The 56,904-nt window shown below is 70.3% G+C and carries 52 protein-coding genes and 3 pseudogenes (2 of these 55 cut by a window edge); 24 read left to right on the top strand and 31 right to left on the bottom strand.

What is annotated here, in order from left to right; translation table 11 throughout:
• Positions 1-433, bottom strand: partial view of a TetR/AcrR family transcriptional regulator gene (locus BFN33_RS23925; RefSeq protein ID WP_069762161.1) — the 5' portion only. The gene continues 104 nt to the left of window position 1, outside the view; 433 of the gene's 537 nt are visible here — the first part of the coding sequence; it begins with the start codon at positions 431-433; the stop codon falls past the left edge of the window.
• Between the two features lie 75 nt (positions 434-508).
• Between BFN33_RS23925 and BFN33_RS23920 the strand changes: the two genes are divergently transcribed.
• From BFN33_RS23920 to BFN33_RS23890, 8 genes are all read left to right on the top strand, one after another.
• Complete coding sequence (locus BFN33_RS23920; RefSeq protein ID WP_069762160.1) at positions 509-1,558, top strand: aldo/keto reductase; 1,050 nt, start codon at positions 509-511, stop codon at positions 1,556-1,558.
• A complete protein-coding gene (locus BFN33_RS50145) occupies positions 1,555-2,274 on the top strand; it encodes a DUF998 domain-containing protein (RefSeq protein WP_079140985.1) in 720 nt (239 codons plus the stop codon). The genes BFN33_RS23920 and BFN33_RS50145 overlap by 4 nt, the downstream gene beginning before the upstream one ends.
• Positions 2,275-2,285: 11 nt before the next feature.
• Entirely contained in the window at positions 2,286-3,308 is a 1,023-nt protein-coding gene (locus BFN33_RS23910) for an aldehyde reductase (protein WP_069762159.1), read from the top strand.
• A 466-nt stretch (positions 3,309-3,774) separates the two neighbouring features.
• Entirely contained in the window at positions 3,775-4,563 is a 789-nt protein-coding gene (locus BFN33_RS23905) for a metalloregulator ArsR/SmtB family transcription factor (RefSeq protein WP_069762158.1), read from the top strand.
• A gap of 58 nt (positions 4,564-4,621) precedes the next feature.
• Positions 4,622-5,137 carry a hypothetical protein gene (locus BFN33_RS23900; RefSeq protein WP_256122850.1) on the top strand — a complete coding sequence of 172 codons (516 nt, stop codon included), beginning with the start codon at positions 4,622-4,624 and terminating at the stop codon, positions 5,135-5,137.
• 400 nt (positions 5,138-5,537) lie between these two features.
• Entirely contained in the window at positions 5,538-5,816 is a 279-nt protein-coding gene (locus BFN33_RS54525; RefSeq protein WP_079140984.1) for a hypothetical protein, read from the top strand.
• A 9-nt stretch (positions 5,817-5,825) separates the two neighbouring features.
• Positions 5,826-6,395 carry a TetR/AcrR family transcriptional regulator gene (locus tag BFN33_RS23895; RefSeq protein ID WP_069762156.1) on the top strand — a complete coding sequence of 190 codons (570 nt, stop codon included), beginning with the start codon at positions 5,826-5,828 and terminating at the stop codon, positions 6,393-6,395.
• A gap of 407 nt (positions 6,396-6,802) precedes the next feature.
• Positions 6,803-7,474, top strand: a complete 672-nt coding sequence (locus tag BFN33_RS23890; protein ID WP_069762155.1) for a bifunctional 2-polyprenyl-6-hydroxyphenol methylase/3-demethylubiquinol 3-O-methyltransferase UbiG — start codon at positions 6,803-6,805, stop codon at positions 7,472-7,474.
• 125 nt (positions 7,475-7,599) lie between these two features.
• Here BFN33_RS23890 and BFN33_RS23885 read toward each other — a convergent pair whose 3' ends face one another.
• The 3 genes from BFN33_RS23885 to BFN33_RS23875 form a co-directional block, all read right to left on the bottom strand.
• Positions 7,600-8,418, bottom strand: a complete 819-nt coding sequence (locus BFN33_RS23885; protein ID WP_069762279.1) for an SAM-dependent methyltransferase — start codon at positions 8,416-8,418, stop codon at positions 7,600-7,602.
• Positions 8,419-8,600: 182 nt separating this feature from the next.
• Positions 8,601-10,247: a peptidoglycan-binding protein gene (locus BFN33_RS23880; RefSeq protein ID WP_069762154.1), complete on the bottom strand. Its 1,647-nt coding sequence runs from the start codon at positions 10,245-10,247 to the stop codon at positions 8,601-8,603.
• Between the two features lie 142 nt (positions 10,248-10,389).
• On the bottom strand, positions 10,390-10,836 hold the full coding sequence (locus BFN33_RS23875) for a peptidoglycan-binding protein (RefSeq protein ID WP_069762153.1): 447 nt from the start codon (positions 10,834-10,836) through the stop codon (positions 10,390-10,392).
• A 283-nt stretch (positions 10,837-11,119) separates the two neighbouring features.
• Between BFN33_RS23875 and BFN33_RS23870 the strand changes: the two genes are divergently transcribed.
• Both BFN33_RS23870 and BFN33_RS23865 read left to right on the top strand, forming a co-directional pair.
• Positions 11,120-11,950: a peptidoglycan-binding protein gene (locus BFN33_RS23870; RefSeq protein ID WP_069762152.1), complete on the top strand. Its 831-nt coding sequence runs from the start codon at positions 11,120-11,122 to the stop codon at positions 11,948-11,950.
• Positions 11,947-12,957 carry an XRE family transcriptional regulator gene (locus BFN33_RS23865; RefSeq protein ID WP_079140983.1) on the top strand — a complete coding sequence of 337 codons (1,011 nt, stop codon included), beginning with the start codon at positions 11,947-11,949 and terminating at the stop codon, positions 12,955-12,957. The genes BFN33_RS23870 and BFN33_RS23865 overlap by 4 nt, the downstream gene beginning before the upstream one ends.
• Positions 12,958-12,990: 33 nt before the next feature.
• Here BFN33_RS23865 and BFN33_RS23860 read toward each other — a convergent pair whose 3' ends face one another.
• The 11 genes and pseudogenes from BFN33_RS23860 to BFN33_RS23815 all read right to left on the bottom strand — a co-directional run bounded on the left by BFN33_RS23860 (position 12,991) and on the right by BFN33_RS23815 (position 25,498).
• The gene (locus BFN33_RS23860) at positions 12,991-15,339 is read right to left on the bottom strand and encodes an alpha-L-fucosidase (protein ID WP_069762151.1); all 2,349 of its coding nucleotides are present in this window, start codon (positions 15,337-15,339) and stop codon (positions 12,991-12,993) included.
• A 116-nt stretch (positions 15,340-15,455) separates the two neighbouring features.
• The gene (locus tag BFN33_RS23855; protein ID WP_069762150.1) at positions 15,456-16,529 is read right to left on the bottom strand and encodes an LLM class flavin-dependent oxidoreductase; all 1,074 of its coding nucleotides are present in this window, start codon (positions 16,527-16,529) and stop codon (positions 15,456-15,458) included.
• Between the two features lie 48 nt (positions 16,530-16,577).
• A complete protein-coding gene (locus tag BFN33_RS23850) occupies positions 16,578-17,402 on the bottom strand; it encodes a DUF1684 domain-containing protein (RefSeq protein ID WP_069762149.1) in 825 nt (274 codons plus the stop codon).
• Positions 17,399-17,882, bottom strand: a pseudogene (locus BFN33_RS23845) (ATP-binding cassette domain-containing protein); the annotation flags it as partial. The pseudogene BFN33_RS23845 and the gene BFN33_RS23850, both read right to left, overlap by 4 nt.
• A 395-nt stretch (positions 17,883-18,277) precedes the next feature.
• On the bottom strand, positions 18,278-18,406 hold the full coding sequence (locus BFN33_RS50130; RefSeq protein WP_370743311.1) for a hypothetical protein: 129 nt from the start codon (positions 18,404-18,406) through the stop codon (positions 18,278-18,280).
• Positions 18,407-18,491: 85 nt separating this feature from the next.
• The gene (locus BFN33_RS23840) at positions 18,492-18,872 is read right to left on the bottom strand and encodes a MerR family transcriptional regulator (protein WP_069762147.1); all 381 of its coding nucleotides are present in this window, start codon (positions 18,870-18,872) and stop codon (positions 18,492-18,494) included.
• A 58-nt stretch (positions 18,873-18,930) separates the two neighbouring features.
• Positions 18,931-19,965 (bottom strand): NADP-dependent oxidoreductase, encoded by a 1,035-nt coding sequence (locus tag BFN33_RS23835; RefSeq protein ID WP_069762146.1) that lies wholly within the window; start codon positions 19,963-19,965, stop codon positions 18,931-18,933.
• 417 nt (positions 19,966-20,382) lie between these two features.
• Positions 20,383-21,459, bottom strand: coding sequence for an MBL fold metallo-hydrolase (locus BFN33_RS23830; RefSeq protein WP_069762145.1), 1,077 nt, complete (start codon positions 21,457-21,459; stop codon positions 20,383-20,385).
• Positions 21,460-21,521: 62 nt separating this feature from the next.
• The gene (locus BFN33_RS23825) at positions 21,522-22,862 is read right to left on the bottom strand and encodes an MFS transporter (protein ID WP_069762144.1); all 1,341 of its coding nucleotides are present in this window, start codon (positions 22,860-22,862) and stop codon (positions 21,522-21,524) included.
• A gap of 91 nt (positions 22,863-22,953) precedes the next feature.
• A complete protein-coding gene (locus BFN33_RS23820) occupies positions 22,954-23,733 on the bottom strand; it encodes a class II aldolase/adducin family protein (RefSeq protein ID WP_218109036.1) in 780 nt (259 codons plus the stop codon).
• A 139-nt stretch (positions 23,734-23,872) separates the two neighbouring features.
• Entirely contained in the window at positions 23,873-25,498 is a 1,626-nt protein-coding gene (locus BFN33_RS23815) for a CdaR family transcriptional regulator (protein ID WP_069762143.1), read from the bottom strand.
• 207 nt (positions 25,499-25,705) lie between these two features.
• Here BFN33_RS23815 and BFN33_RS23810 point away from each other — a divergent pair, with 207 nt between their 5' ends.
• Genes BFN33_RS23810 through hpaD form a run of 5 tightly spaced genes read left to right on the top strand, consistent with a single transcriptional unit; the run spans position 25,706 to position 31,546 of the window.
• Complete coding sequence (locus BFN33_RS23810) at positions 25,706-26,707, top strand: ketopantoate reductase family protein (protein WP_176742456.1); 1,002 nt, start codon at positions 25,706-25,708, stop codon at positions 26,705-26,707.
• A gap of 9 nt (positions 26,708-26,716) precedes the next feature.
• Positions 26,717-28,147, top strand: a complete 1,431-nt coding sequence (locus BFN33_RS23805) for a fumarylacetoacetate hydrolase family protein (RefSeq protein ID WP_069762141.1) — start codon at positions 26,717-26,719, stop codon at positions 28,145-28,147.
• Positions 28,144-29,070: a 4-hydroxy-tetrahydrodipicolinate synthase gene (gene dapA, locus BFN33_RS23800; RefSeq protein ID WP_069762140.1), complete on the top strand. Its 927-nt coding sequence runs from the start codon at positions 28,144-28,146 to the stop codon at positions 29,068-29,070. Before BFN33_RS23805 ends, dapA begins: the two co-directional genes overlap by 4 nt.
• Before the next feature lie 2 nt (positions 29,071-29,072).
• The gene (gene hpaE, locus BFN33_RS23795) at positions 29,073-30,554 is read left to right on the top strand and encodes a 5-carboxymethyl-2-hydroxymuconate semialdehyde dehydrogenase (protein WP_069762139.1); all 1,482 of its coding nucleotides are present in this window, start codon (positions 29,073-29,075) and stop codon (positions 30,552-30,554) included.
• The gene (gene hpaD / locus BFN33_RS23790) at positions 30,551-31,546 is read left to right on the top strand and encodes a 3,4-dihydroxyphenylacetate 2,3-dioxygenase (RefSeq protein WP_069762138.1); all 996 of its coding nucleotides are present in this window, start codon (positions 30,551-30,553) and stop codon (positions 31,544-31,546) included. The genes hpaE and hpaD overlap by 4 nt, the downstream gene beginning before the upstream one ends.
• Positions 31,547-31,569: 23 nt before the next feature.
• On the opposite strand, the pseudogene BFN33_RS50125 reads toward hpaD, so the two are convergent.
• A pseudogene (locus BFN33_RS50125) lies at positions 31,570-32,233 on the bottom strand (beta-galactosidase); the annotation flags it as partial.
• 234 nt (positions 32,234-32,467) lie between these two features.
• On the opposite strand from BFN33_RS50125, the gene BFN33_RS23775 reads away from it, so the two are divergent.
• The 5 genes from BFN33_RS23775 (at position 32,468) to BFN33_RS23755 (ending at position 35,398) form a co-directional block, all read left to right on the top strand.
• The gene (locus tag BFN33_RS23775) at positions 32,468-32,962 is read left to right on the top strand and encodes a MarR family winged helix-turn-helix transcriptional regulator (RefSeq protein ID WP_069762135.1); all 495 of its coding nucleotides are present in this window, start codon (positions 32,468-32,470) and stop codon (positions 32,960-32,962) included.
• 152 nt (positions 32,963-33,114) lie between these two features.
• Positions 33,115-33,726, top strand: coding sequence for a DsbA family protein (locus BFN33_RS23770; protein WP_069762134.1), 612 nt, complete (start codon positions 33,115-33,117; stop codon positions 33,724-33,726).
• 36 nt (positions 33,727-33,762) lie between these two features.
• Positions 33,763-34,569: an MBL fold metallo-hydrolase gene (locus BFN33_RS23765; RefSeq protein WP_069762133.1), complete on the top strand. Its 807-nt coding sequence runs from the start codon at positions 33,763-33,765 to the stop codon at positions 34,567-34,569.
• 2 nt (positions 34,570-34,571) lie between these two features.
• The gene (locus tag BFN33_RS23760) at positions 34,572-34,982 is read left to right on the top strand and encodes a nuclear transport factor 2 family protein (RefSeq protein ID WP_218109034.1); all 411 of its coding nucleotides are present in this window, start codon (positions 34,572-34,574) and stop codon (positions 34,980-34,982) included.
• On the top strand, positions 34,982-35,398 hold the full coding sequence (locus BFN33_RS23755; RefSeq protein WP_256122849.1) for a nuclear transport factor 2 family protein: 417 nt from the start codon (positions 34,982-34,984) through the stop codon (positions 35,396-35,398). Before BFN33_RS23760 ends, BFN33_RS23755 begins: the two co-directional genes overlap by 1 nt.
• Positions 35,399-35,713: 315 nt before the next feature.
• Here BFN33_RS23755 and BFN33_RS23750 read toward each other — a convergent pair whose 3' ends face one another.
• Both BFN33_RS23750 and BFN33_RS23745 read right to left on the bottom strand, forming a co-directional pair.
• Positions 35,714-36,394, bottom strand: a complete 681-nt coding sequence (locus tag BFN33_RS23750; RefSeq protein WP_069762131.1) for an SDR family oxidoreductase — start codon at positions 36,392-36,394, stop codon at positions 35,714-35,716.
• A gap of 68 nt (positions 36,395-36,462) precedes the next feature.
• Entirely contained in the window at positions 36,463-37,104 is a 642-nt protein-coding gene (locus BFN33_RS23745) for a DsbA family protein (RefSeq protein WP_069762130.1), read from the bottom strand.
• 105 nt (positions 37,105-37,209) lie between these two features.
• Between BFN33_RS23745 and BFN33_RS23740 the strand changes: the two genes are divergently transcribed.
• Positions 37,210-37,611: a helix-turn-helix domain-containing protein gene (locus BFN33_RS23740; RefSeq protein ID WP_218109032.1), complete on the top strand. Its 402-nt coding sequence runs from the start codon at positions 37,210-37,212 to the stop codon at positions 37,609-37,611.
• 486 nt (positions 37,612-38,097) lie between these two features.
• The gene (locus BFN33_RS23735) at positions 38,098-38,721 is read left to right on the top strand and encodes a TetR/AcrR family transcriptional regulator (protein WP_069762128.1); all 624 of its coding nucleotides are present in this window, start codon (positions 38,098-38,100) and stop codon (positions 38,719-38,721) included.
• A gap of 222 nt (positions 38,722-38,943) precedes the next feature.
• Here BFN33_RS23735 and BFN33_RS23730 read toward each other — a convergent pair whose 3' ends face one another.
• The 12 genes and pseudogenes from BFN33_RS23730 to BFN33_RS23680 form a co-directional block, all read right to left on the bottom strand.
• Entirely contained in the window at positions 38,944-41,607 is a 2,664-nt protein-coding gene (locus tag BFN33_RS23730) for an alpha-L-rhamnosidase (RefSeq protein WP_069762127.1), read from the bottom strand.
• Between the two features lie 63 nt (positions 41,608-41,670).
• The gene (locus BFN33_RS23725) at positions 41,671-43,023 is read right to left on the bottom strand and encodes an MFS transporter (protein WP_069762126.1); all 1,353 of its coding nucleotides are present in this window, start codon (positions 43,021-43,023) and stop codon (positions 41,671-41,673) included.
• A gap of 249 nt (positions 43,024-43,272) precedes the next feature.
• The gene (gene uidA / locus BFN33_RS23720; RefSeq protein WP_069762125.1) at positions 43,273-45,084 is read right to left on the bottom strand and encodes a beta-glucuronidase; all 1,812 of its coding nucleotides are present in this window, start codon (positions 45,082-45,084) and stop codon (positions 43,273-43,275) included.
• A gap of 52 nt (positions 45,085-45,136) precedes the next feature.
• Complete coding sequence (locus BFN33_RS23715; protein WP_069762124.1) at positions 45,137-45,946, bottom strand: SDR family NAD(P)-dependent oxidoreductase; 810 nt, start codon at positions 45,944-45,946, stop codon at positions 45,137-45,139.
• A 26-nt stretch (positions 45,947-45,972) separates the two neighbouring features.
• Positions 45,973-47,175, bottom strand: a complete 1,203-nt coding sequence (locus tag BFN33_RS23710; RefSeq protein WP_069762123.1) for a glycoside hydrolase family 1 protein — start codon at positions 47,173-47,175, stop codon at positions 45,973-45,975.
• A 238-nt stretch (positions 47,176-47,413) separates the two neighbouring features.
• Positions 47,414-48,280 carry a collagen binding domain-containing protein gene (locus BFN33_RS54520; RefSeq protein WP_256122862.1) on the bottom strand — a complete coding sequence of 289 codons (867 nt, stop codon included), beginning with the start codon at positions 48,278-48,280 and terminating at the stop codon, positions 47,414-47,416.
• Positions 48,269-49,825 (bottom strand): annotated as a pseudogene (locus BFN33_RS54515) (MFS transporter); the annotation flags it as partial. The pseudogene BFN33_RS54515 and the gene BFN33_RS54520, both read right to left, overlap by 12 nt.
• Before the next feature lie 151 nt (positions 49,826-49,976).
• Positions 49,977-50,459, bottom strand: coding sequence for a MarR family winged helix-turn-helix transcriptional regulator (locus tag BFN33_RS23700; protein ID WP_370743310.1), 483 nt, complete (start codon positions 50,457-50,459; stop codon positions 49,977-49,979).
• A 59-nt stretch (positions 50,460-50,518) separates the two neighbouring features.
• A complete protein-coding gene (locus BFN33_RS23695; RefSeq protein WP_069762122.1) occupies positions 50,519-51,673 on the bottom strand; it encodes an oxygenase MpaB family protein in 1,155 nt (384 codons plus the stop codon).
• An 83-nt stretch (positions 51,674-51,756) separates the two neighbouring features.
• Positions 51,757-52,812 (bottom strand): polyprenyl synthetase family protein, encoded by a 1,056-nt coding sequence (locus BFN33_RS23690; protein ID WP_069762121.1) that lies wholly within the window; start codon positions 52,810-52,812, stop codon positions 51,757-51,759.
• Positions 52,802-53,086 carry a polyprenyl synthetase gene (locus BFN33_RS23685; protein ID WP_069762120.1) on the bottom strand — a complete coding sequence of 95 codons (285 nt, stop codon included), beginning with the start codon at positions 53,084-53,086 and terminating at the stop codon, positions 52,802-52,804. Before BFN33_RS23685 ends, BFN33_RS23690 begins: the two co-directional genes overlap by 11 nt.
• Before the next feature lie 156 nt (positions 53,087-53,242).
• Entirely contained in the window at positions 53,243-53,989 is a 747-nt protein-coding gene (locus BFN33_RS23680; protein ID WP_069762119.1) for an SDR family NAD(P)-dependent oxidoreductase, read from the bottom strand.
• A 335-nt stretch (positions 53,990-54,324) separates the two neighbouring features.
• Between BFN33_RS23680 and BFN33_RS23675 the strand changes: the two genes are divergently transcribed.
• Together BFN33_RS23675 and BFN33_RS23670 are read left to right on the top strand one after the other, a co-directional pair.
• Complete coding sequence (locus tag BFN33_RS23675) at positions 54,325-56,034, top strand: MFS transporter (protein ID WP_069762118.1); 1,710 nt, start codon at positions 54,325-54,327, stop codon at positions 56,032-56,034.
• A 254-nt stretch (positions 56,035-56,288) separates the two neighbouring features.
• Positions 56,289-56,705: a nuclear transport factor 2 family protein gene (locus BFN33_RS23670; protein WP_069762117.1), complete on the top strand. Its 417-nt coding sequence runs from the start codon at positions 56,289-56,291 to the stop codon at positions 56,703-56,705.
• Between the two features lie 28 nt (positions 56,706-56,733).
• On the opposite strand, the gene BFN33_RS23665 is transcribed toward BFN33_RS23670, so the two are convergent.
• A protein-coding gene (locus BFN33_RS23665) for an IclR family transcriptional regulator (protein WP_069762116.1) crosses the window boundary here: on the bottom strand, positions 56,734-56,904 show its 3' portion. 609 nt of this gene lie beyond the right edge of the window; only the last 171 of its 780 coding nucleotides appear in the window; its start codon lies beyond the right edge, outside the window — the gene reads right to left on this strand; its stop codon occupies positions 56,734-56,736.

Raw genomic sequence — 56,904 nt, 5'->3', positions numbered from 1 at the left:
AGTCGCCGGGATCGGCGTCCACGCGGATGCTTCCGTCCTTCTTCCCGGCGTCGAGGATCTCGGTGATCGCGGCGACGACCGGACCGTAGCTCTGTTCGCTGATCGCCTGGTGCGCGCCCGGGCTGAGGGCGTCGCCGAGGCCGTGCTTTCTGCGCATGGCATCGACCAGATCGGTCGTCCAGTGGCGGAGCGCTTCCAGTGGCGGCATCCCCTCCAGCAGGTCGGGCACGGTACCGATGATGCGGGCGACCTCGTCCTGGTAGACGGCCAGGACCAGCGCCTCGCGTGTCGGGAAGTTGCGGTAAAGGGTGCCGGCGCCGACTCCGGCCCGCTGGGCGATCTGGTTCATCGACGTGTTGCCGTCGGCTGTGAGCGCTTCGCGGGCGGCAGCGAGGATGCGCGCCCTGTTCTCAAGAGCGTCTGAACGGACCACGGGACCTCACCTTGCTAAGTGGAGACCTCTCCACTACGTTATGCGGAGAGCTCTCCACATACTTTAAGGAGCGTCATGCAATACATCAAGCTCGGCATGACCGGCCTCGACGTGTCCCCGATCGCGATCGGCGCGATGACTTACGGCGAGCCCGACCGCGGCCACCCCGTCTGGTCGAAGGGCGAGGAGGACGCACGCCCGCTCATCAAGCACGCGCTGGAGACGGGCATCAACTTCTTCGACACCGCCAACATGTACTCCAACGGTTCCAGCGAGGAAATCCTTGGCCGCGCACTCAAGGACTACGCCGACCGCGACGCCGTGGTGATCGCCACCAAGCTGCGCCATCCGATGCGGCTGGGACCCAACGGCCGCGGCCTGTCGCGCAAGGCGATCATGACCGAGGTCGACCATTCGCTGCGCCGCTTGGGTACGGACTACATCGACCTCTACCAGATCCACCGCAACGACCACGCGACCCCGTGGGAAGAGACACTCGAGGCGCTCAGCGACCTCGTGAAGGCCGGCAAAGTCCGCTATCTCGGCGCCTCCTCCATGCACGCATGGGAGTTCGCCAAGGCGCTGAACCTCCAGAAGCAGCACGGCTGGGCGCGGTTCGTGTCCATGCAGAACCACTACAACCTGCTCGCCCGCGAGGAGGAGCGGGAGATGATCCCGCTGTGCCTGGACGAGGGCGTCGGCACGATCATCTGGTCGCCGCTGGCCCGCGGCCGCCTCGCCCGGGGCTGGGACGACGCCCGCTCGACGGCGCGTTCCGAGACGGACGGGGCCTACGCCGACCTGCTCTACTCGCCCGCACAGGAGGCGTCCAACCACGCGATCATCGACGCGGTCGGCCAGGTCGCCGACGCCCACGACGTCAGCCGTGCGCAGATCGCGCTCGCCTGGCTGCGCCGCCAGCCGGTCGTGACCGCACCCCTGGTCGGCGCGGGCTCGATCCAGCAGATCGACGAGGCCGTGGCCTCCCTCGACATCGAGCTCACCGACGACGACGTACGCGCCCTGGAAACCCCGTACACCCCCCGCTACGACTGGCAGGGCATCTCCGACGAGGCCGAGCTGGAGGCCATCCGCAAGCGTGTCCCCGGCATGGCCCTGGCGTGAGCCCCATCGTCCGCTCCGGCGCGGCCGCCCGCGCCGGAGCGCTCCTCATCCTCCTCGGCCCGCTCGTGTCCTGGCTCGCCGAATTCATCACCGCCGCCGCCTGGCAGGACCCGCCCTACTCACCCCTCTACAACTGGGTCAGTCACCTGGGCCTGACCGGTCCGCCACAGACCGCGTTCGGGCAGGCAGCGAACTCACCCCTCGGTGCCGTCATGGACATCGGCTGGGTGCTCTACGGCACCCTCCTGATCGTCGGCGCGTTCCTCCTGTTCGACCCGCGCAAGGGCGTCCGCCCGGTCGTCATCCTGATCCTCGCCGTGCTCGCCGGCGCCGGGGTCTCGCTCGTCGGCATCTTCCAGGGCTCCAATGCCAACGTCGGCAACGGCCTGATCGCGTTCCACACCTTCGGTGCGCAGGGCGTCATGCTCGCCGGCAACGTCATGGCGATAGTCGTCGGAACCGGCGGAGCAGGTATCGGTCTCGGCAGGGGCCGGTCGATCGCGAGCATCGCACTCGGCACCGCGGGCCTCATCGCGTTCCCCCTCTTCATGGCCGACGTGTTCACCGCCTGGATGTGGAACGTCGGCATGTTCGAGCGAGCCGTCATCTACCCGATCATGATCGGCCACGCCCTCCTCGGAAGCAGCGTGGCCGCCGCCCAGCGGCGGCATACGACGGGCCGACTGCCCCCTCTTGACGCACGACTCGCGAGCTGAGGAGACACGAAATGGCACAGGTACTGGTCACCGGAGGGACAGGATTCATCGGGAGCTGGTGCGTCCTGACTCTGCTCGATGCCGGGCACACTGTCCGCACCACCGTCCGCGACCCGCGGCGCGAGCCGGCACTGCGCTCCTGGCTTCAGGCGGCCGCACCGTTCGACGACGACCGTCTCACGGTCGTACGCGCCGACCTCGAACACCCCGACGGCTGGGACGACGCCGTCGCCCGCTGCGACTTCGTCCTTCACGTCGCCTCGCCGACCCTGCGCCATACGCCGGCGAACGACGACGAGCTGGTGGTCCCCGCACGGGAAGGCGTCTTGCGGGTGCTGCGTGCCTCCCGCGACGCCGGCGTGCGCCGGGTCGTTCTGACGAGCGCCTTCGGTGCCATCGGGATCGGACACCCCCGGCGCTCGACGCCGTTCACCGAGGAGGACTGGACCGACGTCGACAGCGACATCCCGCCCTACCAACGGTCCAAGACGCTCGCCGAACGCGCCGCCTGGCGGTTCGTCGAAGAAGAAGGTGACGGACTGGAACTGACGGCGGTCCATCCCGTGGGGGTCCTCGGACCGCTGCTCGGCCCCGACGACCCGCCATCCCTGCGTCTGGTCCGCAGAATGCTCGAGGGACGGGTTCCTGCATGTCCTCCCTTCGGTATGGGCTTCGTCGACGTGCGCGACGTCGCGGATCTGCACCTGCGCGCGATGACCGATCCGGCAGCCGCCGGCGAGCGCTTCCTCGCGGTCGCCGGGCACAGCCTGCGCGTCGTCGAGATCGCGCGCATTCTGCGCGACCGCCTCGGTGAGCGCGCCGCCAAGGCCCCGGCCCGCGAACTGCCCGTATGGCTCGCACGTGCCCTGGGCGCAGTGAACCCGGAACTACGACTGCTCAGGCATCAGCTCGGCCGGGATCTCGACGCCACAAGCGCCAAGGCCGAGCGTCTCCTCGGGTGGCGGGCACGTCCCATCGAGGACACCATCGCGGATACCGCCGAGAGTCTCCTCGCGCACGGCGTCGGGGAATGACCTCCTCGTAACCGGCCGATGCAGCAACGACCCGTCCGGTCCCGGGTCGCGATCCGTCCCGACTCCTGGGCGACTGGCCGATGCCGACCGGTCATGTCGCTGGCGAGGTCACCGTTCACGGTGCAGGGCCGAGTACTGACACCCTCCCGCACGGTCGAAGTGGTGCTGTTGGCGGCGTACTTGGTGTTCGCGGTCACCCCGTTCAGCGGGATCGCGGTCTGGGATGATCATCGTGCGCCGCTGCTCCGGCGACATGGCGGGGCGCGGCGGCGGGTGGTCTGTTTCTCGTTGGGTGCTGTCATGACCAGGAGACGACGGAGTGAGTCCTCACTCCGTCAATGAGTGAGGACTCACCCCGCGCACCTTCCCCCTGATCGACTGGCGCCCTGCCCCCCGACCGTTCGCCCTTGACAATAGGCAGGTGAATACCTGCATAATGATGAATGTGAGCCTAGAAGCAGCAGCGATGGACTCGGTGTTCAAGGCGCTGGCCGATCCCACCCGGCGGCTCCTGCTCGACCGGCTGCGCGAGCAGAACGGGCAGACTCTGCGCGAACTGTGCGAGCGCCTCGGCATGGCACGCCAGTCGGCGACACAGCACCTGGACATCCTCGTGCGGGCCAACCTCGTCACCGTGGTACGGCGTGGCCGGGAGCGGGTGCACTATCTCAACCCGGCCCCGATCCACGAGCTCGAGGAGCGCTGGATCTCCGGCTTCGACAAGCCCCGCCTGCAAGCGATCAGCGCCATCAAGCACCAGGCAGAGGAGTACGCCATGACCAACGCAACCACACCGGTGCCGGACTACGTATACGTCACCTACATCCGCGCCAGTGCGGAGCAGGTGTGGCAAGCCCTGACGGACGCCGACCTGACGGCGCGCTACTGGGGCCACGCCAACGTCTCCGACTGGCAGCCGGGCTCGGCCTGGGAACACCGGCGAGTCGACGGGTCAGGCAAGATTGACGTGGTGGGCCGTGTCCTGAAGGCAGAGCCCCCGACCCGGCTGGTCATCACCTTTGACGACGCCCCCGATGCCGAATCGCCGGGAAAGCCGTCCGTCGTCACGTTTCTCGTCGAACCGCATCAGGACATCGTCCGCCTCACCGTGACCCACGAGAACCTCCCCAATCAGGAGATGCTGGGCGGCATCTCGGCCGGCTGGCCGGCCGTGCTCGCCAACCTCAAGTCGATGCTGGAGACCGGCGAGGTCCTGCCGCAGGCGCCCTGGGAGATGACCCGCGCCCACACCTGAGCCGCGACTTTCCGCCTCCGGTTCATTCGGCATACGCTCGCACAGAGAGGTGCAAGACATGCTGGACACCGCCCCACTCCAGGACGCCTACCGCACACTGCTGGACGCAGCCGCCACGGTGGCCAACGCCGACGACCCCAACCCCGCCCCGCCGGAAGGCGAGTGGAACGCCGACCAGATCCTCGCGCACGTCTCTCTCATCAGCGCCGCCACCATCGCCTCCGTCGCAGGGGTCGCAGCGGGGGGCAACACGACGTACGACAACCGGATCGCCCTCGACGCCTGGACCATCGAGCGAACCATCGCGCACGCCGGCGGCAACGCCGGGCTGCGGGACCGCATCAACGACCAGGCGACCGCCCTGTGTGCACTCGCCGGAGGTGCGGCGCTCAGCGACGCCGAGCTCAGTACCGTAGCGCCGGCACTGCTCCTGTCCAACGACACCCTCCTGGTCGATCAGCCCATGTCGCTGCGCGACATCGTCACCGGACTGGCGGAGGCAGAACTGCCCGGCCACACGAATCAGCTCCTCGCCCTGCTTCCCGACCGGGCCGGTGCGGAGGCCCCGCGGTGACCAGGTCACAGCGACCCTGACCTCGGCTCGTCAGTGAGGTGTTCGGGGAACCGGCCGATAGTGATGGGCTTATGCCCGCGCAGGTCCTCTCCCGCACCTTCGCAGGCCGGTCGGGCACCACGGCCTGAGTGCGGCGGCGTTCTCCACTGCACTCCAGGCCCAGGCTCTCGGGCTCTTGGAGGTCTGGCCCGCATCGACGCATTCACCCGGTCCTTGGGCACGATCACGAGCCTGGCCGCCGTGTGCGAGGTGGTCGTCACCCACTGCTTCGCCGGCCAGCGCGCCGCTTCGTCACCGACCAGATGCCCGCATCCTTGCCGAGTCCGTGTCTCGCGACCTTCGACACCGACACGCGCTTCTGGTGGCGGAACGCCGCCGGCGCCGAGGGCACCGCCCTTCCATGCCCGCTTCCTGGCGGAGTCCGAGCTACGACGCACAGGGCGACGCCGGCCTGACCCAGGTCTGGGTGACGATGGCCGTCGGCCTCGCACTGGCCGCCCTCTTCGGCTTCGGTATGACCGGCTGGTACGACCGCAAGGGGCTGCACCGCATCCCGGCCGAGACTGAGCCCGAGAAGACCGCGGCCCGGCCTGGCGAAATCCATACGGCTCACCCGGGACGGCGCCGCGTCTGCCCTCCTGGAAACCGATCGGTTTTATTTTCGTCCGATTCGAGTTAACCTCACAGCATGACCACCAAAGTGAAGCCGAGTCCCAGAGAGCGGCTGCTGGAGGCGGCGGCCACGCTCACCTACCGAAACGGTGTCGGCATCGGTGTCGAGGCGCTGTGCAAGGCGGCGGGGGTGTCCAAGCGCTCCATGTACCAGCTGTTCGAGAGCAAGGACGAACTGCTGGCCGCGAGCCTGGAGGAACGCGCCGCTGACTTCGTGGCCGCGCTCCTGCCGCCCGCGGACGACGGCCGCTCGCCCCGCGAGCGGATCCTGCACGTCTTCGAGCGGGTGGAGTCGCAAGCGGGTCTCCCAGAGTTCCGGGGCTGCCGATACCTGGCTGTGCAGATCGAACTCAAGAATCAGGGTCACCCCGCGAGCAAGGTGGCCCACCGGATCAAGGCGGACCTGACAGGCTTTTTCCGTTCCGAGGCCGAACAGGGTGGCGCGAGCGATCCCGTCCTGCTGTCCCGCCAGCTCATCCTGGTCTTCGACGGCGCCAGTGCCCGCGCGGGAATCCAGGCCGACAACCTGACCGGGCTCATCGCACCCACGGTGACCACGCTGCTCGACACGGCAGGCGTGCGCTGACGCGCCCCGTCCTCTGGCAGCCCCGGTCACCGAAGCGCTCTTGCGGGTCGTGCCCGTCTCCGGCGGTCGGCGCAGCACCCGCGGAGTTACGTCCCTGCTTGCCGGGCCGCTGGGAAGAGCCCGATGGCGCTCTCATCCAACGGGCCCGGATCGTCTCGCCCGTCCGGTCATCGCCCTCTGCAGGAGCGTTTTGGGCGCGCCGAGTTCAGCCCCGCGATCGCCTCGACCGAAGCTCCGGACTGACACCGTAGGTGCGCCTCGAAATTCGGCCGTTTTGCCGGTCCGGCAACTTCGTGTGCGAATCGGCGCGGCGCCGAGCACCATCGACAGCGCGCCCGCACGCCAGTCAGGGATGGCTGATCAGCGGGGCGGCGAGGCAAAGCATCACGAGCAATGGGAGGCATCCGGTGTCAGGTCACCATGAGCACGGCCGAAGCGGCGAGCACGACGAGAAGGCAGCGGCCGAAATGTTCGAGCCGGCGGCTTGGGACGAGCGGTACGCGGGGCAGGAGCGGTTCTGGAGCGGCGATCCCAATCCGCAACTCGTCGCTACCGCCGGTGACCTCACCCCTGGCACGGCACTGGACGTCGGATGCGGAGAGGGCGGTGACGTCGTCTGGCTGGCCGGTCAGGGCTGGCGTGTGACCGGCGCCGACTTCTCGGCAGAGGGCCTGGCCCGCGCCGCCGGCCACGCCGAGCAGGCCGGTGTGGCCGACCGCGTCGACTGGTGGCGGGTGGACGCAAGGACCTTCGATGCCGGTGACCGCTCGTACGACCTGGTCACCACCCACTACCTGCACGCCCCCGACGGCGGCATGGTCGACGTGACCCGCCGGCTCGCCGCAGCCGTCGCCCCGGGCGGGTCGCTCCTGGTGGTCGGGCATGCGCCGTCCCACGAGTTCACGCAGCTCTCCGAGAGCCACCGCAAGGCGATGTTCCTGGCCGCGGAACTCCTCCCCGGTCTGCCGGACGACTTCGAGCCCGTCGTCGTGGAGCAACGCACCCGTACGCTCAAGCGGGACGGTGGACCGGTCGAGGCCGAGGACTCGGTCCTGTTGGCCCGCCGCGCGGACGCCTGAACGTCCGCTGAGGTCTTGCGGCGCGGTCAGTGACCTGGTGACGCCGGTGGTGTGCGCCACGCGCGAGGCTCCCGCGCTGCCAGGAGAGGTGTTCTGAGCCGGCACCTCAACGTCGACCGGGACGTTCAGGGTTTGCGGGCCAGGGCGGCGGCGATGAGGTGTTCCCAGACCGTGAGTTGCCGTTCCCCGCTGTTGTTCCAGGGGGTGTCGGTCTGGTCGGGGCGCCACAGGGGTGCGGGGACGATACCGGGGTCGAGGATCTCCAGGCCGTCGAGGAGGGAGGCGATCTCCGCGTCGGTACGCCACCGGCCGCGACCGAACGTCTGCTGGAGGACCTTCTCGGCCTCCCGCGTCTCCGGGTTGTTGCCGGAGCGGAAGTGGCTGATGAAGAAGTAGCTCCCGGAGGGCACTTGGTCGCGCCAGTAGCGGACGATGGCGGCCGGGTCCTCGTCGTCGTTCACGTGGTGGAGGATCGCACTGAAGATGACGCCGACGGGACGAGTGAAGTCGATCATGTCGACGGTGTCGGGGTGGGAGCGGATGCCTTCGGGGTCGCGCACGTCGACCGCGACGACCCGGGTGCGCTCGTCCTTCTCCAGCAGCGCCCGGCCGTGGACGAGGACCTGGGGGTCGATGTCGACGTAGACGACGCGGGCGTCGGGTGCGTGGCGCTGCGCGACCTGATGGACGTTGTCGGCGGTCGGCAGGCCGCTGCCGAGATCGATGAACTGCCGGATGCCGGTGGTTTTCACGATCTCCCCGACCGCGCGGGTCAGGGCCGAGCGGTTGGCGAAGGCAATGGCCACCGAGCCGGGCAGGTCGCGTTTGAACACATCGCCGATCTCCCGGTCCACGGCGTAGTTGTCCTTGCCGCCCAGCAGGTAGTCGTACACGCGGGCGATGCTGGGCTTGGACGGGTCGATGGAGGAGCCTTCGTACGTCATGCCGGCCATTTTCCCCGCAACGCCGCCCGGTGACCATCGTTTTGGGATGGCTGGCCCTTGTGCGGGCTGCCAGGTATGCCGATCCCGGCCGCAGACTGTCGTACGACTTCTCTGCGCACCCGCTGAAGCAGTCGCCGGTGCCGGAGTCCTGGGAAGGCCACCGAGGACTCCGGCAGTTCGGCTCAGCGGACCCGGATGAAGACCACGTCGTAACCGCTGTTCGTGGAACGGGACTTGACGTAGACGCCGTCGCTGCCGCCGTTGGGATTGCTCGTGTTGCCCTCGACGGTGGTGAAGGACGACCCTGAGAGCGCTGTGCGCACGATGCCTATGTGCTCGTGACCACCGGTGAAGTCGCTTCCGCCGTCCCAGTCGAAGGCCACGATGTCGCCCGGCTGCGGGTTGGTGGTCACCGACAGGTGGTAGTTGCCGGCCCGGGCCTGCTTGACCCAGCCCGAGACGTAGGTGTTGCGGTAGGAGCTGGCTCCGGTCTGCTTGGCCACCCAGCTCACGAAGGTCGCGCACCAGGCGTAGTTGCTCGTGGACAGCGAAAGCCCCACGGACGAGCCGTAGCTGTTCGCGCGGGCGCTGCCCTCGACCGTGCCCACCTCTGCCGCCGCCACGTCGAGGATCTTGGCGTACCCGCCGCCGGGCGGGGGCGACGACGGCGGGGTGACCGCACCGTACAGGGCGGCCTTCGTGTTCGGGCCCACATCGCCGTCGACCGAGAGGCCCTTCTCGGCCTGGAAGTCCCTGACGGCACTGTCGGTGAGCGGACCGAAGTCGCCGTCGACGGCGAGATCGGCCCCGTGGTGGTTGAGCAGGCTCTGCAACTCGGTGACACAGCCGCTGCGTTGGCCCTGCACAACCTCGTTCGGGCAGGAGGCGGAGTTCAGGTTGATCGGCGCGGGCGCGCCGTTGCCGCCTCCACCGCCGATGTTCGAGTACAGGGCGGCCTTGGTGTTCGGGCCGACCTGGCCGTCCGTGGTGAGGCCGCTCGCGGACTGGAACGCCTTCACGGCCGCCAGGGTTTGCGGGCCGAAGCTGCCGTCGACGGCGAGGCTCTGCCCCTTGCCGTTCAGCAGGGACTGGAGCGTGGCGACGCAACCGCCGCTCTGTCCCTCCACGATGTTCGCCGGGCAGGACGCCGACCTCAGGTCCACGCCCGTCGAGGGTGACTCGTCGGTGTCGTACAGCTCTCGCTTGGTGTTCGTGCCGACCTGGCCGTCGACCGTGAGTCCGTGGGCGGACTGGAAGCTGCGGACGGCACTCGCGGTCCCAGCGCCGAAGTCGCCGTCCACGTCGACGGTGTAGCCGTGGTGGATGAGCAGCCGCTGGAGTTCGGTGACGCATCCGCCCTTGGCGCCCTGCACGATGTTCGCGGGGCACGAGGAGGAGTTGAGGTTGACGGGGGCGGGCGCCGAGCCGCCGGTCGCGTACAGCTTGCTCTTGGTCGCGGGGCCCACCCGGCCGTCCACGGCGATGGCGGTGGCGGCCTGGTACTCACGGACCGCGTAGAGCGTGGCCGACCCGAACTGACCGTCCACCACCAGACCGGCGCCGTGCGCGTTGAGCAGGGTCTGCAACTCGGTGACACAGCCGCTGGCCTGGCCCTGCACGATCTCGTTGGGGCAGGACGCGGAGGTCAGCCTGATGGGGGCGGGCGCCGCCGACGCCGGGCCGGCACCGAGCACGATGCCGGCCGAGACCATCGCCGCGGTGGCGGCGAACGTCCCGACGCGGATCCGCCAGCCCGACCGGGTGCGGTGCGCGACCCGGTGGGGTGGGTTTTTGTCTTCTGCGCGAACGACGACTGCGGGTCTTCCCATGGCGGCGAGGTTCTCCTTCTCTGGACGAGCGTGGGTGGGGACGGGGGAGCGGGGAACACACATCCGCGGCCCGTCCTTGCGGGGCAAGGACGGGCCGCGGCCGGTCACTCGACGGTCGGCCCGGTCGGGCGGGTCGTACCGGTCAGGCGGCGAATCGCTTGAACGCCGCCCGAGTGCCCGAACCGGCGATGCCGTCGATGGCGCCCGTGTAGCCGTAGGAGTCCTTCAGTAGACGCTGCAGCGCCTTGATGGTGTTGGGGCCCGGGTCCCCGTCGATGTCGCCCGTGTAGCCCCAGTACGTGGCCAGGCAGCGCTGGAAGGCCTTCCAGCTGTTGGTGCCCAGCTGACCGTCGATGCCGCCCGTGTAACCCCAGTTGGCCGCGAGGAAGTTCTGGACGTTCTTGGCCTCGGCCGAGGTCAGGCCGAAGTTCTGCGTCGCGGCCACGGCGGCGGGCTGGGCGACGGCCGTCGTCTGCGCGGTGCTCGTGGTCGCCGCGAAGCTGGTGCCCGCGGTCGCCACACTGCCGGCGGCGAGGCCGACAACGGCGATGACGCCTGCGATGGTCCTGCCCAGAGCGTTCGGTCGCATGGGTTCCTCTTTCGTTTGTGGGGTTCGCACCTGTCACGCCGATCAGGCCGAGCGGGCCAGGTGGCGGGACCAAGGTGCCTGGCATCCGGGCGCGACGGCCATGGCGGCGGCCCAGGTGGCGGTCTTACGGGACGACCACCTTGCTGACCTGGGACGACGGCATCCGCTGGGACGGCGATGTGGGACACCTGTGACAGATGTGGCGTGCTCATGCAGAATGCGCAGAAGCGGAGGGGGCCGCTGCTCACGCACACGACCACGCTGACGACCGCTTTGGGGAAACATGCCGCGCTCCAGAACGCTGCCCGGGGAACTCGACCCCAGCGCACGGCAGTTGGTGACCCGCTTACGTCGGCTGAAGGACCACAGCGAGCTGACGATGCGACAGCTCGCGGTCAAGACCGGCTACAGCGCCAAGTCGTGGGAGCGTTACCTGGGCGGCACGTCGCTGCCACCGCGCGAGGCCGTGGAGGCACTGGCCCGGATCACCGGCACCGACCCCGTCCCCCTGCTCGCGCTGCACGAGATCGCCGCCGACTCCCGGAACAGCCGCCGCGCCAAGCCCGCCGCACAGCAGCAGAGCGAGCAGCGCGAGCGGGAACAGGAGCAACCGGCCGACCCGGCGACCCCGCATCCCCGGCCACCCGCCGCAGCGACCGCACACACGCCACCCCGTGCCACCGGACCGGCCCCCGGTCGCTTCCCGCACATCGCTCTCACAGCGGGCATCGCCGCCCTCGCCGTAGCCCTTACGGCGGCGCTGCTGCTCATGCTCCGCCTCGACGACGAAGCCGGTCGGGCAGCCGTCACCACTTCGCCCCGCACCACCGCGGCCTCCCCGCCGCCCTCCTACACCTGCCGCATCACACGGGTCGACGGCCGCTGGTCGGCGGGCATCAACAAGGGCCGCAACACCGAGATCGTCTACGGCGCCACCGGTGCCGACGTCGCCGAGGCACAGTGTCTGCTGCGCCGGGCAGGCATCTCACCCGGAGGAATCGACGGCATGTTCGGCCCGCTGACGCTGCGGGCGGTCAAGGCGTTCCAGGACCGCGCGGGCCTCACCGTCGACGGCATGCTGGGGCCGCGCTCGTGGAAGGCGTTGCGCGGATGACAGCCGGCGCACCCTCCCCGCCGTGCGCGCGACTGGCCGCCGTACTCCAGAAGTTGCGGCAGCGCACCGGACTGAGCCTCGCGCAGCTCGCGAACGAGACCACGTACAGCAAGTCGTCCTGGGAGCGTTACCTCAACGGCAAGAGCCTGCCACCGCGCAGCGCGGTCAAGGAGCTGTGCCGTCTCGCCGACGAACCCGCCGACCATTCGCTCGCGCTCCTGGACATCGCCCGCACGCATCGGACGACGGAGGACACCGGGACGAGACGGGGGACACCGGTTCGACAGAACACGGCCGCCACCGAGATGGACACACCGACCCCGGGCTTCGCCACTGTCCCACCCGACACCGCCGCCGACACCACCACCGACACCGGCGAGCCGGCTCCGAGCGGCGCCGACGACACGCGCACCAGCTCAACCGGCCGCTGGCGCGTGAACATCGTCACCGCGCTCGTGTCGACTTGTGCCGTCGTCCTCGGGGCGCTCGTACTCACCCACCTTCCCCCCACGCACCAAGAGGAGGCGCCGGCGTCCCCCACGCCCTCCGCGGCCACCGGGGCGCTCTGCCGGCACACGGCCTGTCAGAACAAGGACCCGATCGCGACGCGCTGCGCTGCCGAGCCGCTGACCCTGGCCGAACACGAGACCGCCACCGGTGCCTTCATCCAGATCCGCTACAGCCAGGAATGCGGGACGAGTTGGGCCCGGATGTGGGGCGCCGTCGTGAAGGACCGCGTCGAGATGCGGGTGGGAGGCCGGCACGGCTCCCTCCGCAGCGCCCAGGTCACCACCCGCAAGGAGGCGGACACCTACGTCCACACCCTCATGAGCGTGGTCGGCCCCGGAACGCCGGTGCAGGCCTGCTTCAGTCCTGCGGCCGGCGGCGCAAAAGAATGCTTCGGAGGCGTCCGGAAGACGTTGAGCGGACCGCGAGCGGTCACGTCCTCCTACGGCTTGGTGGCAGTGCGGCAAGCCCCCACCAGACCGGCGTGGAACACCACGTGACCTGAGTGAGGGCTGCCGCTTCGGCGTCGTCGGTCAGGCGTTCCACGTCACCTTGAAGACCCAGACATGCTGTCCCGCCTTGCGGGCCGCCGCGGGGACGTCGATCACCAGCGCCCCCTTGCTGAGGGTCCACTTCAGTGGCCGGTCGTGGCCCAGCATCGTCACCGTGTCACCGCTGCGGATCGGGACCGGTGCCTCGACGGTGAGGCGTGAGCCGGGCTGGGCCAGGGAGTGGATGTAGAAGGCTCGGTTCGGGCGGACGGTGAAGCGGATGTCGTCGCCGAGTTCCGCCATCTTCGACCAGTACGTGGTGTCGTAGACGGCCTCGCCGTTCGTCTTCAGCCACTGACCCGTCTCACGCAGTCGCGTCTGCATGATCTCCGGGATGGTGCCGTCGGCGCGTGGGCCGATGTCGAGCAGGAAGTTGCCGTTCTTGGAGACGATGTCGACCAGGCTGTGCACGACCTGTTCCGTCGTCATGTAGGAGCCGTCGGGGGTGGCCTGGTTGTAGCCGTAGCTGAACGGGTCCAGGCCGCGGCTGGACTCCCATTTGGCGATCACGGTGTTGTCGTACGTCGTGTACTCGGGCGTCGTGAAGTCGTGGAAGGAGATGCCCGAACGGTTGTTGACGGTGACGTCGATGGGACGGGACCGGTTCTTGGCGTGGTTGAAGTACTCGGCGAGCACGTGCACGCTGTCGTTGGCACCGCCGATGTCGCACCAGATGAGCTCCGGGTCGTAACCGTGGATCAGCTCCAGCATCTGCGGAGCCTGGTAGTCCTTCACGAAGTCCTTGCCCGCGGTGTACCCGGTGTAGGGCACGGGGTCGAGGGTGTACGGGTTGCGCGGGGCGTGGCCCATCCAGGGGTTGTCCGGGTTGAACCACTCGGGCATCGAGAAGTAGAGGCCGCGGTGGAGCTCGGGCGTGTAGCGCCGGGACGCCTCGAACAGCTCCTTGATCAGGTCCCGCTTCGGGCCCATCTTCACGGCGTTGCGGTCGGAGACCTTGGTGTCCCAGAGGGCGAATCCCTCGTGGTGCTTGGAGGTCAGCACGTGGTACTGGGCGCCGGCGTCCCGGAACAACTCGACCCAGGACCGCGGGTCGAACTTCTCCGCCGTGAAGCGCGGGATGAAGTCGTCGTAGGCGAAGTTCTCGCCGTAGGTGTCCCGGTGGTGGGCGTACGTGGGGTTGTTCGGGTCCTGCATCTGGTCCCAGTACCACTCGGCGTACTGCGTGCCGACCGGCGCCCAGGCGGGCACCGAGTAGACGCCCCAGTGGATGAAGATGCCGAACTTGGCGCGGTGGAACCAGTACGGCGCCTGGTGACCGGAGAGGGAGGTCTCGGTCGGCTGGTAGTCGGCGACGCCGAGGGACAGCCGGCTGCGCTGGGTGGCGGCCGTGGCGCCGCGGCCGGTGACCGTCACCACGCCGTCCTGGGAGGTGCCGGGTGCCGTCCCCGTGCGGTTGCGGATGCCGATGCGGACGCGAGCCTGCTCGCCGGGGTCGAGGCGGCGGATGGCGGCGGGCTCCACGGTCCGGGCGCCCGGCACCGTGACCTGCACCGCCACGTCGTCGCCGGCCAGGACGGCGGCGGTACCCGCGTTGACGACCGTGGCCTCGACGCTCTGGGCGCCGGTGGACGTCAGGAGCGAGTTCGTGGAGTGGGCGTCGCGCAGGATCAGTGCGCGTCCCTGGGCTACCGGCTGGAGGGAGAGCGCGAACACGTGCAGCGAGGTCTGGTTGGCCTCGGGTGCGTGGGTGGTCGGCAAGGTGACGGCGATCGCCTCGCGCTGCGGATCGACCCATACCTCCGATGTGCCGATGCCGACGCTGTGTTCGTCCTTCGCGCCGTCCGGACCGTAGCGGTACGGCGCCGACAGGGAACCGCCCGCCGCGTACCAGTCCGCTCCGGTGAGACCGGCCGTCGTGGTCGAACCGTCCGCGTAGTGCACCGTCGCCTTGCCCGAGGCGTTGCCGTAACTCCCCGAGGTGAGGAAGTAGGCCGCCATGTAGCGGCCCTTGGGCAGGTCGATGCGCTGACCGAGCGCGACGACGTTGTTCTTGGCGCCTGGCGCCGAGGACGGGAAGACGAACGGAACGCCGTCCACCTCCACCTGGCCGGCCGGGAGTTCCTCGCCGGGGAACGTGTAGCCGGAGCCGTCGAAGTCGCCGCCTCGCGCGGAGGCCGTGTCGATGGCGTCGTTGTCGTAGAGGCTGTCGAGGGGGACGGGAACCGGCGCGGGCACGGGTGCCCATGTCGGGCTCTGCTGTGCGACCGCCTGAGCAGCCTGGGCGTCGGTCGTGGAGGCGAAGGAAAGAGCGGCTGAGGCAGCGACACCCGCCGTGACGCCGAGGACATGACGTCTTGGATACGTACTCATGGCGGCTCCCAGTCATCGGATGTCTTGATGATTGAGGAGGCATGGGGGAGTGTCAATGGTGAGTGCGAGGGAGAAAGTTGAAGTAGAGGTCGGATGGATAGGTGCTTCTGGAAGAGTCAGACGGTGGGAGACCCGAGGCGGCGGAGTTCATTGATCGACGCTGCCTGGTTCAGCGCGGTGTCGGGCCGCCAGCCCAGCTCTGGTGCGATCAGGTGCCGTACGTCGTGAAGGATCTGCTCGTAGTCGCCCCGGTGGAACTCGTACGGCAGCTCAAGGCGCAGCTCCGACACGGCGGCGACCACGGGATCCGCGGCCAGTTGCTCCAGTATCTGTTCCGCGGTCCCGACCACGTCCGGGGCGAACAGGGTCCGCCTCGGGCCCTGTGGGGCCAGGGTGCGCGCGTGCCGACTGGCCGCGTAGTCCCGGTAGCGGGCGCGGGTGGTTGCGTCCGCGCTGTCGAACGGCACGATCACCCGGCCGAGCGCCACCCGTGTCGGGCGGTCCTCGGCGAGAGTGCGTCGGTACTGGGAGAGCAGGGTGAGTTGGGCCGTGGTGAAGTCGTCGGTGCTCTCACCGGTGACGATGTTGCCGCTGAGCAGGTTCAGCCCGTGCTCTGCTGCCCACCGGATCGAGCGCCGGCTGCCGCCGCCGTACCAGACCCGGTCCACCAGGCCGGGGTTGTGCGGTTGCAGGCGTGGTCGCTGGGTGTTGCCCGGTGACTGGATCACCGTGTCCGGGCCGCCGAGGTAGCCGCCGCGCAGGTTCTCGACGACCCGGGCGATCCTGCCGTAGGACAGGTCGAAGCCGCGCCAGTCCCCGTCGTACACCAGGTCGCCGAGGAGTTCGGCGTGCGGCATTCCGGTGCTGAATCCGACCTGCAACCGGCCACGGGACAGCACGTCGGCCAGCGCCAGGTCCTCGGCGAGCCGGAACGGGCTCTCGTACCCGATCGGGATGACCGCGGTCCCCAGCTCGATCCGCTCGGTGCGCTGGCCGGCCGCGGCGAGGAAGACCGCGGCCGAGCCGACACCGTGTTCAAGATGGCGTTGCCGGATCCAGGCTCCGTCGAAGCCCAGGCGTTCGCCGTACTCGAACAGCTGGAGTGTCTCCTCCAGACCGGGGTACGGGTCGTCGTCGGCGAAGTTGCCCGGGGTGAGAAAGGCCAGCGAGCTGATCGTGGGGGTACTCATGCGGGGTGCGTCCCTCTTGGTAGTGATGGTCCCGGTGACGCCGGCTGGTCAGGACCCGCCGCGCTCGCGGGGGATCTTCTCCCCGGCCTCGATCGCCACGGGCAGCCTGTTCTCGGCCGGCGGCAGCGGGCAGGTGGCCAGATCGGTGTAGGCGCACGGCAGGTTCGCCGCCCGGTTGAAGTCCAGGAGGACGGTGCCGTCGGTGGCGGGCGGGTCGAGGGCGAGGGCCCGGTTGGCCGCGTAGGTGGTGACGCCGGAGGTCGCGTCGGTGAACAGCACCAGCAGACTGCCCGGAGCGTGTCCGGGGAACGCGGTCAGGGCCAACTCCCGGCCGTCCAGCTCGAAGTCGATCCGGCCCGGCGCGTCGTACACGTGCTCAAGGCCCTCGACCGCGGCGCCCACCGTCGTGGGCCGCGGCTCGTCGAAGGCCGTGTACCGGCCGGCCACGGACCAGCGTGGGTGCGGGGCGTAGGCGGGCGTGCCGGTGAAGGCGGTGCGCAGGGACGCGTCCGGGTGCCGGGGACGGAGGATGTCGTGTCCGCCGCGCTTGGCCACCTCGATCACCGCGTCGCCCCAGACCGCGTTGACTCCGCCGCGTTCCGGCAGCACCCCGAAGCGGTGCTCGCCGCGCACGGGGGTGCCGTCGACGACCAGTTCCTCGCTGTCGTCGAGGACCACGACGACCCCGCCGGCGCCGGTCGACCAGGCGCCCGGAGCGTCGGGGAAACGCTGCGGTTCGTCGACGAGCCAGTGCAGGCCGGTGATCGCGAGGAACCCGTGCGGGTCGGCGAGGCGTGCCTCCTGCCTGGTGTGCCACTCCTGCCAGTCGCGGGTGAAGGCGGAAAGGTCTGCGGTGGTGTCCTGAACGGTCATGCGTGCTCCTTCGTTTCCAGGGGTTCGGTGGCGGTCCTGGGGTAACGGTCGCCGGGGATCGCCGCGAGCGGTTCGCGGATGTGGGAGTGGCGGGGGCGGGTGAACAGGTCGTCGGCGGTGCCCGTCTCGACGATGCGGCCGGCCCCCATGAGGGCGACCTGGTGGGCGATCCGGCGCACGACGGCCAGGTCGTGCGAGATGAACAGGTACGCCACCCCGGTGTCGGCCTGCAGTTCGGCGGGCAGGTCGAGGACCTTCGCCTGCACGGAGACGTCGAGTGCGGACACCGGCTCGCCGCAGACCACCAGGTCGGGGGGAGAGCGCCAGGGCGCGGCCGATCGCGGCGCGCTGTCGCCGGCCGCCGGACAGCTCCGCCGGGCGGCGCTCCGGCGTCGATACCGGCAGCGCCACCCGATCGAGCAGTTCCCGGGCCCGGGCGAGCCGGGAGGCGCGGTCGCCGACCCTGAAGGCACGCCGAGGACGGAGGTGCCGAAGTCGAGGGTGGCCAGGACGATCACCCGGGCCGACACGAGGAACAGCCCATTGTGCCCGCGCGCGTCACCGAGGATGCCGCCCGGCACCAGCATCAGGCCGAAGGGCAGCGAGTATCCGGCGACGATCCACTGCACATCGGTGGAACCCGCGTCCAGCGACTGACGCAGCGTCGGCACAGCGAGGTTGAGGACCGACTGGTCGAGCAGAGTCGTGCCCCCTGCCGCCATGCACACCACCAGCACCCTAAGGGCGGCGCGATCTTCTCCCGGGAGCATGCGGACATGGTCACACCGGTGGCCGGCCCTCGTCCCCTGTCCCGGCGCCCTGTTCGCAGAACGGAAACACCCCGTTCGTACGTGACGAGGACGGGGTGGTGCGTCTCAGGTGCGGGTGTCGTACGCGTCCCGGGCCTTGTCGATGTCGTCGATGTGGGTCAGAGCCCGGTCGAGGAGCGTCCGGCCGAGTGGGGTGAGTTCGTAGTCGACGCGGGGCGGCACGACGGGATGCACGGTGCGTGCAGTACGGCAACCGGCTCGCCCGGCGTGCTCGCCGCCGGTGGGTGCGCGTTCCAGTCCAAGACCCTCGCTTGCGACGTCAACACCGGGGATTCTGTCGGTATGTGCGCAGTGCCAGACGGGCGCGCAGCCGGGTCAGGCGGTCGATCTCGGCGTCGAGGGCCGCGAGTCTGCGGTCGACCACCCCGGAGCCGGGGATGTCGGAGTCGGGGCGTCCGCACCGCTGTTGTGGATTCTCGACCAGGAGGCCGATCCGGTCGGCGACGCCGCGGAGATCCTCGACGGTGAGTCCGAGCGCCAGCAGTTCACGGATGAGGCGGACTCTGGCCACCTCGCCCGGTCCGTACTCACGCTGCCCGGTGGCGGTGCGCCGCGGTGGTGGCAGCAGGCCTCGTTCCTCGTAGAACCGCAGTGCCCGCGGGGTGGTCCCCGCCGCTGCCGCCGCATCTCCGATCCGCATGTCCGACCTCACGCCTCAGCCGCAGCCTCCGTCGCCGCGAGCCGAGCGTGACGACGCTTCATCCTGTCGGCAACTCCACGACCACGGTCCCGAAGTGCCGCCCCTCGAACAGTTCCTCCAACGCCCGAGGCGCGCGATCCATGCCCGGGATCCGTACATGCGGGAAGGTGATCTCGCCGGACCGCAGCCATTCTCCGAAGCGCTTGGTCCATTCCACCGTCACCTCCGGATGGTCCGCGCCGCTGTAGCCGTGCAGCGAGATGCTTTGGTTGACGAGCCGGAAGGTGTCGATCTCCGCGGGTGCGCTGCCACCGTCCCGGTGGGGCGACAACTGTCCTGCCAGCGCGCCGACCAGCGCGAAACGGGCACCCCGGCGCGCGGCGCGAACCGCCGCCGCCAGCTGCTCACCGCCGACCGTGTCCAGCAGTACGTCGATGCCGTCCGGCGCCGCTGCGGCCAGTTGCCGGTCGATCGGCGTGGATCCCGGCACCACGACCGCGTCGTAGCCCAGTTCGGCCCCCAGCCGCTCGGCCTTGCCCGGCGAACGAGTGCTCCCGATGACCCTCGTGGCCCCCAGCAGACGCGCGACGGGACCCGCCAGCGTTCCCACGGCTCCCGCAGCGCCCGTGACGAACACGGTGTCGCCGGGGCGGACTTCAGCGAGCCGGGTCAGTGCTCCGTAAGCCGCCGACCCGGACGACAGGTGGGCCACCGGGTCGGGCAGGGCATCGGCCAGTGGAGTGCAGTCGGCCGCCGGCAGCAGCGCATGCTCGCGCCAACCGAGCATGTGCATGACGGTGTCCCCGAGGCGCAGCGGACCGCCGGGCCCGGCCGCGACGACCTCACCGACAGCGGGACCGAACAGCGCGTCACCGGCGTGGATGCGGGGCAGCGGTACGCCGTCGGCCTGGCCGCCGATCAGAGTTCGCAGCCCGGGGAACACAAGGAAGTACCGGTTGCGGACCACGACTTGTCCCGGACCGGGGACCGGGACCGGCTTCCGCGCGACCGTGAGGTGCTCGGGCCCGGGCAGCCCGTCGGGGATGTCGGCCAGCAGAATCTCGCGGGTCGTGGAGGGCAGGACAGCGGCCATGTCGGGGCTCCTGGACGGGTCGGAGGGTGAGCGCGGGCACCGCAGCCGAACCGGTCCGGCTGCGGTGCGCAGACGCTAGCCCCTGACGTGCGCGTCAAAGGCAAGGCAGTTGCGGCCACCCGTCGCGGGCCACAGGAGCAGGCGGACCGGCGAGGTGTGTCTCCTGCTGCCCGGCTCACCTCCACCGCCCCGAGGGCAGGTCTCCGCAGTTGGTCGTCCGGCGCAGTGCGGCGGTCAGAAGGACTACGGCTGGATCGATGCCAGCCCGAACATCGGCCACTGCGTCCGTCTCACCTGTCGGTGTCGGTTGAACTCGGCCGTCGTCGAGGCTCACCCGCGGCAACTGCCTCGTCCTCTGTCAGCGGTCCACGGTCACCGCTGCGCGGGCAGTCGGTGACCGTCGTGCTGTCGCGAACCTCAGCAGCAGCCTTCCGCGGGGGCGCTCGTGGCCGCCATCGTCGTCGCAGTCGTGGTGGCCTCCTGATCCTGGGCGATGCGGCCGCGCAGCATGGTCTCCACGATCTTCATGAAGCGCTGTGCTGTCGAGGTGCCCACGATGAACGGGTTCTCGCGACCGTTCGGCGCGCTGCGCAGCTCCTCCATGCGCTCGAGGCCGTAGTCGGCGAAGCCGTGGTTGCTCAGTTCGACGTCGACGCCGACCCGCCTCGTCCGGGAAGCGAAGGTGAGGGCGGAGGAGAGGTACGTCTCCTTGCCCGCGGTGGCGGCGGGCGGGTTGGTCCCGCCCCACAGCATCGCCGCGTGGGTGCGGCCCCGCCAACGGGCCGGGAAGACCGGCGAGACGGTGCCGGGTGTGTGTCCCGGCGTGTGGTGGAGCGTCACGGTGGTACCGCCCAGCGTCAGCTTCTGGCCGTCGGCGATGTCCAGGTCGCGGGTGGGTGCGTTGGCCGGGGACGTGGAGGCGAGGAGGTCCCAGTCGGCCGGGGCCATCATGACCCGGGCTCCGTACCGGTCGGCCAGGTACTGGGCGCCGCCGAAGTGGTCGCCGTGGCCGTGGGTGACCACGACGTACTTGATCGTCGAAGGGTCGGCCCCCAGGCTGCGCAGTCCGGAGACGATGTACCGCTCCGCCTCGTCCGGGTTGTCGAGGGCGTCGATGAGGATGATGCCGCGTGGGGTGAGGATCGCCGTGGCCGACACGAAACCAACGCTGAGGACGGCGACGTTGTCGAAGATCCGCAGCGGCGCGGGAGCTGCGGGCCTCGGCGGGGTGTAGCCGGCGGTGAGCGCGCTGACGATGCTCTTGAGGACCGGGTTGTCGCCGGCCAGTTCGGTTGCGCGGTCGAAGTAGTCCTGCGCGGTGGGGGCCGCGGACGCCGAGGTCTGGGCGGAGGCACGCCCGGGAAGCAGCGACGCTGCGCCGGCGCCGAGTGCCGCGGTGGCGCCGAGCTGCCACAGGCGGCGGCGCGTCAGGGCTCCGTGGGGGTGGGCTTCGGGGGATGCCTGGCGGATGGGGGCGGTGTGCGGCTCGGTCATGCGTGAGCTCCTCGATGTGTGGGGGGCGGGGCGTTGGGCTGCATCGGCCGGTCTGTCGTCGCTCAGGCGGTCACGACCGTCTGCTCGTCCTTCTCGCCGGCCTCGGCCTCGCTGAGCGGTACGTCCTGGCGCTCCTTGAGGACGAAGGTGACGGCGAGCCCGATCACCGTCACGCCCGCGAGGTAGACGGCGACGGAGTACACGGTGCCGGTGCCGGACTGCAGGGCTTCGGCGATCATGGGGGCGAAGGCGCCGCCGAGGACGGCTCCGATGGCGTACGACAGGGCCGCACCGCTGTACCGGACGGCGGTCGGGTACAGCTCGGCGAACAGTGCGGCCTGCGGACCGTAGGTGAGCCCCAAGCCGATGCTGTACAGGAGCAGCGCCAGCACGACGAGGCCGGTATTCGCCGTGTTGAGCAGGGCGAAGAACGGGAACATCCAGGCGAGTTGGATGACGAAGCCGATGCGGTAGACACGGAGGCGGCCGAACCGGTCGGACAACCGGCCGCCCGCGAGGGTGCTGGCCAGCCAGCCGACCGCGGCGACCATGACGCAGATGAGGATCAGCGTCGGGTCCATGCCCAGGTGGTTCACGGAGTAGCTCTGGACGTAGCCGCCGGTGGTCATGTAGCCGACGGCGTTGTTCGCGGCGAAGAGCAGGGCACCGGCCACGACGAGCGGCCAGTGTTGCTTGAACAGCAGGGCGAGCGGGGCACGCGACCGGTTCCCGGACTCCTTCAGCTCCCGGTAGACGGGGCTTTCCTCGACCTTGCGGCGGATGACGAACCCGGCGGCGACGAGGACGACGCTGAGCAGGAAGGGGATGCGCCAGCCCCAGGCGAGGAACTGGTCATCCGTGGTGAGCGCGGTGACGGCCGCCAGGGCGCCGTTGGCCAGCAGCAGGCCGAGCGGTGCGCCGAGCTGGGGGTAGGAGCCGAACCTTCCACGCTGTCCCGGCGGTGCGTGCTCCACGGAGATCAGCGCGGCGCCGCCCCACTCGCCGCCGGCGGACAGGCCCTGAAGGATGCGCAGGAGGACCAGGATGACCGGGGCGCTCATGCCGATGGAGGCGGACGACGGCACCAGGCCGATCAGGGTGGTGGAGACGCCCATGAGCAACAGGGTGGCGATCAGCATCGCGCGGCGGCCGAGCCGGTCACCGAGGTGGCCGGCGAGTGCTGCTCCGACCGGCCGGAAGAAGAAGCTGATGCCGATGGTCGCGAAGGAGATGACCAGCGAGTCCTCGCCGAGCCCGTCGAAGAACTCGCTGCCGAACACCAGTCCGGTGCACAGGGCGTAGATGAAGAAGTCGTACCACTCGATGGTGGTGCCCGCCATGGCGGCGAGCGCGACCGTGCGGTGCTGACTCCGGTTGCCGGATGTCTGAGCGGATGGGGACATGGGAAGTCCGATCGTCGTCGGGTCGTCGTTGGCCCGGGGAGCGGGAGGTGTCAGACGGCGTGGTGCGGTAGGCGTGTCACCGGCAGGGGCGTCAGACGGCGTAGTCGGGGGCGACGCGGTCGATCCTGCGGCGCAGTGCGTCGAACAGGGTCCTGCCCGCCTCCGTACGGTCGCCCATCTGGAAGGACTCCTTGGTCGAGCGCTCTGCCGCCTCCCGGCTCACCGGGGTCAGCGGCTGCCCGGACTGCTGGGCGGCGAGCTGGATCTCACAGGCCCGTTGCAGAGTCCACAGGGCGGCGAAGGCGGCGGGGACGGTCGGTCCCACCGACAGCAGGCCGTGGTTGCGCAGGATCATCAGGCCGCGGTCGCCGAGGTCGGCCACCAGCCGTGGCTTCTCCTCCGGGTCGACGGTGATGCCCTCGAAGTCGTGGTAGGCGACCATGTCGTGCAGTTGGGCGGCGTAGAAGTTGTCCGGGTCCAGCCCACCGCGCAGACAGGCGACTCCGGTGCCGGCGGTGGTGTGGGTGTGCATGATGCAGTGCGCGTCGGGCCGGTTGGCGTGGATCACCGAGTGGATCAGCAGCCCCGCCTCGTTGACGGGCCAGTCCGAGTCCGACAGGACGTTGCCGTCGAGGTCGATCTTCACCAGGTTCGAGGCGGTCACCTCGTCGTACATCAGGCCGAACGGGTTGATCAGGAGGTGTCCCTCCTCGCCGGGCACCCGGACGGTGATGTGGTTGAAGACCATCTCCACCCAACCGAGGTGGTGGAAGACGCGGTAACAGGCGGCGAGTTCGAGCCGCGCCCGCCACTCCGCATCACTCATGTACGCCGGTTTCGCCGTGCTCGTCGGGGTGTCCAGAACGGTCACTGCCGTGCTCCTTGATTGCTGCGTGGGCATCGCCGGTATCGGGCGACGGCCTCGGTGTGCAGGAGCATGGGTGCGCGACCGCTCGCGAGCCAATGTCGGGTTCGACAGTGAATCCGGTGGAGCGGTGGCGGATATGACATCAGCCCCTCGTCGGTGGCTCCGACAGGCCGGTCAGGGCCGTCAGTTCCAGCGTCAGCAGAAGGCGCCTTGTCGGATCGGCGAGCGCTACGTCGAAGAGTTCCTCGGCCCGGCGCAACCGCAGCCGCAACGTGTTCTGGTGAATGTGCAACTCGCCACTGGCCGCGGCGACATCGCCGAAATGCCGCAGATAGGTGAGCAGCGTGGCGCAGTAGTCGGTGCCGTGTTCGGCGTCGTGTGCCCGCAGGCGTTCCGCGATGCCGGTGCGCAGTTCGGCGTCCTCGCGTACGGCGCCGACGAGCCGCCGCAGCACCAGCTCCGGGCGCAGGTCCTCGGCGTGGTACGCGCCAGGTCCGGCCCGTCGCTCCCGGAGGTGGTCGAGCGCGGCGTCGATGTCGCGGCGGGCCGCGAGCAGGGCGGAAGCCGTTGCGACCGTGGGGGAGTCGACCGCCGTGAACGACCGGTGCAAGCTGTGCCGGGCCCGGTCCAGGAGGTGGTCCAGCAGGACACCGGTGGACACGGAGCCGGAACCTGCGGCCGGCAGCAGCACGTAGACGCGGTCCCCGAGCAGGGCTGCCGCCGGTTCGTACCCGAGGGAGCGCCCGTCGAGGACGGCCAGGTCCAGCGCCCGAAGCAGAGCTGCGCGGCGGCGGGCCGCGGTGCCGGCTTCCCATGACTCCTCGCCGTCGCGCTCCTGTACCGCCTCGGCCAGCCCGACCAGCACGGCGGGAAGGCGGACACCACCGGGCGGGTCGCCCTGCCCCGACCGGCCCTCCAGCGCGTGGCGCAGGCCGAGGTCGCGGCTCTCCTGCTCGGCGTCGACCTGACGGCGCAGCGCCAGCATGTGCAGTGCCGCGACCCGGGCCGCCTCCTGCAAGGTGGGCCCGCAGTCGGCGGCCGCGGCCTCGTCGGGGAACGCGACCCAGAGGGAGCCGAGTACGTCCTCGCCCGCCCTGATGACCACGGCCGTGCGCGGCAGATCGCCGGGCCGGTGCTGGCGTACGACCGTGTCGCTCACCCACACCTCCCGGTTCAGGTGATCGGCGAGCGCGTCCTCGGGCACCCGCCTGCCCAGGATCCCGCGCCGCCGGGTCTCGTCGATGGGCTGGTCGGGCAGGTTCGAGTAGGCGACCACCACCTGCTGGGTGTCCATGATCGCGACTGCGCCGCCGACGATTCCGGCGACCGCGTTGGCCAGGGAGAACAGGTCGCCGCCCGTGGTCCCGCCGCCGCCCGGTTCCGCGACCGCCCGGCGCGCGGCCAGGATCGTCGTGACCAGGCGCTGCACCCGCGTCCACGGCACCCGCGGAGCGACGGCCAGGACGGGGACGCGGGTCGTGGCGACCTGCGCCGACACCTCCGGTGGCGGGGGAGTGGGGCACTTGACGGCGAGTGCGCAGGACCGGTCCGCCGCCGTCCGAAACGCGGCACCCAACGCCTCGCGATCGGCGACGTCCAGGCCGACCCCGAGCAACAGGTGTCCGGGCGCGGTGGTCGCAAGCGCCTCCGGGTGGTCCAGCAACTCGGCGCCGGTGACGCGCCACTCAGCCGCGGCGCCGTCGGACAGCAGGGTGATGACACCGCCTCGCAGGGCCTCGACGAGCTGCTCGAGGGGCATCGCGGTCATGCCGGCCTCCGTTTCAAAGGGATGTCGGAATCTACATCACGCAACGTCTGTGAGTGGAGGCACCGACATTGTTGCGGGCGGTGAGGCGGCGCATGCTCGCTGCGAACGGTCACACCAGCCCACGACCACACCCGAAAAGGAGGTGCGACGGCGTTGTCGCATCCACCCGCATCTCCGCCGAGCGGCCGGCCACCGAGGATCACCGTCGTGGGCCCGGGCGCCGTCGGCGCCACCCTCGCCGGGGCGTTCACCGCCTCGGGCGTCGAGGTCTCTCTGCTCGGACGGCCGGGCCCGCACCTCGACGCGATCGCCGTGCAAGGACTCCTGCTGCGCGGCGGGGAGACGGCAGACGGCCCGTCAACGGGAGCCGAGGTCCGTCACCACTTCCCCACCGCGCACGACGCCGCTCGGCTCCCCGTTCCGGACCTGGCCGTCGTCTGCGTCAAGAGCCAGTACCTGCTTCCGGCCGCCCGCAGTATCCGTACCTGGGTCGAGCACGGCTCGGACGTGCTGGTCGTGGCCAACGGAGTGCCCTGGTGGTTGCCGTCCACCGCCGAGCACACCGGACAGGATCCCGTGCTGAGATCGGTCGACCCCGACGGGCAACTGCTGCGGTTCCTGCCCGCCGAGCGGGTCATGCACGGAGTGGCGCACTTCAGCAGCGCGGTCGACGGACCGGGCCGGGTCACACTTGTCAGCGGTTCCCGTCTGATCATCGGTGATCCGCTGGGCGGCATCTCCCAGCGCGTCACGCAATGCGCCGAAGCCCTCTCCAGGGGCCCCGTCCGCCCCGAACCCAGCACCGACATCCGCCGGGACGTCTGGGAGAAGCTCCTGGGCAACGTCAACCTCAACCCCGTCAGCGCGCTCACCGGCGCCACCGTCCTGGACATCCTCGACGACCCGGACGTACGGCAGGTGTGTGCCGCCATGTTCGACGAGACGGCGGCCGTCGGTGCCGCTCTCGGCATCGAGAGCGCCATGACGGCCGACGACCGGCTCGACATCGCCCGCAAGCTCGGCGCGTTCCGCACCTCGATGCTGCAGGACGCGAACCGCGGCCGGCCCCTCGAACTCGACGCCCTCGTCGGTGCCGTACGCGAACTCGCGCGCCGCACCGGTGTCCCGTCCCCCTCCCTCGACGCGGTGCACGGACTGCTCGCCCTGCGCGAGCGGGTCCGCGGTCACGGCGAGTCGTCCGGCAGCTGAAGGAGCCCGGTGTCGCACCCCTTGGGGAACCCCCCATCGAAGATCATCGCTGTCCACCTCAACTTCCGCAGCCGCGCCGAGGAGCGCGGCCGGACCCCCGCCCACCCCTCCTATTTCCTTAAGCCGCCGTCGTCCCTGGCCGGCACGCAGGAGGCGATCATCAGGCCGCGGGGTTGCCGACTCCTGGGCTTCGAAGGCGAGATCGCCCTGGTCATCGGTACGCGCGCCCGCCGGGTGCGCCCGGAGGACGGCTGGCGCCACGTGCGCTGGGTGACCGCCGCCAACGACGCGGGCGTCTACGACCTGCGGTACGCCGACCGCGGCTCCAACCTGCGCTCCAAAGGCGCGGACGGCTTCACCCCGATCGGGCCACGGCTGCTGGACGCCGCCGGACTCGACCCCGACGCGCTGCGTTTGCGGACCTGGGTCAACGGTGAGCTGGTCCAGGACGACACGACCGACACGCTGCTGTTCCCGTTCGGGGAGCTGGTCGCGGACCTGTCCAGGCTGCTCACCCTGGAACCCGGGGATGTGATCCTCACCGGTACCCCGGCCGGGGCCTCGGTGGTCGGACCGGGCGACGTGGTCGAAGTCGAGGTCGGCGACGGCCGGTTGAGCACAGGAGTGCTGCGCAACCCGATTGCCGACGCCGATCACGACCTGGAGCCGTGGGGCGCGCAGCCCAGGACCGACCGGGCCGAGGAGGAATCGGCCTACGGGTCGGGGTACGTGGCCAAGCCGCTGCTGGCCGACGACCTTGCCGACGGACTTCGCTCGGTCGCCGTGGCGACGCTGAGCGCGCAGATGCGCTCGCGCGGTCTGCCGCACATGTCGATCGACGGTGTACGGCCGGTCAGCGCCACGGCGATGGTGGGCGTGGCCCACACCCTGCGCTATCTGCCGCTCCGTGAGGACCTGTTCAAGCGGTACGGCACCGGCATGAACGCCCAGAAGCGGGCGATCGAGGAGCTGCGTCCCGGGCATGTCCTGGTGATGGATGCCCGGCGGGACCCGACCGCGGGCACGCTCGGCGACATTCTCGCGCTGAGAGCCGCCCGGCGGGGCGCGGCCGGTGTCGTCACCGACGGCGCCGTCCGCGACGCCGCCGCCATCACCGGCCTGGGCCTGCCCGTCTACGCGGCCGGTGCCCACCCCTCCGTCCTCGGCCGCAGGCACGTTCCCTGGGACACCGGGGTGCCCATCGCCTGCGGCGGGGCTCTGGTTCAGCCCGGCGACCTGATCGTCGGCGACGCCGACGGCGTGGTCGTCGTACCGCCCGACCTCGCCGAGGAACTGATCGCCGACTGCCGCGAACAGGAACGGCAGGAGCGCTTCATCACCGAGCAGGTCGCCGCGGGCGAAAGCGTCGACGGCCTGTATCCGCTGGGTCCGGCCTGGCGGGACGCCTACGAGAACTGGTGCAAGGGAGAAACACAGTGAAGTTCCGCAGCGACCCGTCGGCCATCCGCGGGTCCATAGCCCCCGTCGTCACACCGTTCACCGCGGACGGTGCCCTCGACCACGACAGCCTGCGTGACCTGATCCGCTTCCAGCTGGAGTCCGGCTCGCACGGCATCTCGCTCGGCGGATCGACGGGCGAGCCGAGCGCGCAGAGCGTCACCGAGCGGATCGCCGCGATGCGCACGGCGGTCGAGGAGATCGGCGACCGGGTGCCCTTCCTGCCCGGCACCGGCTCCCACAAGCTCGACGAGGCCCTGGAACTCACCGCAGCGGCTCAGGAGTTGGGCGCCGACGCGGCCCTGGTCATCACGCCGTACTACGCGCGGCCCACCCAGGAGGCCCTCTACCAGTGGTACGCGAGGGTGGCCCGGGAGTTCCCGGACCTGCCGATCGTCGCCTACAACGTGCCCTCCCGCACTGCCGTCGACATCGCCCCGGACACGGTCAAGCGGCTGTTCACCGACTTCGACAACTTCGTCGGCGTGAAGGAGACCACGAAGGACTTCGAGCACTTCTCCCGCGTACTGCATGCCTGCGGCCGCTCGCTGCTGGTGTGGTCGGGCATCGAGCTGCTCTGCCTGCCGCTGATGGCACTCGGCGGGGCGGGCTTCGTGTCGGCCGTGGCCAACCTGGCCCCCACCGCGGTGGCTCGGATGTACGAACTGTGGGAGGCCGGCGACTTCGACGCGGCCCGTGACCTGCACTACCGCCTGCACCCGCTGGTCGACCTGCTGTTCGTCGAGACCAATCCGGCGCCCGCCAAGTGGGTCCTCGCCCAGCAGGGCCGCATCGCCTCCGCCCACGTCCGCCCGCCGCTGACCGGGCCAACGGACGCGGGCTTGACGAAGATCCGCGCGCTGCTGGCCGAGGGCGGCGACCTCACCGCACAGATCGGAGCCTGACCATGAGCACCGAGAACCTGCCTCCCGTCATCCAGCACTGGATCGGCGGCGAGTCGGTCTACAGCGCCGACGGACGGACGTTCCCCGTGTCCGATCCGGTGACCAACACGCCCTACGCGAAGGCCGCGGCCGGCGGCCCGGCCGACGTCGAACGGGCGGTGGCGGCCGCCAGGTCAGCCTTCCCCGCCTGGTCGTCCCTCGGCAATCGGGAGCGTGCCAACGTTCTGGTCAGGATCGCGGACGCCGTCGAGGCCCGCCACGAGCGGCTGGCGTCCTTCGAGTCGTACGACACGGGGCTGCCCATCACCCAGGCCCGCGGCCAGGCTCGGCGTGCCGCGGAGAACTTCCGCTACTTCGCCGACGTGATCGTCGCCCTCGGCGAGGAGGCCTTCCGCCAGGGGGACGAGCAGTTCAGTTACGTAGTGCGCAGGCCGGTCGGCGTGGCCGGACTGATCACGCCGTGGAACACCCCCTTCATGCTGGAGAGCTGGAAGCTGGCCCCGGCCCTGGCCTCCGGGTGCACGCTGGTGCTCAAGCCCGCCGAGTGGACCCCGCTGTCGGCCTCGCTGTGGCCGGAGATCTTCTCCGAGGCCGGGGTTCCGGCGGGCGTGGTGAACATCGTGCACGGCATCGGCGAGGAGGCGGGCCAGGCACTGGTCGACCACCCGGACGTACCGCTGATCTCCTTCACCGGCTCCACCGACACGGGCCGCCACATCATCCGCGCCGGCGCTCAGCACCTGAAGACCACCTCGATGGAGCTGGGCGGCAAGTCCCCGGCCGTCATCTTCGCGGACGCCGACCTCGAAGCCGCCCTCGACTCGGTCGTCTTCGGCGTGTTCTCCCTCAACGGCGAGCGTTGCACGGCCGGTTCACGTGTCCTGGTGGAGCGCCCGGTGTACGAGGAGTTCACCCGTCGCCTGGCGGAGCGGGCCGCGAACGTCCGCGTCGGGCCGCCCTCCGACCCGGCCACGGAGGTGGGGGCGCTGGTCCACCCGGAGCACTACGAACGCGTTCTGAACTACGTCGAGATCGGCAAGAAGGAGGCCCGCCTGGTCGCCGGCGGCACCCGGCCCGACCACCTCGCCGACGGCAACTACCTCCAGCCGACGGTCTTCGCGGACGTCGAGCGCGACGCCCGGATCTTCCAGGAGGAGATCTTCGGCCCCGTCGTGGCCGTCGCCCCGTTCGACGACGAGTCCGAGGCGATCGAACTGGCCAACGCCACCCAGTTCGGCCTGGCCGCCTATATCTGGACGTCGAACCTCAAGCGCGGCCACCGCATCGCGCACGCCGTCGAGTCCGGCATGGTCTGGCTCAACTCGCACAACGTCCGTGACCTGCGTACTCCCTTCGGCGGAGTCAAGGCGTCCGGCGTGGGCCGCGAGGGCGGCGCCCACTCCATCGACTTCTACACCGAATCCAAGATCGTCCACGTCGCCCTGGGTGACGTTCACACCCCTCGCTTCGGAGCCGCCTCGTGACCGCGCCGGATGTGATCCGCTCCGCCTACGCCCAGCTCGCCGTCACCGACCTCGCGGCGGCCCGCTGGTTCTGGGTCGACATGCTCGGCTTCCACGTCCAGTACGAGGACGCCGACACCCTCTGCCTGCGCGGCACCGACGAGTTGACACACCACTCCCTCGTCCTGCGCAGGGGCGAGCTCGCCGCCCTCGACCACCTCGCCTACCGGGTCCGCACTCCCGAGGACGTCGACAAGGCGGAGAAGTTCTTCCGCCGACTCGGCCGACCGGTACGGCGCCTCCGAAAAGGCGAAGGCACGCCCGGTGTCGGCGACGCCGTCCGCGTCATCGACCCGCTCGGCTTCCCCGTCGAGTTCTTCCACGACATCGAGCGTGCCGAACGCCTCATTCAGCGCTACGACCTGCGCCACGGCGCCGAGGTGGCCCGCCTGGACCACTTCAACATCTGCACCCCCGACGTCCCGGCCGCCTACGCCCACTATCAGTCCCTCGGCTTCGGCTGTTCGGAGACCATCGAGGGTGACGAGCACGAGCTGTACGCGGCCTGGATGTACCGCAAGCAGACCGTCCACGACGTTGCCTTCACCGGCGGCGCCGGACCCCGCCTGCACCACCTCGGCGTCGCCACCCACGAATCCCACCAAGTCCTGCGCGCAGCGGACCTCTTCGGCTCGATCCGCAAGGAACACCACATCGAACGCGGCCCGGGACGGCACGGCGTCTCCAACGCCTTCTACCTTTACCTGCGCGATCCCGACGGCCACCGGGTGGAGATCTACACCTCCGACTACTACACCGGAGACCCCGACCACGAGACGTACCGCTGGAACGTCAACGACGACCGCCGCCGCGACTTCTGGGGCAACGCCGTGATCGAGTCCTGGTACAAGGAGGCCACCCCGGTCCTCGACCTCGACGGGAAGCCAGTGCCCGTCTCCGACGCCCTGCTCGACGAGTCCGCCGTGACCGTGGGGGCAGATGGCCTCGGCTGACCCGCCGACGCGCGGTAGCTGGATCAGCGGGGCTCGCGGACCACGGCGACGCCTCCCGGTGGGACGGTGACGGTTCCGGTGACCGGGGTGCCGGTGAGGAGTTCGCCCCCTTCGGCAGGTGCTTCGGCGCCCTTGCCGGTGTGGTCGATGAGGAACAGGTTGTCGGCCTTTGCGCCGCGGCGCCGGACGACCTCGATCCCGGCTGGTGCGTCCTGCTCTTGACGCCGGCCTCCTGGCGGATGCGGTCGATCAGGGCGGCGAGCGTGTCCTGGTCGGGGTGGGTGCCCGGATACCAGGCGGTGCCGTTCCCGTGCCGGTGGCGGGTGCCGACGGGGTGGCCGGCCAGTGGGCCGTCGGCGTGGGAGGCGACGGCCTGAGCGCCGGTCAGCCGTATGCGTTCGGACCACAGGTCGGCCGTGGCGCCCGGTGCCACGTCGCCCGTCAGGCCGGTCCTCTCGCGTCGGTGACCACACCGAGGACGTCGCGGAACGCGCCCGGGTAACCGCCCAGGTACACATGGGCGTTCTCGTCGACCATGCCGCTGTGGAAGCCGACGGCCAGCGTGCCCCCGCCCTCGGTGAACCGGGCGAGGTTCGCCGCGGCTGCCTCCGCGACCAGGTAGAGCGAGGGTGCCAGGAGGAGCCTGTAGCAGTCGAGTTCGGGGTCGTCGGGGCGTACGAAGTCAACGCCGCCGTCGCCCAGTCCTCCATCAGCAACGGCGCGGCAGTCGTGCAGTGGAACGGCCTGAACATCGACGACCAGTTCTGGAAGATCGTCCGTATCAACTGAACGGTTCGACGAGGGGTCTCCTGCCGGCTCGGGATCGCGACGCGAACCGTGTGGCAGGAGACCTGGGGGCACCGTCCCCTCCGTACGTGATCGGTACGGTGGTACTGAGACGACGAGAGGGGCAGCGCGGCCGTGGATGAGGAAGCGGAGATCGGGACGGCGAAGGAGGCGGCCGACCATGAGCTCATCCTGGCGTTCGGGCGACTGCAGGGGGCGGCGAACCGGCTGGAGTACATCCTCGGCCGGGCGCTCGAGGTGGAGTGCGGCGTCAGCCATCTGGTCTTCGAGGCGCTGCTGATCCTCGGGCGGGCCGGTGAGCCGGGGCTTTCCATGCGGGCCATCGCGCAGGAGCAGGTCCTGACCACCGGCGGCGCCACCCGCCTGGTGGACCGCATGGAGACGGCCGGATTCGTGACGCGCGCGGAGTCCCCCGACGACCGGCGCGGGAAGCTGGTGCGGCTGACCCCGCTGGGCGAGGAGACGGTCGTACGCGCTGCCAGGGTGCACCTGGAGAACATCAAGCGGTACTTCGTGGAGCCCCTCCCGGCGGCGGACCGCGAGCGGTTCGCGGAGGACCTCCGGATCCTCAGCCACACGGCCAGGGATGTGCTGCCTCGGCTTCCCTGACCTGCGGACCGGCGACAGCGCAGGTCTAATGGCATGGGCGGCGCTTGTGTGTCCCAGTTCACACAGGCCGAGAAATATCTGACGCATCAGTTACTGTTTGGTCAGATGAATCGCTCGCAACCGGCGGGTGTCCCTCTCTGCCGAGGTCTTCGATGAAGCTCGTCTACGTCTTCGACGCCTATTGCGGCTGGTCGCACGGATTCACCGCGACTCTGCGCGAGATCACCACGCGCCACCCCGACCTGCCGGTCGAGGTCGTCTCCGGCGGTCTTTTCACCGGAAGCCGCCGGGTCCCGATCCGCGACTTCGGCTACGTCCAGGGGGCCAACGCCCAGATCGCCGAGCAGACCGGCGCCGAGTTCGGCGAGGCCTACGAGCGGCTGATCGCCGACGGTTCGTTCGTGATGGACTCCGAGGCCGCCGCCCGCGGCGTCGCAGCCCTGCGTCACGTGGCCCCCGACCGCGCGGCGGAGCTGGCCATGGCCTTGCAGCACGCCTTCTACGTCGACGGCCTGAGCCTGTCGGAGGCGGCCACGTACCGGACGGTCGCCCAGGCGGCCGGGCTCGACGCGGACGCCGTCGTCGCCGCCTTCGAAGCGCCAGAAGCGCAGACCGCGGCCCACACCGACTTCCGCCGCGCGGGCCGGCTCGGAGTCTCCAGCTTCCCCACCCTCCTCGCCATCGACGGCGAGCACATCGTCCCCCTGGCACTCGGACACGCCACCGCCGACGAGGTGGACCGGCGTCTCGCACACCTCAACTGACCCCGCAACCCTCCACCCCTCCAAGGAGCCCCGAGCATGAGCGCCCTCGACTTCAAGATCCTCGACCTCGACTTCCCCGCCGGATCCAAGAACAAGACCGCCACCCTCGTCACCGGCGAGACCGACGCCCTGCTGGTGGACGCCGCGTTCACCCGCGCCGACGGCCACCGCCTGGCCGCCGAGATCCTCGACTCCGGCAAGAACCTCACCACCGTCTTCGTCTCCCACGCCGACCCCGACTTCTACTTCGGCGCCGAGGTGATCGCCGACGCCTTCCCCGACGCGGTCTTCGTCGCCACCCCGATCGTCATCGAGCACATCAAGCACTCCTACGAGGGCAAGCTCAAGGCGTGGGCGGCCCTCGGCCCGAACCTGCCCACCCGCCTCGTCGACCTCACCCCGCTGACCGGCGACCTCACCCTCGAAGGCCACCGCTTCGAGCTCAAGGGCGGCTCCGACGAACTGCCCGACCGCCACTACCTGTGGCAGGCGGAGTCCCGCGCCCTGCTCGGCGGCGTCCTGCTGTTCCAGCAGGAGCACGTCTGGGTCGCCGACACCGCCACCCCCGAGTCCCGTGCCGCCTGGATCGACCTGCTCGACGAGATGGCCGCCCTGAACCCGCAGCTGGTCGTCCCCGGCCACCGCCTGCCCGACACCGCCGCCGACGCCACGGCCATCACCGCCACCCGCGACTACCTGCTCGCCTTCGAGGAGGAGCTCGGCAAGGCGGCCGACGGCGCCGCGCTCACCGAGGCGCTCATCGCGCGCTACCCGGACAACGGCATGCTGATCGCCGCCCAGATCGGTGCGAAGGTCGCCAAGGGCGAGATGAAGTGGGGCTGATCATGAGCGAGTTCACCACCTCCACCGCACCCGCCGACGTCGTACGGCGCCAATACCTGGCCTCCGCCGCCGGGGACCTCGAAGCCCTGCGTGCCACCCTCGCGCCCGACGTCGAGTGGACCGAGATGGCCGGCTTCCCGCTGGCCGGCACCTACCGCACCCCCGACGGCGTCACCGCCAACGTCATGGAACAGCTCGGCAAGGACTGGGACGGCTGGACCGCCCACGACGACACCTACGTCGTCGACGGCGAGAACGTCGTCGTCCTGGCCCGCTACACCGCGACCAACAAGGCCACCGGCAAGCGGATCAACGTGCGGGTCGCCCACCACTTCGTCGTACGCGGCGGACTCATCGTGCGCTTCGAGCAGTTCGTCGACACCGCTCTCGTCCGCGACGCCATGACCGACTGATGCCTCTCCGCACCACCGCGAGTCGGGAGATTCTCCTGTCCGCTGACGACAACAAGGCGCTCGTGATCGCCTTCTACGAGCAGGCGTTCAACGACTACCAGCCGGAACGGGCCGCCGAAACCCACCTCGGCAACAGCTACACCCAGCACAACTCTGGGGCGCAGGACGGGGCGCAGGCGTTCGTCGGCTATGTCCACTGGCTGCGCGGGCAGTTCCCCGAGCTGCGTCTGGAGATCAAGCGCGTGATCGCCGAAGGGGACTTGGTGGTCACCCACGGCAACCTGCACCTCAAGCCCGGCGACCGCGGCATGGCCGTCGCGGACTTCTGGCGCCTCTCCGACGGGAAGATCGTCGAGCACTGGGACGTGGTCCAGGAGGTGCCGGAGAAGAGCGCCAACGACAACACCATGTTCTGAGGTCTGTGGTGGCATCCGCGCCGGATCGGGTGCGGATGCCCCTTGGATCGTCGGCCCGCCGCGCGAACGGCCCACTGCGCGGCGTGACTTCCCGCGCCGTGCAACGATCGCGCCGGGTTCCTCGCGGCGGGCGTGGGTGATCGTGGTCGGCACCATCACCACGGCCAGGCCGGTCGCGGCCGACGGGTTAGCACGGGGCGATGCCGGCCGCCGGCGGGACGGATCCGGCCGAGTGCGGCGGCGAACTCCATGATGCCGATGGAGCGGTCAGGGAGGGAACGGACGCCCATCCCCGGAGTGGGGTGGACCAGTGAGTCAGGCGTTGAAGACGGCCTCGGAGCGGTCGCGGTTTTCGTGCAGGTCCCAGTACAGGGGGGCGATCTGCTCGGGTGTGGCCGTCGGGAAGCCCTCGGGTCCGCCCCCGCCGATCCACACGCTGATCGCCACGTGGGCGGCGTGCACACCGCTGCCGGCCAGTTCCTTGTCCAGGTTGATGACCCAGTTGCGCAGGGCAGCAGCGGCGGCGTTGACGTTGCCGAGCATGGGGACGGGATCCACCGACCCGCCGCCAGTGGTGAACAGCAGGGTCCCGGCGCCCGCCTCCCGCATCGCGGGCAGCACCGCCTGGGCCGCGGTGAGGGCGCCGTAGAAGACGTATTCGATCTGCGGCTGCAGATTGTCCACCGTGACCTCGGAGGGGGCGGCCAGGGTGTGACCGGGCACCGGGGAGTGCGGGGCGGGTGAGTACTCCAGTACGTCGATGGCGCCGAAGCGGGTCTTCACGGCGTCCAGGGCGGCGGTCAGGGAGGGCCGGTCCAGGACGTCGGCGGGGAACGCCTCGGCCGTGATGCCTTCCTCACCGAGCTGTCCGACCAGCGTCTGGAGCTTTTCCTTGGTGCGGGCGATCAGGGCGACGTCGAAGCCGCGGCTTCCGAAGGTGCGGGCGATGGCCAGGCCCATACCGGGGCCGGCGCCGACGATGGCAGCAGTGGGCACAGTTAGCACTCTTTCTTGTCGTGGTCGCCGGGACATGCGGGGACCGGATGTCCCGGCGGGCGTGTGGATCAGAGATGGGCGGCGGCAGCGACCGGAACCGCGCAGCCGTCCGGGCCGCAGACCGCCGCGTTGTCGCCGGCGACGACAACGGTGGGGTGGGTGTCGTCCCATGCCTGGCGCAGGATGTCGAGCAGCGTGTCGCTGTCCTGCGCTCCGGCGACGGCGTACCGGCCGTCGGTGAGCACGCGCCGGGTCTCCTCGCGCTCCAGGCCGATCTCGTCGGCAAGGTCGAGCAGTTCGTCGAGGCCGAAGACGGGCCGCGCCTGACCGAAGTAGGCCCGGAAGATCGTGTCCCACGCGAGGCGGTTCTTGCCCTCCACTGAGGCGTGGGCAAGGAACTCGTGGGCGAGCCGGGTGTTGCCGACCTCGTTCTCCAGCACCCGGTAGGGGCTCAGGCCCTCCTGCTCGGCCAATGCCTCGACCCGACCGGTCGCAGCCTCCAGACGGGCGCCGGCCAGGCCGTAGTTGCGCAGTGTGGCCTCGCGCACGCTGATGACGCTGCCGACCGGGTAACGGTCGCTGAGCGGAAACGAGCGGTGGACCACTTCGACCTCGTCGCCGTGCCCGAACGGCTGCACGGCGCGGTCCAGGCGGTGGCTGCCCAGGCCGCACCAGGGACAGGTGATCTCGGACCAGACTTCGACGCGCATGACTCACCTCCAATTCCTACTGTTTGTGCGCAGCGCCATGATGGACCAGTATGGAAGGCCGTACAAAAGGCACATCGATGTGCGTGCCGGAAGGGAATGTGCGCCATGGACACCGCAGGCCGAGCCAAAGCCGCCGCAGCCGGGGGGCCGTGCGCCAGAATCCCCGCCGAGCAGATGGACTTCGTCCGGCAGATCCTGGACCGGGTCGGCGACAAGTGGAGCATGCTGGTGATCTCCGTACTGGAAACCGGCCCCCTGCGCTACACCGAGCTGCAGCGCGCAGTCCCTGGCATTTCCCAGCGGATGCTCAGCCTCACCATGAGCCGGCTCCAGCAGGACGGTCTGGTGACCCGGACCGCCTACGCGGAGGTACCCCCGCGTGTCGAGTACGCCCTCACTCCGCTGGGCAGCAGCCTCCACCACGTGGTCACGTCCCTGATCACCTGGGTCGCAGAGCACCATGCCCAGATCCGCGAACACCGGTCCCCGACCACCACCACACCCTGACGCCCCAGTCCGAGGCGGGCAGTTGGCTTATCGGGCCGGGGCTTGGTGTCGAGGGGGCCGGTGAGGCTCTCGCCATAGCGGCGGACAGGCTGGGCGGTGGGTTCGGTTCGAGACAGGGCGCCGGGATGTCGGCGATGACACGTCCCGCGGCGGGAGGTGCTGCGTCGCGCCGACCGCCACATGCGGGCCCGTGGGGCCGGTGTGCGGGTGGTCAAGGTGCTGCGACGGTCGCGGATCCGCCAAGGGATCCAGTCGCGGGAACAGTTACCGCGTGGTTGAATTTCATTCGGAAGGCAAACCGCAGCGGGAGGTGCGGGAACATGGGAGACCCTGTTCGTGATCAGGGCGTACGTGGCTCGAAAACGCGGCGGTTCGCCCTTTGTGCCCGCGACGGTAGCCGCCCAGGCTGCCGGGCAGGTGACGAAATGCCAAGCCTTGGAAGGTTTTGAGAACCGTGATGCGGGATTCGAAAAGAGGAAGCGCCCTGTGACCCAGGCCAAGGCCCGCGGCCCGTACACCAAGACCCCCGCCAGGCGGGCCGAGATCGTCCGGGCGGCGCGTGAGAGCTTCGCGGAACACGGATTCACGAAGGCTTCGTTGCGTGACATCGCCGAGCGGGCCGGCATCACCCACGCCGGGCTGCTGCACCACTTCCGCAACAAGGACGACCTGTTGGCCGCCGTGCTCGCCGAACGCGACGCCGAGGAGCGGCAATACGCCGAGTCACAGGTGCCGGACATGGACCATCTGGCGCCCTACCTCGGCGATCTGCTGCGCCACCACCAGAAGTCCCCCGAACTGATGCGCCTGTGGATCGAGCTCGCGGCGGCCGCCTCCCGTCCGGAGCACCCCGCGCACGACTACTTCGCGCAGCGCTACGCCTGGGGGCGCGAACAGTTCGCCCGAGGCATGAGCGGGAAGGCCGAGCGCGGAGAACTGAACGAAGCGCTCGCCCCCGACCACGCGGCCACGCTGCTCCAAGCCGTGCTCAACGGCCTGCAGTTGCAGTGGCTGCTGGACCAGGATCTCGACATCGTCGGGCCGGTCCGGGCCTTCATGCGGATGACCTTCCCGCAGGCCGCAGAAGCAGAGGCAGACGACGAAGATTGAGCAGCGGGCCATCACGGCGCCCTGACCGTTCTACGGGCCGAGCCGGCGCGTCGTGAAGCCCAACCGGCATGGCCGCCCGGTGTGGAGGCGATGAGAGACGCTGCCCGCCCCGCGGACCGTTCTGCACACCCCCTCACCCCGGTGGCGAACCGCCCGCGGCGTCGTCCTCGGCGTTCCGCTCCCAGCCACCGTGGCGACGGAACCCTCACGGTCGACGTCGTCTCAATTCGCCTTCCCCACGCGCCGGGTGGCGCTGAACCTGCCGGGAGCCAGAGGCTCCTCGACCGTGCCGTCGGGGAAGACGATGCGGGCGGTGGTGGCCGGTGGGACGTCGACCGTGATGGTGAGGGTGTCGCCGGTGGTGCGCCACTCGACGGCGATCGTGCCCTGCGGGGACTCGTGGGTGCCCCGGGCCCACGGCACGGACGGGTGCGGGACTGGCGCGACGTCGAAGGACTCCCAGGCGATCGACCCCGGCGTCTGCCGCAGCCCCAGGGTGTGGGTGTGCAGGAAGCGGATCACCGCGCCCTTGCTGTAGTGGTTGAGCGAGTCGTGGGCGGTGCCGGTGTCGTCGATGCCCTCCCAGTCCTCCCAGATGGTGGTCGCGCCGCGGTCGAGCATGTACAGCCAGGAGGGTGCGGTGCGCTGCAGGAGCACCTCGTAGGCGACGTCGGCGTGACCGGAGTCGGCCAGGACGGGGAGAAGTTCGCCGGTCGCCAGGAAGCCGGTGGTGAGGTGGGTGCCGGCGGCGCGGATCAGCTCGACCAGCCGCGCGGCGGCGGCCCCGCGCAGTTCGTCGGGGACGAGCCCGAGGGACAGCGCGCGAACGTAACCGGCCTGGGTGTCACCGGCGGTGTGGCCGTCGGGGGAGAGGAACTCCGTACGCCAGGCGTCGCGGATCCGTTCGGCGATCGCCGTGTAGCGGTCCGACTCCCGGGTGCGCTCCAGAACCCGGGCGACGCGGGCCAGGGTCGCCGTCGAGCGGTACAGGAACGATGTGCCCACCTCGCCCTTGTCGGCCATGAACCAGGCGACGGGATCGTCCTTGACCGGGTCGACACGGGTGCCGTCGGCCGCCTTGGCCTTGGGCTCGGTCCACTCTCCCCAGTGGAAGGAGCCGTCCCAGAGGTACTGCTCGTGCGGCAGCGGTTCGGCCGAACGCTCGACCCGGGACGGGTGGCGGGCGGTGCGGGCGGTCGTGAGTGCCCACTCCACCCAGCGGACCATCGCCTCCCAGTTCTCGGCGAGGATCTCCCGGTCGCCGTACGACTCGTACAGCTCCCACGGGACGGCGACGACGGCGTCTCCCCAGCCCGCCGAGCCGGTCATCATGGCGAACTGGTCGTCCAAGTGGTGTTTGATACGGCGCCCGTCCGGCGAGAAGTTGGCGATCCGGCCGTCGGGCAACTGGTCGTCGCGCACCGAGCGCAGCCACTTGCGGCTGAACCCCAGGACGTCGTAGAGGCGTGTCGCGGTGGGGGCGAAGACCTGGTAGTCGCCGGTCCAGGCGAGGCGTTCGCGGGTCGGGCAGTCCGTGGGCACGTCGACGGCGTTGCCGCGGAAACTCCACTCGGCGATCTCGTGGAGGCGGTCGAGGTCCCGGTGGCCGCAGGCGAAGGTGCCGGTGCGGCGCAGGTCGGAGTGGACGACCCGCATGACGAGTGTCGCCGGGTCGAGCGGGGCGGCGTCGCGCCGGATGCGGGCGTACCGGAAACCGTGGACGGTGTGGCGCGGCTCGAACGTCTCGCCTCCTCCCGCGGAGACGGCCACGTCGCGCTGGACGAAGGGGATCGGTGCCTGGCCGGGGCGCGTGGAGTCCAGGTGGGCGGTCGTCAGATCGCCGTCGGGGCCGAGGTGTTCGCCGTGGTCGACGATCGTGCGGGTGCCGGCCGGACCGAGGTCGCGCAGCGCGATCCACCCGGAGGCGTTCTGGCCGAAGTCGGCGATCCACACGCCGTCGTCGAGCTGTTCGACCGATCGTGCCGGGCGCGACTCGACCACCCGCACCGGGGGTGCCGGCGACCAGTCGACCGTAGGCGCCTCCACCTGGTCGACGAGGACGGGCCGGCCGGTCCCGGGGCGGACGCGGAAGTCGGTGGTCTGTCCGTCCATGAGGTCGGCACGGGTGATGGCCGACTCCGCGCTCGTCCACGTCCCGTCGGTGCGGACGACCTGCCGTGCGCCGTCCTCGTAGAAAAGATGCAGTTCGGCCCGCGCTCCGGGCACGGTGCCCCAGCCGGCGGGGAGGCGGAAGGCGCCCACTTGACCCCGGTACCAGCCGTCGGACAGCAGGATCTCCAAGCGGTTGTCGCCCGTCTCGACGGCGGCCGTGACGTCGGACGCCTGGGCGTAGAGCGTGCGGTCGTACGAGGTGGACCCCGGCGACAGTTCGGCCGTACCGGCCCGCTCGCCGTTGACGTACGCCTCGTACACCCCGAGTGCCGTCGCGTACAGCCGCGCTGAGCGCACTCCGGAGCCTGCCGTGAACCGGGTCGACAGGACGTAGGCGGGCCGCTCGCCGTAGCCGCGGTCAGCGGACTCGGCGGGACTGATCCAGCGTGCCCGCCAGTCGGCGGCGAGCAGACCGCTCTCGAACGTGTGCCACCGCGACCACGGCGAGCCGCCGTCGGTGCCGAGTGCCCGGACCCGCCACACCACCCGGCGCCCGCTGTCCAGCGCCGCCCACGGCCAGGGGAAGAAGCGGTGCCCGCCCACGGCGGTGGTCACGGCGGGCCGCGCCTCGCCGTCGACGGTGCACTCCACCTCGTACGCCACCGGGCCCGCCGCGTCCGACGGCGGCTTCCACGACAGCCGGGGTGTGGGCCCGGACACGGGGAAGGCGTCCCCGCCGCTGTCGATGGCCAGGTCGTACGGTGCGTCGGGCATGGTGTGCCTTCTCGGAACTCGGTGGAACGAACGCTTCTCGGGAGGCCGGGACGGGAGCGGCGGCTAACGCACCGACTTGATCTTGAACTTGACGATGAGGCCGCCGACCAGCGCCAGGACCGCGCCGATCAGATAGAGCTGGGTGTAGTTCTTCTCGCCCCCGGCACCGACGCCGAGGGTGATGACGAGCGGGGCGATCAGCGGGGCGACGGCGCTGGGAATCTTCTGCGCGAAACCGACGACGGCGAGGTAGCGGCCCGCCTCGGCCCGGTCCGGCAGGACGGCGAACACGATCGCCTGGTCGACGGCGCCGAACACCGCGATGGCGAACTGCATCAGCACGGCGCCGACGACCAGTTGGGGCAGCGAGTGGGCGAACGCCTCGGTGACGGCCCCGGCGACGAACACCGCGGAGCCGATCAGGGTGAACAGCTTGCGCCGTCCCAGCTTGTCGGAGAGGAAGCCGCCCCCGATGGCACCGCCCGCCGCGGCCACCACACCGATGGTCCCGATGACCGCCACGATCCCGGCGACCTCCTTGACCGGCAGGTCGAGCCGCTGCGCGTAGAAGAAGGTGCCGAAGGTCGTGTTGAAGTACAGCCCCATGAAGAACACGAAGCGGCCGAGCCAGTTCCAGCCGAAGTCCGGGTACTTGCGCGCGTTGAAGCCATAGCTGGTGATCATGTTCCGCAGCGTCACGCCTGCGGTGTGCACCAGCGCGCGGGAGTCGCCCTCGGGCTTGAACACCGGGAACAGCACCACGAGGGCGGCGCCCAGGACACCCGGGAGCAGGAACACCAGGAAGGTGCTGGAGGCCACCACGTAGGCGAGGCCGATGCCGACCACCGGGGCGATCTGGGTCATGACGCTGGTCAGCGCGGAGATTCGGCCCCGTTGCTCCTCGGGCACCCGGTCGGCCTGGATGTTCTGGATGGCCTGCCCGGTCGTGGACCAGCCGATCATGCCGACGACCCAGGCGAGGCCCAGCAGGAGAACGGACGGCGCGAGGGCGACCCCGACGAGCGCGACGGTGCCGAGCAGGGTGCCGCCGATCATGAAGGGGGTCCGGCGGCCGAGCCGGGACCGCGTCCGGTCGCTCCAGAGGCCGATCAGGGGGCTGAGGACCAGGTAGACGACCTGGGCGGAGCCGGTGACGTACCCGAGCTGCTCCTCGTGCCCGGGGGCGAGGTCGTCGATCCGCACGGCGAGCGAGTAGGACAGGGGGACCATGAGGGCCAGGGAGCCACCGAAGCTGGCGGTCATGAGCCACAGGAGGTAGCCCCTGCCGACCCTCCGCAGCGGGGGTGCCTCGATCTCGGGCGTGTCGGGCGGCTCGTTGGGAGCTGCGACGGCGTCCTGCGGTGTCGCCTTCGCAAGGGGAACCACCACGCTGACGTCCCGGTCGTCGTGAGGCATGCGGACTCCTTTGTCACATGATCGCTGGCGGGCGGTGGCAACCCGTGGGGGAGAGGGCGGGACTGGGCGGGGCCGGAACACCGGCCGTCTCGTGCGCCGGGGACGGGGCCGCCGTAGGGCCGCGGAGCCCTGCGGCCGGCATCGGGCCACGGCGCCGGGATCCCGTGATGACGCCCCTGCGCGTCCTCCGGCCCCTCACCGCAGTCTCCTGAACCGGTGTCCCGAGGTGCCCTCGCGCAGTCGCGGGTGTCAGTCGGCCGTGATCTGCCCGGGCTTGCGGCCGCCCAGTGGGAGCCAGCGCCCGCGCAGGGCGAACGCGGCCGACTTCGGCTTCCGGTCGCGGGTGAACACGCCCTTCTTGTTGCCGTCGACCCGGTGGATGCCGGGCGAGGTCTGGAAGTCGGCGAAGTTCCACACGTGCTCGCCGACGAACTCGGGGATGCGGTCGAAGACCCGGTGGTACATGGCGAGGAAGTCGCTCTGGTACTCCTCGCTCCACGGGGTGTCCCAGACGGAGTGCAGGCCCGGCTGGGTGTCGGCGCCGTACTCGGACATCATGACCGGCTTGCCGAAGCGCTGGACCCAGCCGCGCAGATCCTGCTCGAGATACCCCTCGGCGGTCGCGAGGTCGCCCGTGAACAGGTACCAGCCGTAGTAGCGGTTGATGCTCAGGACGTCGAACAGGTCGCCGATCAGGTCGTTCTGCGGGGTCGCGAACATGACGGCGGCGTAGGTGAGGGGCCGGGTCGGGTCGAGCTTGCGGGCCAGTTCGACGAGCGGCTCGAAGTACTCGCGGGCTCCGTCCTCGTTGGAGGCGGGCTCGTTGGCGAGGCACCACATGACCACGCTCGGGTGGTTCCTGTCCCGCTCGATCAGCTCCCGCAGGTGCTGGGCGTGGACGTCCCGGGTGGTCCCACCGAAGTTCTCCGGGGCGAAGGTCGGGGTCGGCGGAACGCCGGTGAGTCCGCCCTGGACGCCCAGGTTGAGGCCGACTGCGGCGGTCTCGTCGATGACGACGATGCCGTGCCGGTCGGCGAAGTCCAGCACCTCCTCGGCGTAGGGATAGTGGGAGGTGCGGAAGGAGTTGGCGCCGGTCCACTGCATGAGCTGGAAGTCGTGGACGAGGTAGGCGTCGTCGTGGCCCTTGCCGCGGACGGGGGTGTCCTCGTGCTTGCCGAAGCCGGTGAAGTAGAAGGGTTCGCCGTTGATGAGGAACTCGGTGCCGCGCACCTCGACGGTACGGACACCGAAGGGCTGGGTGTAGCTGTCCAGGGTCTCGCCGTCCACGGCCAACTCCACGACGAGGTCGTACAGGTAGGCCGCGCCCGGTTGCCAGAGCGTGACGTCCTCGATGCGCAGGACGCCCTCGGGGCCTTCTCCCTCCGCGACGGTCCGGCCGGCCTCGTCCACCGCGCGCACCCGCACGGTGACCGTGTCGGTGTGTTCGCCGGCGGTCTCCACGCGGTAGCCGACGGTACCGGCCGCCCCGTCGCGTCCGGTGACCACGGTGACGTCCTCGACGAAGGTCGTCGGCGTGCTGTACAGGCGGACCGGGCGGGCGATGCCCGCGTAGTTGTAGAAGTCGTGCAGATACGACTGCCGTTCGCGGCCGTCGGGGCCGGTCGTGACGGTGCCGGGCGGGATCGTCCCGTTCGTCAGCCGGTTGTCGACGCCGACCGTCAGCCGGAACGCGGTCCCGGGCTCGACGACACCGGTCAGGTCCGCCTCGAACGGCGTGTAGCCGCCGGTGTGTTCGGCCACGAGCCGCTCGTCCACGTAGACCTGCGCGGCGTGGGTGACCGAGCCGAAGCGGAGGACCACGCGCTCGCCGGTCCAGCCGCGGGGCACGCGTACCTCGCGCTGGTACCAGACGACCCCGACGTGGTCACGGATCTCCGGGTCCACGAACAGGTCGTTGTAGCTGGCGGGGACGGGGACTTCGAGCGGCGGGGCGAGCCGTGACGCCCACGGGGTGGCGCCGGCCCGGGTGCCGGGAGCGAACCGCCACAGGCCGTCGAGGCCGACGAGGTCGCGGGTGGGGGTGGTACGGGGCGAGAGCATGGAGTTCCTACCGGGGGCTCGGTGCGGTGGGGGTGTTGGGGGTGATGTGCGGTTACGCGGTCTCACCGGCATCGGCGAGGAGCGTGCTGCCCGTCATGAAGGCCGAGAGGTCGCTCGCGCAGAACAGCACCACCCGGGCGATGTCGTCCGGCACACCGAGCCGGCCGAGCGGGCCTGGCCGCATCACGGACAGGAGCGCCTCGGAGTCCAGCGGGACCCCGGCCGCCGCGGCCGCCGCCATGTTGCCCTCGGTCGGCACGAAGGTCGGTGCGACGCCCAGCACACGGATGCCGAACGGGGCGAATTCCAGGGCGAGTTGCCGGGTGAGGCCGCGGGCCGCGTGTTTCGAGCCGACGTAGGCCGCGAGCCCGGGGGCCGTCCCGCGGAACCCGGCCGTCGACACGACGTTGACGATGACGCCCCCGCTCATCCGGCGCGCGGCCTCCCGGGAGCCGAGGAAGACCCCACGGGTGTTGACGGCGAACACCTCGTCGAAGGCCTGGTCGGACATCTCCAGGGCGGGGACGCTGGGGAAGACCCCGGCGTTGTTCACCCAGATGTCGATCCCGCCGAGCTCGCGGACCGCGAGGTCGGCGGCGGCAACGACGCTGTCGGTGTCGGTGACGTCCAGACGGGCGGCCAGGGCGCGGCCCCGACCCCGGGCGCCGAGGTCTTCGGCGACGGCGGTGGCGAGATCGTCGTGGATGTCCGCGACGAGCACGTCCGCTCCCGCCTCGGCCAGCCGCTCGGCGACGGCCCGGCCCAGTCCCCGGCCCGCGCCGGTCACGACGGCGCGCCGTCCGGACAGCGAGACCAGTTCGGCCAGGGACTTCGACGAGACGTCGGGTACGGATATCTGCACGATGTGTCCTCCGAGTGCCGGTGCGGTCAGATCCGGCCGTGGCGGGCGGTCTCGCCCAGCCAGGCCAGCGAGGGCTTGGGCCGGCGCTCGAACGTCTCGCGGTCGACCGCGACCAGGCCGAACGTCGGCGCCCAGTGGCCCCACTCGTAGTTGTCGAGCAGGCTCCAGTGCAGATAGCCGCGTACGTCCACCCCGTCGGCGATCGCCTTGCCGAGATGCTCCAGGGCCTCGCCCGTGTAGGCGATACGGCGGCTGTCGTCACCGGTGGCGATGCCGTTCTCGGTGACCAGGATCGGCAGGCCGTCGGTGACCTCGGCGGTGTGCCGTACCGCGATGCTCAGCGCGTCGGGCCGGTAGGCGGTCCCCACGAGCGTGTTGTCCGGGTGCGGAGGGTAGGGCTCGACGCCCTCCGGGCCGACCCACTGACTGGAGTACGACTGCACGCCCACGAAGTCGTCGCCGCGCGCCCCTTCCAGGTAGAGGTCCTCCCAGATGTACTCGAGCTCCCGCTTCTTCTCCTCCGCCCCGGGACGGGCCACGAAGGCGCGGTTGGCGACCGTCCAGCCGACCTTGGCGCCGGTGCGCTCGCGCAGCACCTCCCGCGCGGCGTGGTGCGCCTCGACGAACCGTGCGCCGATGGCCGGGTCGGGGGCAGGCAGCGGCGGACGCGGGCCCTCGTTGTCGAGGGTGGGGCTCTGCCACTCCCCGTCGGCCTGCGGGTTCTGCAGGGCCCGCGCCATGCCGGCCATGATGGCCAGCATGTTCGGCTCGTTCATGGTGACGATCCACTCGACGCCTTCGAGGATCGGCGCGACCGTCTCGACGTACGTCCGGAACCGGTCGACCGCGCGCTCGCCGAGCCAGCCGCCTTCCTCGGCGAACCAGAGCGGGCTGGTGAAGTGGTGCAGGGTCACGACCGGCGTCAGACCGAGTTCGAACGCCGTGTCGATCATGCGCCGGTAGTGGGCGAGTTCGGCCCGCGAGACCATGCCGGGGACGGGCTCGATACGGGCCCACTCGATGCCGAACCGGTAGGCGTTGAGCCCGGCGTCCGCGAGCAGCCGCATGTCCTCGCGGTAGCGGTGGTAGCTGTCGCAGGCGTCGCCGCTGCGCTCCATGCCCGGGATGCGTCCCTCGTTCGCCCAGAAGTCGCTGTTGAGGTTGTTGCCTTCGATCTGGTGCGGTGCGGTGGATGCGCCCCAGAGGAATCCGGGAGCGAGATCGGTCATCGTCGAGTGCCTTCCTGACGCCAACAGTTACCATGTGGTTGGTTTTCGCTGGAACGTAGACCGGGATCGGCAGGCGGGGAAGGGTGCAGCGGGGTTTCGTAACCTGAGCGTTACACGAGGGGGGTGAAAAACGGCCGGTGCCGAGGGGCCGGTGGTGGTCTGTCACCACGGGCCCCTCGACACCGGGTTCGTGCTTCCTCGTCGCCGGTCCGGACGGGCGTGTCCGGACCGGCGAGTGTCACTCGCCCGGGTGGGCGAGCTCGATGTCGTGGCTTTCCACGCCCGAGCCGTGCACGGTCACCTGGGTGGCCTTCGGCGGGTAGCCGGCTGCGGTGACCGTGTACTCGCCGCCGTCGAGGTCGGTGAAGGCATAGGCGCCGTCCTCGCCGGTGGTCGCGGTGGCCACCACGTTGCCCGCCGTGTCGATGAGCGTGACCCGCGCGTCGTTCAGCGGCCGGCCCGCGGCTTGGACACTGCCCCGCGCGTGCAGCCCGGGGGAGAGTTCGAGCTCGGTCCTGGTGACGCCCTGCGCGGCGATCTCGACGGGCAGCGCGATCGGCCGGTAGCCGGCCGCGGTCACCGCGAGGGTCAGCGGGCCGGGCGCCAGCTCGCCGAAGGCGAAGGTGCCGTCCGCGTCGGAGAGCCCGGCGGCGCGCACCTCGCCGCGCACGTCGGCCGCGACCACCATGGCGCCGGCGACCGGCTTCCCGAGGTCGGCCGACCTGACCGTGCCGACCAGGCCGCTGGTGCCGGAGAGCAGGATGTCGTACGAGACCGGCTCGCCGCCGACGACGACAGTGGACGCCTGCGGCTGGTAGCCCTCGGCGGAGGCGATGAGCACGTAGCTTCCCGCGCCCGGCGCGTCCATCGTGTACGCGCCGTCCGAGTGGGCCACCATGCGGCCCAGCTGCCGCCCGCCCAGCGAGATCAGGGTGATGACCGCCCGCGGCACGGGTGCCGACTCGGCGCCGATGACGTGCCCGCCGACCGGGACGCCGGCGGAGGACCGGACTGCGGCGGGGTTCGGCGCCTTCGCGTCGTGCTCGGTGCTCTCGGTGCTCTCGGTGTGCTCGTGGGGCCCGTCCTCCCGGCCGCGGAGGCCCAACGCCGCGAGGGCGGCGCCCACCAGGGCGAGGACGCCGGTGACCAGGACGGCGGTGTGGACGCCGTTCATGAACGCGGTGTGGCTGCCCTCCACCACCGCCGCCCTGAGCTGGGCGGGCATCGCGTCGGAGACCGGGGTGACGCCCATCGCGACCGCGTCCTTCGCCTCCTCGAAGCGAGCGGCCGCCGAGTGGGGCACGCCGGCGTCGGTCAGTGAGTCCGTGAGCGTGGAGCCGACGCGGCTGCTGATGAGGGAGACGAGCACCGAGGTGCCGAGCGCGCCGCCGACCTGGAGCGACGTGGCCTGGAGGCCACCGGCGATACCGCCGTCCTTGACGGGGGCGTTGCCGACGATCGCGTCGGAGGACGCGGCCATCACGATGCCGACGCCGAGACCGAGCGCGACGAACGGCGGCCACATGGCGGCGTACGAGGAGTCGGCGCTCCACGCGAGCATCGTGAACGCGGCGCCGGCCTGCAGCACCATCCCGAGCGGCATGGTCAGACGCGGGCCGAACTTCTCGGTGAGCTTCGCGCCGAGCGGCGAGGCCACCATGGAGGCGAGGCTGAGCGGCAGGGTGCGCACACCGGACTCCACGGGCGTGAAGCCGTGCACGTTCTGCAGGTACAGCATCACGAAGAAGATCACACCGAGCAGGACGAAGAAGTTCAGCGCGGTGACGACCGTACCGATGGTCAGGGCCGGGTTGCGGAACAGCCGCATGGGCAGGAGAGGGTGCGCGACGCGGGTCTCGTACCAGCCGAAGAGGACAAGGACGATCAGACCCCCGGCGATCACGCCGAGCGTGTCGGCCGAAGTCCAGCCCCACGTCTCGCCCTTGACGACGCCGAAGACGACGGCGAGCAGGCCGAGCGCGAGCAGAACGACGCCGGCCACGTCGAACTTCTCGCTCGCCGCCGCCTCGTTCCTGGACTGTGGCAGTACCACGAGACCGAAGACCAGGGCGATCACGCCGATGGGGGCGTTGATGTAGAAGACGGACTCCCAGTTGACATGCTGGACGAGCAGTCCGCCGACGATCGGGCCGAGCGCGGTGGCGACGGACGAGATCATCGCCCAGATACCGACCGCCATGCCGAACTTCTTCGGCGGGAAGACCGCACGCAGCAACGCCAGGGTGTTGGGCATGAGCATCGCGCCGAAGAGGCCCTGCAGGGCCCGGAAGGCGATGACACCCTCGATCGAACCGGCGAGGCCGATCGCGACGGACGCGAGGGTGAATCCGACGACGCCGACGAGGTAGACCGTGCGTCGCCCGAAGCGGTCGCCGAGCTTGCCGCCGAGGATGAGGGCGGCGGCGAGGGCGAGGAGGTATGAGTTGGTGACCCACTGCAGTTCGGCGGTGGTGGCGTTCAGGTCGCGGGCGATCTCGGCGTTGGCGATCGAGACGACGGAACCGTCGAGGCCGACCATGAACAGGCCGAGCGCGACGGCGATCAGCGTCAGCCAGGGGTTGGCGCGAAGACCGCGGGGATGGGGGTCGGACACGGGTGTGGGCGCTGTGGAAACAGCGGTGACAGACATGTGTGAGCTGTCCTCGGGATGTGCGGCGCGCGGCTGGGGCGCGTGGACAAGTGGGGGCGAGCCGTGTGCGGCGGCTGCGCAGGGGGCAGCACACCCGGCCCTGCCGCAGCAGCGGCGAGGGCAGGAGGCGTACGGCGTCCGGACCGGACGGTCAGGTGGCGGAGTGGTCGCGCAGGCGCCGGGTGAGAGCCTCGAGGGCGCCGAGCGCCGAGCCGAGGGCGTCGCGGTCGCCGTCCGTGAGGGTCCGCAGCGCGGCCGCGAGCTGTCGCGCCGCGACGTCCTCGGCCTGGCGGATGCGTTGACGCGCCTTGGCGGTGACACGCAGGTGCGCGACACGCTTGTCGGCCTCGTCCTGGTGCCGTTCCAGCAGACCCGCGTCGGTGAGGCGGGTGACCAGGGCGCTGACGTTGTTCGGCATCATCCGCAGCGCGTCGGCAGCCTGGTGGACGGTCGCGCCGTCGTGCTCGGCGACGTACTGGAGCAGGGCCAACTGCCGCTCGGGGAGCTTGGGATACGGCCATCGCCGGTCGATGCTCTGTTTGACGTACCGGTTCAGCGTGGGCAGGCACGCCACGAGGCCTGCGGCCACCTGGTCGACACCCTGGCTCGCGGGAGCCTCACTGATTCCGGTCACGACACAAAGTTACCTATGAAAAGAAACCTATGTCAAAATACTAAAATCGCGGGGGGTCGTCAGACGGTGGGAGTCGGTGGGGTCCACCGGCGGGTGCGGGGTACGCCGGTGATGCCGTAGTCCTTCTTGAGCGTCTCGGGGATCGCGTAGTGCATGACGCGTCCACGGGTGAGCGAGGACAGTTCGAGGACCGTGGTGAGGTGGCCGAGGCGGTCCAGGGCCCAGGCGCCGAGCGGGGAGCGGTCCTCGATGGTCTCCAGGACCCCGAGGAGGTGGGGCACGGCCTTGACGACGGTGTCCCACGAGGTGCGCGGCACGTGGAGCCAGTCGGCGCAGGTGTCGCCGATGAGGTGGCGGATGAGGGCGGAGACGATGGGGTCGAAGAAGGTGCCGGGCACCACCTCCTCGTAGAGGTCGATCAGCTGTGTGGTCAGATGGGCGCCCTCCTCGGAAGGTCCCATGTGCCGGACCATGTACAGGTCGAGGAACCGGCGGGCCTCGTCGAGGGTTCGGGGGACGGCGTCCTGGTCGACGCCGAGCATGGCGCCGACCACGCGCCACGCGTAGTAGTACGCTTCCGCGCCCTCGGTCGACATGTGGATGCCGAGGCGGTGCAGGCTGTCCAGGACGAGCAGGGAGAAGAACATCTGCCCGCCGATCATGTCCTCCTGGCAGATCGGCGTCCCGAGTGCTGAGGTGTCCCAGCTGTTCTCGCGGGTGAGGTGGTGGCGGATGGAGGCGTGCAGGAGGCGGACCTTCTGGGCGGCGGGGATGAAGCGGCTGCCGGCCTCGAAGGCGTCGGGCTGCATCAGATGAACGGTGAACTGCCCGGTCTCCGCCATCCGTTTGGACGGGTACTGCAGGCCGTGACTGGCCGACAGCAGCTTCGCCACGTGCGGCACGACGTAGCAGGCGGGCATCGAGGCGAAGGACAGCGCGGTGGAGATGTGCACGTTGTTGTCGATGAAGAACAGCCGGGCCTTCTCCATCTCCGCCCAGTCCACCCAGGACGGCGGAGTGCGGGTGGCTTCGAGGTACTCACGCGCGACGTCCGGCAGATCCTCCGGCAGGGGAGCCCCTGCCGTGGAGACATACCGCATCAGGGTGTTGAACGTGCCCACCTCCCCGCGTGCGAAGAGCTCGGCGACGGTGGCGTCGGCGAGTTCGTCCCCGGTTCGCCGCAGGGCGTCCAGCGATGCGTCGGTGTAGGCCACGGCAGGGTTCCTCGTCTTCCTCTGGAACGTTCACGACAGGCGGGGTCAGGGCAGGGGGCAGGGCTCGGGCCGGATGCGAGCGGTCAGGACAGGCGTACCGCCGCGGAATGCGCGAGCGCGGTCAGTCCGCCCTCGGCGTGCGCCGGGAGATCCAGTTCGTGCAGGACGTCGAGAGCCTCCTCGACCCGTGCCCCGATCATGCTCTCGATGCGGTCGGGCGCCTTCAGCCGGCGCATCACCTCGCGCACCGCGTCCAGCGCGTTGCCGTCCGGGTCGTCCCGGCCCAGCAGCGTGTCCAGCGACTCCCGCTCCGCGTCGTCGGCGAGCCGCCATGTCTCCGCCAGCAGCGCGGTGGGCCGTCGGCCGCGCACGTCGTCGGCATTGGCCTTGCCGGTGAGCTCGGGGTCCCCGAAGAGTCCGAGCAGGTCGTCCCGCAGCTGGAACGCCTCGCCCAGCGGCAGTCCGTACGCCGAGTAGCCCTCGCGAAGCCGCATGCTCGCGCCGGCCAGCGCACCACCGATCAACAGGGGCTGTTCGACCGTGTACTTGGCGGTCTTGTAGCGGATCACCTTCAGCGACGCCTCGGTGTCCGGACCGGCACCGGTACGCAGGATCTCCAGACACTCGCCCGCGATCAGCTCACGGGCCATCACCGCCCACAACGGGCGGGCCCGGACGAGATACGCGGCGGGCAGACCGCTGGCCGCGAACAACTGCCCGGCCAGCGCCATGAGCAGGTCTCCCACCAGCATCGCCAAGGACCGCCCGGCGGCATCGGCGTCGGGACGGTCCCCTACGGCCGCGCGCAGGGCGACGTGGGTCGTGGGCCGGCCGTGCCTCAGCGGGCTGTCGTCGATGAGGTCGTCGTGCACGACCGCGGCGGCATGCACCAGTTCCATCGAGGCGGCCGCCCGCACCAGTGCGTCGCTGTCCGGCTGCCCCACCGCCCGCCACCCCCAGTAGCAGAACGCCGCCCGCAGCCGCTTGCCGTGCGTGACCGCCGCCTCCAGTCTCTCGGCCACGGCGCCGAGCATCGGATCGACGGCCGCGAACTCGTCGGCCTCCCGGGCGACGAACCCCCGCAGCACCTCGTCCACGCGGGCCTTGAACAGGGTCGGCTCCCACCGCTCATACGCCACCGGCGGCCTTCCGGGCCAGGGCGCGCTGGGCGAGGATCTCCAAGTGGGCCGGAGGCACGGCCGCATACCGGTCCAGCACCAGACGCCCCCGCGCCACGAGTTCGCGCTCCGCCTCCCCGGCCAGCTCGGTGGCGTCCGACCGGCGCAACAGCCCTCGCACCGTCCCCAGGGCCGAACCCACAGTGCTCACCGCGAGATCGGCCAGTCCGGCAGCCAGCAGAAGTGCCTGGCTGTCGCTGTTCCCGCCTCCGCGCGGTTCCGCATCTCGCGTCACGCCGTCTCCCTCGTCCGTCGTACGGCCAGGCGGCCCTGGGCGCGCACCGCCCTTGCGAGCATCGCGGCACCCAGGGGGCGGCCGTGGAGGAACTCACGATCGAGTGATCTCGTCGCTCTACCGTGCGGATCCAGCGGTTGGTTCCGACGAGACGCCTCAGCGGCGCGTGCTTCCGCCGTCCGCGACGACGATCTGCCCCGTGATGAACGCGGCGTCGTCGGAGGCGAGAAACGCGACGACACCCGAGACGTCGGCCGGCATCTGCACCCGCTTGATGTTCTGCATCCGCACGGTCTGCTCGAAGAATTCCTCGCTCGTCTTCTCCGCGGCCGTGGCCGTGCGGACCAAGCTCGCCGCGACGCCGTTGACGGTGATGCGGTGCGCGGCGAGGTTGGCGGCCAGGACAGAGGTGAGCCCGTTCAGCGCGCCCTTGGAGGAGATGTAGGAGACGAAGGGGGGCGGTGGAGTCCAGTAGCTCGACGACGTGATGTTGATGATCCGTCCCGCCCCGGACTCCTTCAGGTCCGGCAGGAACGCCTTGGAGGCCAGGAAGGGGCCGTCCACGTTGACGGCGAAGGTGCGACGCCACTCGTCGAAGGTCACGTGGTCGATGTCGGCGAGCAGTACGACGGCCGCGTTGTTCACCAGGATGTCGGCGGCGCCGAGCTCACGTCGGACCCGGGCGGCGAACTCCTGGATCGCGTCCTCGTCCGAGACGTCGACCTTGTCGCTGAAGAACCGCCGACCGGTCTGTGTGACGAGTTCGCGCGTCTCCTCGGCCGGATCGATGTCCGCCACGGCGATGTCCGCGCCCTCCGCCGCGAGCCTGCGGGCGATCTCCTGCCCGATGCCCGTACTGCCCCCGGTCACGACGGCGGTCCTGCCCGCCAGTCTCCCAGTCATGAGTCACCACTCCCTCCGGGCGGCCACGGCGAGGCCGTCCTGCACGGATGGTGCGCTTCGGGACCGCGGATGAGCGGCGGCTTGTCCGTCCAATGAACATGACCGTTGAGCGTGACGGGGGTCACTCCCTAGCTTGACGCTGCTCGGCCGGTCGCCATCGCGCCGAGCAGCCCTCTGAATCAGGTCCGGTGGATGGGCGACGCGGAGACACTCCGCGAGCTCAGAGGCGGTACGGCAGCGGTGTTGCCGGGATGACCGCGACAACAAGCACCCACAGCAGGGTCCGGCAGCGGACGCCGGTTCCCGCAGCAGCGCTTCGCACCAAGGAGTCGTCCATGGTTCAGATCGATTCACCCAAGGTGGCAGAGGGAGAGGGCGGCAGATACACCCTGACCTCGGGCACCCTGGCCGCGGTGGTCCTCGCCGTGTGCCTCGCGCAGATGGCCCTTGCCGTCCCCTCGCTCATCAACGGGCTCATCCAGCAGGACCTCGCGCCGTCCTCGGCCCAACTGACGTGGATCACCGACGCGTTCATGCTTCCCGTGGCCGCACTGGAGCTGGGCTTCGGTGTGTTCGGTGACCTGTTCGGCCGTAAGCGTCTGCTCGTGGGGGGCGCCGCACTCATCGCGGTCGGCTCGACGCTCGCGGTCCTGGTGCCGGGTTCGGGATACTCGACCGACACCCGGGTGTCGTTGCTGATCCTCGCCCAGCTTCTCAGCGGCATCGGGGCCGCGGCCATCTTCCCGACGAGCCTCGCCATGGTGGCGGCCGGCACGCACACCACCGCCACCCGCGCGCGGGGCGTGGCGGTCTGGGCCGCCGCACTGTCGATCGGCGGCTTCCTCGGACCGCTCCTTGCGGGCCTTTCGACCAAGATCCACAGCGGCTGGGCCGGAAACGCCAACTGGCGCTGGGCCTACGTCGGTGTCCTGGTCATCGCCGCGGTGAGCGCGCTCCTGTCGCTGGCCATCGCCCGCAACTCCTCCTCACCCGAGGGCCGTTCCCTCGACTGGCCGGGACAGATCACCTCCGCACTCGGCCTGTTCGCTCTGCTCTACGCCGTGATCCAGGGTTCCGAGAGCGGCTGGGGGAGCCCGCAGATCGTCATCGCGTTCCTCGCCGCGGCCCTGCTCCTCGCGCTGTTCGTCTTCGTGGAGAACCGCGCGGACGCGCCGCTCCTTCTCCTGAGCGTCTTCAAGAACCGGGCGTTCGCCGTGAACTCGGTGGTCACCGTGATCGGGATGTTCGGCTTCCTCGCGATCATGTACTCCACCAGCATCCGCCTCACCGTCGTCCAGGGAATCAGCCCGCTGAAGGCATCCGTCGCCTACCTCTTCTTCGGCGGCATCGGCCTCGTACAGCTGCCGCTCACCTCCAAGCTGCTCGAGCGCTACAACCCCCGGTGGGTGCTCTTCACCGGCCTGGCTCTCATCGGCTCAAGCGGGCTGTGGTTCGCGGGCGTTCCGACGAGCGATCGGACCATCACCGCCATCGTCGGCCCGTTGATCCTCGCCGGCGTCGGCTCGGCACTCGCCTTCGCCGCCATCAGCGCGGTCGCGGTCAACACGCTGCCCAACCACCTCGCCGGCATGGCCAGCGGAGCCACGAGCACGTTCCGGGACCTCGGGTTCGCCCTCGGCCCCGCGATCATGGGCGCTGTCGCACTGAGCAAGGCCGCCAAGGAGATCGCCCGCAACCTGGCCGACAACCCGAGCCTGAGCAAGGCCTACGCGGCGTTCCAGGCCGCTCCGGCCCACGCTCCCGCGGATCAGAAACCGCAGCTGGAGGCGGCGGTGCACGCCGTGGGCTCGGGCCCGCTCGGTGCCAACTCGGTGCCGGGCAGCATCACTTCGCCGGACGGCCACGTCATCCCCTTCAACCCGCTCAAGGACGTCGCTTTCCACGCCCTCAGCAGCAGTTACTCCCTGGCGTTCGTCCTCGGTGGAGTGGCTGCTCTGGTGGCGGCGGCGCTCACCCTGGTGGGCGGGCCCGGTGGCGTGGACCAGGCTCATCTCGACGACGACCCGCACACCCTCGACGGCTGACCATCCGACGAGCACGCCGGCGCCGGGACAACCGGAGTGTCCGCCGCGGCTCCGCGAAAGCGGTAGTCGCGGCGGGCCATGGCGTACCAGTACGAGGTCGACGAGCGTGGTCACGTCACCGCGGTGCTCAACGCGGCCGGCGATCTCACCCGGATACGCAACGACGCGGCACCTCCTCACCGCACTCCTCAGCGGCGAACTCCACATCCCCCTCGAGACACGATCAGCAGGCACCCTCGGACAGGAGTCGCACAATGACCACGACACACCCGGAGGCGAGCAGGAACGACGTCCGCACACCGGCCACGGTCGCCGAGGCGGAGGACGCGTGGCTCGTCGCGATCACCAAAGGCGACGAGGAACAGCGTCAACTCATGCTCCCCGACTGCGTGATCGTCCACGGCCCGGCCGGGAACATCCAGGAACGCGAGAGTTTCCTCAGCTACGGCGCGTCCATGGGAGCCACCGTCGAGGCGGAGACCACCGAGGTGACCTGTCGGGAGCGGGGCGGACGGGCCATCGTGACGTGCTTCCAGAAGATGCTAATCCGGCGCCTGCCCGACCTGCCGCCGTTCCTTGTCCAGGCCGTCGCCACCCGGGTCTGGTTCTCGACCGACGAGGGATGGCGCCTCGGCCACATGCAGCTCTCCCGGCGGCAACCGTCGGCATGACGCGCCGGTTCCCTCGCCCCCCGAGAGATCACGAGGTGCGGATCGGGATGCCCGGCCGCCAGCCCAGACTCCTGGACAGCCCCAGTCCGCTCGCGACCAGCGAGGGAACGGCGGCCTGCAGTTTGATCGAGCCCGCGGCCACCACGACGGAGAGGGCCGCGACGACTTTGCCGTGGCCGTCGACGATGCGCGTCGCGAC

This window comes from Streptomyces sp. LUP47B (assembly GCF_001746295.1).
Classification (GTDB): domain Bacteria; phylum Actinomycetota; class Actinomycetes; order Streptomycetales; family Streptomycetaceae; genus Streptomyces.
This window is presented reverse-complemented; position numbering and strand designations above follow the sequence as displayed.

Bases quoted from the DNA above. Each gene is read 5' to 3' on its own strand.
- BFN33_RS23920 (WP_069762160.1), top strand. From the start codon at position 509: ATGCAATACATCAAGCTCGGCATGACCGGCCTCGACGTGTCCCCGATC.
- BFN33_RS23910 (WP_069762159.1), top strand. From the start codon at position 2,286: ATGGCACAGGTACTGGTCACCGGAGGGACAGGATTCATCGGGAGCTGG.
- BFN33_RS23905 (WP_069762158.1), top strand. From the start codon at position 3,775: ATGGACTCGGTGTTCAAGGCGCTGGCCGATCCCACCCGGCGGCTCCTG.
- BFN33_RS23900 (WP_256122850.1), top strand. From the start codon at position 4,622: ATGCTGGACACCGCCCCACTCCAGGACGCCTACCGCACACTGCTGGAC.
- BFN33_RS54525 (WP_079140984.1), top strand. From the start codon at position 5,538: ATGCCCGCTTCCTGGCGGAGTCCGAGCTACGACGCACAGGGCGACGCC.
- BFN33_RS23895 (WP_069762156.1), top strand. From the start codon at position 5,826: ATGACCACCAAAGTGAAGCCGAGTCCCAGAGAGCGGCTGCTGGAGGCG.
- BFN33_RS23885 (WP_069762279.1), bottom strand. From the start codon at position 8,418: ATGACGTACGAAGGCTCCTCCATCGACCCGTCCAAGCCCAGCATCGCC.
- BFN33_RS23880 (WP_069762154.1), bottom strand. From the start codon at position 10,247: ATGGGAAGACCCGCAGTCGTCGTTCGCGCAGAAGACAAAAACCCACCC.
- BFN33_RS23875 (WP_069762153.1), bottom strand. From the start codon at position 10,836: ATGCGACCGAACGCTCTGGGCAGGACCATCGCAGGCGTCATCGCCGTT.
- BFN33_RS23870 (WP_069762152.1), top strand. From the start codon at position 11,120: ATGCCGCGCTCCAGAACGCTGCCCGGGGAACTCGACCCCAGCGCACGG.
- BFN33_RS23865 (WP_079140983.1), top strand. From the start codon at position 11,947: ATGACAGCCGGCGCACCCTCCCCGCCGTGCGCGCGACTGGCCGCCGTA.
- BFN33_RS23860 (WP_069762151.1), bottom strand. From the start codon at position 15,339: ATGAGTACGTATCCAAGACGTCATGTCCTCGGCGTCACGGCGGGTGTC.
- BFN33_RS23855 (WP_069762150.1), bottom strand. From the start codon at position 16,529: ATGAGTACCCCCACGATCAGCTCGCTGGCCTTTCTCACCCCGGGCAAC.
- BFN33_RS23850 (WP_069762149.1), bottom strand. From the start codon at position 17,402: ATGACCGTTCAGGACACCACCGCAGACCTTTCCGCCTTCACCCGCGAC.
- BFN33_RS23840 (WP_069762147.1), bottom strand. From the start codon at position 18,872: ATGCGGATCGGAGATGCGGCGGCAGCGGCGGGGACCACCCCGCGGGCA.
- BFN33_RS23835 (WP_069762146.1), bottom strand. From the start codon at position 19,965: ATGGCCGCTGTCCTGCCCTCCACGACCCGCGAGATTCTGCTGGCCGAC.
- BFN33_RS23830 (WP_069762145.1), bottom strand. From the start codon at position 21,459: ATGACCGAGCCGCACACCGCCCCCATCCGCCAGGCATCCCCCGAAGCC.
- BFN33_RS23825 (WP_069762144.1), bottom strand. From the start codon at position 22,862: ATGTCCCCATCCGCTCAGACATCCGGCAACCGGAGTCAGCACCGCACG.
- BFN33_RS23815 (WP_069762143.1), bottom strand. From the start codon at position 25,498: ATGACCGCGATGCCCCTCGAGCAGCTCGTCGAGGCCCTGCGAGGCGGT.
- hpaE (WP_069762139.1), top strand. From the start codon at position 29,073: ATGAGCACCGAGAACCTGCCTCCCGTCATCCAGCACTGGATCGGCGGC.
- BFN33_RS23770 (WP_069762134.1), top strand. From the start codon at position 33,115: ATGAAGCTCGTCTACGTCTTCGACGCCTATTGCGGCTGGTCGCACGGA.
- BFN33_RS23765 (WP_069762133.1), top strand. From the start codon at position 33,763: ATGAGCGCCCTCGACTTCAAGATCCTCGACCTCGACTTCCCCGCCGGA.
- BFN33_RS23760 (WP_218109034.1), top strand. From the start codon at position 34,572: ATGAGCGAGTTCACCACCTCCACCGCACCCGCCGACGTCGTACGGCGC.
- BFN33_RS23755 (WP_256122849.1), top strand. From the start codon at position 34,982: ATGCCTCTCCGCACCACCGCGAGTCGGGAGATTCTCCTGTCCGCTGAC.
- BFN33_RS23745 (WP_069762130.1), bottom strand. From the start codon at position 37,104: ATGCGCGTCGAAGTCTGGTCCGAGATCACCTGTCCCTGGTGCGGCCTG.
- BFN33_RS23740 (WP_218109032.1), top strand. From the start codon at position 37,210: ATGGACACCGCAGGCCGAGCCAAAGCCGCCGCAGCCGGGGGGCCGTGC.
- BFN33_RS23730 (WP_069762127.1), bottom strand. From the start codon at position 41,607: ATGCCCGACGCACCGTACGACCTGGCCATCGACAGCGGCGGGGACGCC.
- BFN33_RS23725 (WP_069762126.1), bottom strand. From the start codon at position 43,023: ATGCCTCACGACGACCGGGACGTCAGCGTGGTGGTTCCCCTTGCGAAG.
- uidA (WP_069762125.1), bottom strand. From the start codon at position 45,084: ATGCTCTCGCCCCGTACCACCCCCACCCGCGACCTCGTCGGCCTCGAC.
- BFN33_RS23710 (WP_069762123.1), bottom strand. From the start codon at position 47,175: ATGACCGATCTCGCTCCCGGATTCCTCTGGGGCGCATCCACCGCACCG.
- BFN33_RS23680 (WP_069762119.1), bottom strand. From the start codon at position 53,989: ATGACTGGGAGACTGGCGGGCAGGACCGCCGTCGTGACCGGGGGCAGT.
- BFN33_RS23675 (WP_069762118.1), top strand. From the start codon at position 54,325: ATGGTTCAGATCGATTCACCCAAGGTGGCAGAGGGAGAGGGCGGCAGA.
- BFN33_RS23670 (WP_069762117.1), top strand. From the start codon at position 56,289: ATGACCACGACACACCCGGAGGCGAGCAGGAACGACGTCCGCACACCG.